This window comes from Methanothermobacter sp. (assembly GCF_030055435.1).
Classification (GTDB): Archaea; Methanobacteriota; Methanobacteria; order Methanobacteriales; family Methanothermobacteraceae; genus Methanothermobacter.
Genome location: NZ_JASFYG010000006.1, coordinates 57173 through 112269 on the forward strand (window position 1 = coordinate 57173; position 55097 = coordinate 112269).

The following is a 55097-nucleotide window of genomic DNA, read 5'->3' on the forward strand; positions in this document are numbered from 1 at the left end:
ATTACCAATTTCCTCAGGGTCAGCGGCCACGATGTCATCAACCGGGCAGATGAGTTCAATGTCAAGTTCTTTAAGGTAGTTAACGTCCACTATGATGCAGTCCCTCTCCTCACCATAACTGTAACCCACCAGGAATCTTGCAACACGCTCAAGTGGATGCACCGTCGCAGATAAACCGATCCTTGTGAAGTTACCGACAAGGTGCTGCAGCCTCTCAAGGCTCAGTGAAAGGTGAACACCCCTCTTATTATCTGCAAGGGAGTGTATTTCATCCACGATAACATAGCGCACAGTTGAAAGCTTTTCACGGAACTTTGGGGCCACAAGGAGTATTGAGAGCGTCTCAGGGGTCGTTATAAGGATGTGCGGTGGATTCTTGAGCATCCTGGAGCGCTCATAGCTGCTGGTGTCACCGGTACGAACAGCCTTCCTTATCTCAAGGTCCCTTCCCTCCTCCTCTGCAATTTCCCTTATACCCTGGAGGGGTTCCTCAAGGTTCCTTTCTATGTCATTATCAAGGGCCTTAAGGGGTGAAATGTATATGCAGTAGACGCTGTCCTCAAGTTCACCCCTATCCGCGAGTGTGGTGAGTTCACTGATTATGGAAAGAAACGCGGTGAGAGTCTTACCTGAACCTGTTGGTGACGATACAAGGACGTTCCTCCCCATATGTATATCCATTATTGCATACTTCTGGGCCTCTGTGAAGTCATCAAAGGTTCTCTTGAACCATTCGCTGACCCAGGGGTGGAGGACAGAATGTATCCTGCTGCTTGAGTATTTCTTCTTCTGCCTGACTATCATGGGCCTCACCACCCACCACCGAATCCTGTGGATGAGGTGAACTCCATGAGGGCACCCACCGTCCCGAAATCGAAAACCTCAAAGTCCTCAACACCATAGACATGGAATTCCTCAAGCTCAGCCTCCCTGAGGAAGGGTGATAGTACAGCCTCATGGAGGATGTCGGAGCCCTCGCTTATGAAATTGAAGGATGGCATGACAACGAGGTTCATATCCCTGAAGGGCCCCAGGAGGAAGCATTTGATCTTTTCAACCCTTTCACCGCTTCTGAGACCCACACAGGGGTGTTCGTGGCCTATGATGATGTTTTCAGCGTCAAGTCTTTCAGGTATCACATGGCCATGTGTCAGGAGGAAATCGGCCACCCGCATGGTTTCATGGATCCCAATACCTGATATCCCGGACATGTGGGGTACGATGGGGTCATGATTCCCCTTGATCAGTGTTATCTCCCTGAAGTTTTCCTGGAGGTAGTCCATCATTCGCATGATTTCCCGGTTCTCCTGACGGCTCACCCTCCCGAATTCATGCTTGAGGTCCCCATTTATGATGATACCTGAGGCACCCGATGCGTCCCTTATGGATTCTATTCGCTCAACTATCCTTCTGAACTGGAATCCCGGCACCATCACCCCCTCACTGGTGAGGTACTGTTCGTACCCCAGGTGGAGGTCGGCTATTATCATCGAATCCTCAATGAGAAGTGACAGGTCACATATTTCCAGTCCATCCATCAGTTTAAACGTGTTCATTGCATCACCAGGACGCTGATGAGGTAGAGAAGGTCAAGGATCCCGAAGGCTATCAGTGAGTTCATCACAACCTCAGATCCCCTCACATTGACTTCATCTGGGTCATGGAGGTAATAATAGATGGAGGGAACTGTGACTGTGAGTGAAAGCAGAGCAATCAAAGGAAAACTGATCCTGGGATCAAAATGGGGGGAGAACTCAAGAAGTCCCAGTGCAACCGTTGCAGCAGCCGCACTTAAGGCCATAACCCTTCTGGATGCTCTGACACCCCTCCTGACAGGAAACGTCATCTTGCCCCCCAGCAGGTCCTCCCGGAGGTCAGGTATCTCAACGTTTATGATGAAAACAAGCTGCAAAAGCATTATGGGAATGGAGAAGAGGATTAAAGGGGTATCAATCACGCCCATGATTACAGAGTAACCCATGGCAGGGAATATGAAGCCTGTAAGGGCTGTTGCAACCTCTCCAAGCCCCCTGTATGATAGTCTGGCCGGAGGGGCACTGTAAAACCATCCAAGCAGATTACCGGCAACTGCAAGGAGAAGAACTGCAGGGTTACGGTAGATGAGAGTGTGGATAACGGCAAGTGTCAGGGATACTGATATGAGAAGGACAGCGAATTTCCAGGCAAAACCTCTGAGTTCAGGGTGTCTCTGGAGAACCCCGCTTCCGCCAGTGTATACTGTTGCAGCCTCAGGGTTGTCCAGCTCAAAGTCATAGTAGTCGTTGCTGTAGGATACAGAAAGATGTGCTGGCATCACGATCGCATATCCCATGATGAACTGGTCAAGGGGGAGGTAACCCCTCCCTATACCTGCAAGAACAGCCCCTGTGGCATAGAGGATCAGGCCAGCACCGAGAAATGGAAGTCTACCCAGTTTGATAACCTCAGACAGGAAATACCACCTGGAGTTTTTTTTCATGAAGTCCAGTTTATTCATCCACATCCTCCTACCGGCTGGTAATTGGTCTATTAACATTTATATCGGCTGAGGAATAAAAGAGTATCATCACGGCTTATTATCACAGAATCAATCAGGTGAATTTATCAGGTGATTCTCATGGCTGATAGTACCTTGAAGGATAGGATTGGCCTCATGGATTCAGAGGAAAAGATGAAGCTCGTGGATGAACTTGAACCATCAGAGGAATCTGTTGAAATACTGGTCGGACTTCTGGAGGATGAAAGTCATCCTGTCAGATTTAAGGCTGCAGAGAAACTTGCAGAATTTGGAAAACTGTCCCTTGAAAGGCTCATTGAAATAATGGACACTTCAGAGGGAGAGGTCAGGAGATACGCCACATTTGCCCTCAAGAAGATAGGGGATCCAGGAGTTGTGGATCACTTCATTGAGGCCCTTGAGGATGAGGACTGGGGTGTGAGGAAATTTGCTGCAAGGTCCCTTGGGGAACTGGGGGATAAAAGGGCGGTGGAACCACTCATAGGTGCCCTTGAGGATGAGGACTGGGGCGTTAAACTTGCTGCTGTAAGATCCCTTGGCGACCTGAGGGATCCAAGGGCCATAGAACCAATCAAAAAGGCCAGAAGAAAGGGGGATAAGGACTTCAAGAAGGCCGCCAACAAATCACTTAAAAAGATCCAGTCATAGTCCTCTGCTTTTTTCGTGAAGTGTTCATCAATCACTTAATTCAGTAATATTGTTTATTGTACTCCTCATGAAACTTTTATATTTTTTGAGTGTCATTATATAACTATATACAACATTTTAGCCGGTGGTTTCATGAGGATAGTAATCGTGGGGGCTGGATTTGGAGGTCTATCTGCAGCAGCGCTTCTTGCAAGGGATGGGATGGATGTAACTGTTATTGAAAAAAACGAGGGGCCGGGTGGACGTGCAAGCGTCTACAGTGAGGGGGGATTCACATTTGATATGGGCCCATCATGGTACCTCATGCCTGACATATTTGAGAACTTCTTTGCAGAGTTCAAAAGGAAACCTGAGGATTTCTACTCCCTGAAACAGCTTGACCCCGCATACAGGGTATTCTTTGATGATGATAAGGTTGTAGATGTCTCATCTGATATAGAAAGGAACTATGAACTCTTTGACAGCTTCGAAGAAAACGGTGGCGAGAAGCTCAGGAAATACCTCAATTCAGCAGGTGAACTGTATGATTCCGTTGTGAAGGAGATGCTCTACAGGGACTACCGTTCCATCCTTGACTTCCTCAATGGTAAACTCCTGCTTCAAGGGATAAGACTCAACATACTCGAATCCCTTGAGCACTTTGTTAACAGACGCTTTGAGAGTGATGAGGCAAGAAAGATACTCCAGTACTCCATAGGATTCCTTGGAAGCGCACCGCAGGATACACCCTCCATGTACCATATCATGTCCCACATTGACATGACACTGGGAGTTTTCTACCCTGAGGGGGGCATAAGGAGGGTTGCAGAGTCCATATACCAACTTGCACTTGAGAACGGGGCTGAATTCCACTTCAACGAGGAGGCCAGGAGGATAGAGGTTACAGATAAGATGGCCACGTCTGTTGTAACCGACAGGAACATCCACGATGCCGATGCAGTGCTTGTGAATGCAGATTACCCCCACAGTGAACTCCAACTCCTTGATGCCAACCACAGGACCTATGATGAGAACTACTGGAATTCAAGGGTACTGGCACCATCAGCCTTTGTAGCCTACGTTGGTGTTGAACGTACAGTAGACGCCCTTGACCATCATAACCTCTTCCTTGAGAGGGACTGGGCAGACAAATTCCAGCAGGTCTTTGACCCTGAGAAGGCCTCATGGCCTGATAGGCCATCATACTATGTTAATGTTCCCTCAAGAACGGATACAACAGCTGCTCCCGAGGGATCAGACACCCTCTTCATACTAGTACCCCTGGCACCGGGTATGGAGGATAACCAGGAGCTGAGGGAGGACCTCTACAGGAGGGTCATGGATGACCTTGAGAGGAAAACCGGTATGAAGATAAGGGACCATGTGGTGGTGAAGCGCATATTCGCCATAAATGACTTCAGGGAACGCTACAATGCATACCGGGGGACAGCGCTTGGCCTGTCCCATACCCTCAGGCAGACCGCCCTCTGGAGACCGGCACATAAAAGCAAGAAGGTTAAAAACCTTTACTACACAGGACAGTACACCCATCCAGGTATAGGGGTGCCAATGACACTCATATCCTCCCAGATTGTCTGCAGGGAGATACTGGAAGAAATGGGTGAATAATCTGGAATTCCATGCAAAAAGTTTTATGGGTGATAGGCTCTTGATTGATGAAAAAATCTATTCAATATTCAAAAGGGGAAGCAAGACATACTTCTACAGCACCCTCTTCTTTCCACCGAAGGTGAGGAGGGACGTTTTCATACTCTACAGTTTCCTGAGAAAGGCAGATGATTATGTTGATAGAATACCCCAGGATACCGAGGGGTTCTACGACTTTGTTGAACGCTACCGGGTGGCATCATCAGGCGAAAAAACAGGTGATGTGGTTGTTGATTCATTCGTGGAACTTTCAGACAGAAAATCTTTCAATAAAGAGTGGATAGAGGCATTTCTAAGATCAATGGAGATGGACATAACTGTATCATCCTACAGGACAATGGCTGACCTTGAGGAGTACCTCCTGGGTTCATCTGAGGTTGTGGGCCTCTTCATGGCATCCATCATGGGCCTTGACACTGATTCATACCCCCACGCCCGCTACCTGGGGAGGGCCATGCAGTACGTCAACTTCATAAGGGACATAGCAGAGGATGTTGAACTTGGAAGGCTCTACTTCCCGCTGACTGAACTTGAAAGATTTGATCTGGAGTCACTTGATTTAAGTGAGATCAGTGGAAGGGAGGATAATTTCAGGTCCTTCCTCAGGGCTCAGATTGATATTTACAGGGACTGGCAGAGAAGGGCAGAGGAGGGTTACAGGTACATCCCCTACCGCTACCTGGTACCCATAAAGACCGCCGCCGACATGTACCTCTGGACGTCCAGGATAATCGAAAGGGACCCCCTCATAGTCTACAGGAGGAAGGTGAAGCCCTCAAGGGGCAGGGTGGTCTCAGGAGCCCTCCTGAACATGCTGAGGCTCATCAGACCCAGGTCACCAACTAAGCAGGGTATTTAGGGGACCTTCAAATGTCTCAGCTGACCTCCAGATCCCTTTTTAATTCCATAAAAGATTACACGGGCTTTCTGTTCTGCATATCCCGATTCAGGTTCTGGATATACACCGGTGGAACATATGTAATTGGGTACACCCTTGCAGCGAAGGGTTTCACTGATTTTCTCTCACCAGCCTATTACATATACCTCCTCTACTTCTTTTTCCCGGCTAACGTGTTCATCTACGGTGTCAACGACTACTGGGATGAGGATACAGACAGACTCAACCCCAAGAAGGGCTCAAGGGAGCACATGCTGATGCAGAGTGAGCGGAGGAAACTCAGAAATTCACTGCTTGCAGTTACAGGTATCAGCGTCGCCCTCATGTTTTCACAGAAACCAGAGGAGGCCCTTCTTTTCCTCGGATTTTTATTCCTATCATATTTCTACAGTGCACCCCCACTCAGATTCAAGGAGAGGCCCTTCCTGGATTTTTCATCCAATTACCTCTACATAATGCCCGGTTTATTTGCCTACAGCCTCGCATCAGGAAGCCTACCTGAACCCATAATACTCCTTGCAGGCTACTGCCACATCGCTGCCATGCACATATTTTCCGCCGTACCTGACACAGAGTATGATAGGAGGGCAGGAATCAACACAACACCAGTATTTATGGGTGAAAGGGTGGCACTTGCACTTTCAGCAGCCTTCTGGCTGATATTATCTTTTATTACAGTCTATCTTACAGATTTACATCCTCTAAGCTTTCTGGTATTCGCGTATCCTGCATTTCCCATTTCTGTACTTCTTTTCGAAAGAATAAGGATAGAGAGGATTTACTGGTACCTCCCCTACGTCAACACAGCCCTTGGAGGTCTGCTCTTCCTTGCGCTCATAAACCACAAGATATTTCACTGGATTTGATCTTGAAGATTTTTTGCTGTGGTTTTTCTTTTAACTACAGATCCTACCACAGGTTTGCCCCTGTTTTAATGAGTATGAGTGCCAGGAGGATTAAACCGGTTATGAAGGGGATCTGAAGTCCAAGGAAGAGGCAGGCTGCTGTCCAGAAGCACATTATCAGGTAGAGGCTGGAGATGATCCCTGATTTCATTTCCTTCATAGAATCACCCAGAACCACAAGAAGAATAAGGGATGCAATGAAACCTGAGAGTACCCACCCAGCGAAGTTCTGCAGGGGCACACCATAGAATATTCCTGGATTGCTCCAGATCCAGAAGTTCAGGGCCACGGCTGCAGGGTCAATCACCACATCCGTGAGAACCACAAGGAGAGTTGAGAGACCCAGAAATTTCAGTTTCCCAGCAACAGATTCCTTTGCAAGATAGGCAGACCCCAGGAAGAGGGGCAGCCAGGCGAATGGGACCGTGAAGGGCGTGTGTCCAAGTATCTTCAGTCCAATGAGTCCGGTGTAGTGGAACTCCGAATAGGGAAAACCCGTTACTATGGCCACAGTCTCGATTAGAATTGCATAGGCCCCCAGAACAAGTATCAGAATAACACCACGACCCCTGAGGTCCCTTATCACTGAAATAAATGATGGGAGGGCCATGGATATGATGAAAACAACTGATACAGCAGAGTAACCCCCTATATCCACGTTGGCTACAAAATATGATGAGAATGCAAGGATGATACCCACGATGAGTATTATGATGGATTTCACTGAGGGTTTATTCATGGTCAGCTCCCTCCATCCAACTGTAAACATCTGGTCTCCGATTCCTTAGAAGTGGAAGCTCCCTTCTCACTTTCTCCACCATTTCCATATCTAGGTCGACTGTTAGAACACATTCTGAGCTGCCCGCATCAACCATAACCGAACCCCATGGGTCGGCGACAAGTGAGTGGCCGTATGCAACATAGGATGCACCGGTATTTCTTGCAGGGGACACTGCAACACAGTAGCACTGGTTGTCAAGGGCCCTCGACCGCACAAGTAGCCTCCAGTGGGCTGGACCGGTTGTCATGTTGAATGCACCGGGAAATACTAGAACCTCCGCACCCCCCAGGACCATCATTCTTGAGAGTTCAGGGAAGCGCATGTCATAGCATATACCAACCCCGATCACAGCAGAACCTGTATCAGTAACGGTTACAGAGCTACCCGCAATGAGGGTGTCGGATTCCCTGAAGGTTATCTCACCCTCCACGTCTATATCGAAGAGGTGAACCTTCCTGTGTCTCGCGGTGATGTCACCACCATCATCAATGATGAAGGAGGTGTTGTATATCCCCTCCGGGGTTCTCTCGGGAATTGAACCTGCAACCAGATGGACCCCAAGTTCTGCTGCAAGGGATCTCATTGCGGTTATGGTCTCCCCATTCTCATCCTCTGCATATTCAGGGAAGAGTTCAGAGTCGTAGGGGCATGTGAACATCTCAGGAAGAACCACAAGTTCAGCACCCCTGCTGCACGCTTCCCTTATCATCTCAGAGGCCTTTTTGATGTTTTCTTCCTTTCTCTCATTTACCTGCATCTGACAGATTCCAACCCTCAGACCGGGCACCCCCATAATATCAGTTAGCATGGTCCTCAGAGGACGTTATTCTCCAGGAGTATCCTTAAACCAATGAGGATGAGGATGACACCACCCAGTGCCTCTATACGGTTCTCAAATATGTGGCCTATCTTCTCTCCAAGGTAGCTTCCCGCAAGGGAGAGGAAGAATGTGATGACTCCTATGATTATTATGGGCAACCATATGGATATGTTAAGGAGTGCAAAGCTGACACCCACAGCAAAGGCATCTATGCTGGTTGCAACGGAGAGCAGAAGGAGTTCACGGTAACTGAATTTGAATTCCTCCTCCTCAAGCATGGTGCTCTCGTATATCATTTTCAGGCCGATGAGAAGGAGGAGTGTAAATGCAACCCAGGGCGCAAAGGTTGACACGATGCTCTGGATTTCAATGCCGGATATCCATCCAAAGATGGGCATGAACGCCTGGAATGCCCCGAATGAGAATGCAGTTATGAGGGCGTAGTTGATTCCTGATTCATGGCTCACAAGGCCCCGGCTCACGGATATGCTGAATGTGTCCATCCCCAGGCTAACTCCAATGAAAACCATCGATAGAAGATCCATGGGTATCACCATTGAGTAACCATATAATTCTCTCACAGGCTACTTATAAAATCATCTGCAGATGCAAAAACTTTATATACTACAATTTTAATAACTTAAGTTAACTAAATTTCTTAGATTCTGAAAAACACCTAAAAAGATTTTAATATGGGTTTAAAAAATTTCAGGAAATCTAAAAATGTTTAAAGCCAAAAATAAAAGCATAAATCATGAATTTGAGGAAAAGGAGTTAGAAGAATCAGAGATAATGGATGCATATTCAAGGGCCGTCATGGATGCTTCCGCGGCGGTGAGCCCCTCGGTTGTCAGGGTAACAACACAGTCAAAATCAGGAAGCAGAGCAGCAGGCGGGGGCTCAGGGGTCATCTATACAGAGAGCGGCCATATAATAACCAACAGCCACGTCATCCACGGGGCAGAGAGGATAGACGTGAACCTCCACACAGGTGAGCACCACACAGCAGAGGTTGTGGGTGATGACCCACACACCGACATTGCAGTCATAAAAATCGATCCTGAAACAGAACTCCAGGTACCTGAATTTGCAGACTCCAGCCGGGTGAGGGTTGGTCAGCTCGCCCTTGCAATAGGCAACCCCTTTGGCTTCCAGTTCACTGTCACAGCAGGGGTGGTGAGTGCCACAGGAAGATCCCTCCGGACAATGACAGGGAGACTTGTTGATGGGGTCATACAGACCGACGCGGCACTCAACCCTGGAAACTCCGGCGGGCCACTGGTGGACTACCGGGGGAGGGTACTCGGAATAAACACAGCACTCATAAGGCCGGCCCAGGGGCTCTGCTTCGCCATACCATCAAACACAGTCAGGGAGGTTGCGGATAAACTCATAAAGGACGGTAAAATAAGGAGGGCCTACCTGGGGGTTTCATGTCAGAACATACTCATCAGGGATGAACTGCGGAAAAAACTCGGCTTAAACTCAGAGAGGGGCGTGATGATAGCATCACTCCAGGATGGCCCGGCAAGGGACGCTGGAATAATGAGGGGGGATGTGATAGTGGCAATCGATGATGAGCCAGTGGAGACAGTTGACGACATCCACAGGATACTCACTGAGGAAAAGATAGACATGGAATGTCACGTGGATATAATAAGGGGATCAGAAGCCTGTAAAGTCCAGGTAAGGCCCTCAGAGCTCCAGTGACTCCCCACCAAAATTTTTATGGGTGCACAGAACCATAGATTATCCGTGGTAAGATGAAGCCATCAGAAAAACTGGATGAGATTGACTCATCACTGAGAGGTGTGGGCTACGTACCAGACAGGGAGATCCTGATAACACTCTTCCTGGCACTGGAACTTGGAAAGCCCATCCTTGTGGAGGGTCCCCCAGGCACAGGAAAGACAATGCTTGCCAGAAAGGCAGCCGAGGCCCTTGGAAGGGATTTCTTCAGGATACAGTGCTATGAGGGCATAACATTCGAACAGATAGTCGGGGAGTGGAACTACCAGAAGCAGCTTCTTAGCCTTGAAAGGTCCCGGATCAGCGGATCCCCAGAGGACGTCTTCAGCGAGGAATACTTCATAAAGAGACCCCTCCTGTCAGCATTCATCAATGGGAAACCATCACTTCTCCTCATAGATGAAATAGATAAGGCTGATGAGGAGGTTGAGAGTTTCCTGCTTCAGGCACTTGGAGAAAAACAGATAACAGTCAATGACCTTGGAACCTTTGACCTCAGAAATGATATACTGGTCTTCCTCACATCCAACTCCCAGCGAAACCTACTGGATGAGACAAGGGACAGGTGCCTCTACATACACATCGACTACCCTGACCCTGAACGTGAAATGGAGATTGTGAGGGCACACGTCCCCTCTGCACCTCAGTCTCTGGTTAAGGAGACAGTCATGTTCATAAACCGGATAAGGGAACTGGGTGTCATAAAGAAGCCCTCAATAAGGGCAACGGTGGACTGGCTCCGGACCCTCATGGCCCTTGGAAAGGAACACATTGACAGAGAAACAGCTGAGAAGACCCTAGGTGTCGTTATAAAAAACAGGGCAGACGAGGGCAAGGTCCGGCGACTTGTGGAATCCCTTGATGAGAGTTAACAGCCAGTGAAACTGGAGCACATGTTTCATGGAGAAAATAATTCTTCTTTCAAACATTTTAAGGGATAAGGGACTTCCCGTTAGCATAAGGAGCACCAAAGACGCATTTTTAGCCTATAAAATATTCAAAAACAGACCCGAGCTCAGGGAAGCCCTCTTTTCAGTTTATGTTAAGGATATGAGGCACTCTAAAGCTTTCATGGACGCATACAATGAAGTTTTTGGAGTTCTGGATGAAGAAAGTGATGAATCATCCGGTTCAGGGAAGGGTGAGAGGATTAAGTCTACGGAGGAACAGATCCCCGGTGAAGTCACTGATGGCATCACTATTGAGGATTTGGCTGAAATTCAACCTGAAATCCCGGATATCTTTGACTCCAGAACTGATGAGAGCCAGATCCTTGATAGGGATATGTCCACCCTCAACACATTCGACCCCGAGATATTTGAGCTCTGCCGCAGACTGGGAATGAAAATTGCCAATAGAAGATCCAGGAGGCTCCGCCGTTCAAAGAAGATGCGACCCGATATAAGGCGGAGCATAAGGAAGAACCTGAAGCACGGGGGCACAATAATTGAACTTATGAGGTCAGAGCCCAGGGAGAGAAAGAGCCAGCACATATTCCTGAGTGATGTGAGCGGCTCCTGTGACTGGATAAGCAACTGGTTCTTCTGCATAGTCTACGCCGCCCAGAAGACATTCTACAGGTCACGTTTCTTTGACTTCGACAGCAGGGTCATTGAAACGACCCACCTCCTTGATGAGGATGACCTCTACGATGCCTTCAGGAACCTCAGGGAGTCCAGGATAAGGAACCTCATGCTCCATGGAACATCAAATATGTACACAGCCTTCAGCGACTTCCTTGAGAATGTTAATTTCACAGGAAAGTCCTGTATAGTGATCCTCTCAGACTGCAGGGACTGGGCAGGGCCAAGGAAGGATGGTGTCCCTGAAAGCGCTGAACTGGTGGCTGAAATGTCTGAGAGGGCAAGGAAGGTCCTCATACTGAATCCCGAACCTCAAAAGAAGTGGGATGTTGTTGACAGCTGTGTCTCAATTTACAGGAATGCCGGTGCAGCCGTGAAGGAGGTCAGAACCTTAAGGCAGCTGGCAGAGGTTATAGAGGGCCTCTGATGGGCATAACTGTTTTTAAGAGGATATAAAAATGCTCTTAAACCTTTATTCTTTCACCTGTTACCTCAAGAGAAAGGTGACCCGCTGTTTACGTATCAGCTGTCCAGTTTTTAAAATCCGCCAGTTGCTCTGTTAACTGCATTCACAAGTTCCTGGAGATTTTCACCGCCACTTTCAAAAGTGAAAAAGCCAGCAGGAGCCAAAAAATTCATGGTGTAATTTAAAGTCCGGGATTTCCCTTCATCTTTTATTTCGAGTTTTTTGATCCATATGGGATATTTTTCGTGTTTGAATTTCATGCCAGACCTGAAAAAGAGTTCAAGGAATTTACCATCGAAGGTTATCAGTACTGGACCCTCTTCGCTCATCATCCCTTTCACTTCGATCATTTCAACCCCCAGAGTCATATTATTAATATGGAATTCAGACTATTTAATATTGCTGAACCTTTAAAATGAGGTATTCAAATCCGGTTTCATTTTAAAAACAGACTTCTATGGTCTTTATTGCATCCAAATCACTGTTTTTAAGCAATGAATATTTTAAAGATTTGATAATGAAAACGGAACTTTAAGCAGCTGATAGGTAAGTTTTGAATATTTTAAAGATTTGATAATAAACCTGAACTTTAAGCAACTGATAGGTTAGTTTAATGGATGCAGAAATTTTCAGAGGAAGTTATCCAGTGTAACCCCTCTGTTTGATTTGAGTTCCCTGGGGGGCTCGATCTCCCTGAACTCCAGTCCCTCATCCTCCAGCATCTCCAGGGCATCATGGGTTATTGAGGGGGCCACCAGAATGCCCCTCACACCAACCTGGTCATCCCTGAATTCATCCACGTATCTCCTGAGCTGCTTAACAGCGCTCACACCAGCCTTTCTACTTTTAAGTTCAATTATCATGAGCGAACCATTCTCATCCTTACCCAGAATATCAATGAAACCGGAACTGGTGGCATATTCCCGGGCAACGGGTCTGAAGCCAGGCTCGATGAGGTGGGGGTGCATTATTATCATGTCCCCCATGTCGCTTTCATGACCTGATACTGTGAGCTCATGCATATCCCTTGGAAGGTAGAAGGAGATGAGGTGTACCTCATGGAGCTCAACCTCAAGGCGTTCCTCAGGGGACCTTCTGATACTTTCGAGAAAGAGGCTTCCATGCTTCATGTAGACCCTGCACCTTGATCTGGGGGGCTGCCAGTTAACAGGGTCCACCTTCCGATCCTGGTGGACCATGAATGTTCCATCTGGTTTTATAACGATGAGCCTCTCACCGGCACCAAGGCTGCTCCTGGCACGGCCCTCATAGGATGCACTGCAGCAGGCAAGTATCACTATGAGTGCCCTTTTCCGTATACCCTCATCTAGCAGTTGGTACGCTTCACTTCTGGATGGATTTTCAGATACCCGGCACTTCATGTTTATCAGCGGCCCAATTTTTCACAGTTCTGACCTTTCCATAGGTAATTTCTGTTCATCTGGCTGTAAGATTTAATATCAATGCTGAAGTTATATATACTCTGCGAGGCAGTGCCACAAGAGAAATGAAAGTTGGTTGTATATGATAAAGGAATTTGTTATAGGAACCGAGCTTGCACCTGCATATTATGGGGATCTCCTTGAGTTCATCCGGCGCTACTATCTCATGCCCGGCGACTTCAATGAAATAAGAAGAGATGGTCTGAGGCTTGTTTTCAGGGCATGGAGGGATGAGGCGATAATATATGGTGAGATAATCGCCGGTGAAAACCTCAAACTGATCCTCGAATACCCTGCGGAACTCGGGGGATGGGCAGAGGCCATATATGAGGACATATTCACATCCATCCAGGCATTTGAGGATATGATGAGGCAGCACACCGTGTACTTTGCCTGGGTGGAGGGGGAGGATATAATCCCTGAAAGGCCCCCGACAGGGAGGGGAATGGCATCAAAGGGCATATTCGGAAGCAGCATGCTACTCGTCTATGTGCTCTTCTTTGGTGTCAACATAATCCTATTCATCATCCTGGGATTCTATGCAGTTATAGCAATCCTACTAATGCAGCTGGGCATAATACTCCTCTCGGACCGCATATACGCCAGGATGGGTGAGTGGGTTATAACCCCAGAAAACCCCAGTGTCCACATAATCCAGTTCCAGCTTCCTGAAGACGAATTCAAATTCTTCATAGACAGGATGGGTAATGAAGCGATCCTGAAAATCAAACGTGAAATTTACAGGGTTTCCCTTGCAGATAAGAGGTCCCCCACATGTGAGGATGCACGGAGTGTGCTTGAAAGATATGGCTTCAGGTGCAATCCACTCTATGAGAGGTCAAGGACCGTTAACCTTTACTCAATAATCGCGGATGCTGCAGGGGCATTCGGGATACCGGTACCCAGGATTGTTCTCTCAAACACAATGATAGCAAACGCCGCTGCAACGGGTCCAAGCCCCCGAAGGGGACTGGTACTTGTAACAACGGGCCTCCTCGTTCAGTTAACCGACGAGGAGGTGCTTGCGGTTATAGGGCATGAAATGGGGCACCTTGTCGGGCGGGACCCCATAATACTCTTCAGCATAGTCTCTGCCGAGTTCATAATGAGACTCACGGTATTACTGCCTGTTGTCCTGCTCTCTCCCCTTCTCTACATAATCATTGCAATGGGTATAATATTCTTTGTGGCCAAGTTCTTTGAGGCAAGGGCTGACCTCCTCTCTGCAATGGTTATAGGAAAACCTGAGGTCCTTGCGAGGGCCCTCAGGAAAATAGGTTACCAGAAACTGGCACTTGAGAAGTCCGGCTCCCAGAGGATATCCGGGTGGACGGCCTGGGACCCCCACCCCCCCATATACTTCAGGATAAAAAGGCTTGAAACTCTGAGAGATTATGAGAACGTGAAAAGTCCCCTCATCAGATCAGCGGTTGATGTGATACGGGGCTTTAGGGACTCTCTAAGGCAGTTTTTTTAGGTTATGGCTGGTTATCTCAGAAAATTCACAATCTGATTTCATTCAAATCTTGAGAGGGCCTCTGCAACATCATCAAGTTTTATCTCATCGGGGCCCTGGATACCATACCTCATGCATATGGATTCAACGGGTTCACGGTTTACAAGGTAATCAAAGAGGTCCCTGTACTCATCTTCACTGTGATCATGGTCCTCACGTGTGAACTCCGCAAGTTCAACTATGGCCTCCCTTAAGAGGTCATCTATTCCCCTTTTACTGGCCAGGTTGTCAAGGAAATCATTTCTTTTAAGGTCCTCCCCAAAGAATTTTTTAAATGACCTTCTCTGCTGGAGGCCCTTGTAGATGATTATGAGTTTATCCTGCATTTCCCGCGCTTCACTCTTTCTGATAATCTGAAACCCTCCATTCAATCACTAAATATTTTTATCAATTTCACCATACAATAAAACAGTTCTGATTCTCAGGGTGATAACATGTACAGGCTTGAACTCGATAGGACCATGTGTATATCATGCGGAAACTGTATTGAAAACTGCCCGGAACTATTTGAATTCGCGGATGACGGCATTTCATCCATTATGGGTGTTGATTTATCTGATATTCAGGTTAAGGAATTTGATGACCCATCATGCAGCGAAAAGGCGGCAGCCAACTGTCCTGTCATGTGCATAAAGCTTTACAGGGATGGTGAGGAGATTACATAGTATTGTTGCTTAAGGAGCATTAAAATGGAGGAAGGCAAACCATCATACTTCAATCTCCCTGAATTCAGATTTGAATCAGGAGAAAAACTCAGAAATGTAAGGGTTGAATACAAAACCATAGGGAGACCCTCCCTGAATGATGAGGGTGAGATAGATAATGCTGTAGTCTATATCCATGGGTGGAGCGGGGACTTTTCTTCAGTTAAAAGGATAGCTGACCTCACAGAACCTGGAGGAGCCCTTGACGGGTTCTTTATAATATCCATGAGCTCACTGGGGTCTCCGGGTTCGGCTTCACCATCCACTACATCACTTGGAGATGAATTTCCCGCCTACACAGTACTCGACATGGTGAACTTCCAGAGACAGTTTCTCAATGAAAAATTTGGCATAAAAAAGGTCAGTGGAGTCATAGGGACATCAATGGGGGGATTTCAGGCGCTACAGTGGGCTGCAGAGTACCCTGATGAAATGGAGTTCCTCATGCCCCTTGTAACCTCCTGGAGAACAAGGGGAGTTAACTATGCACTCTTCAGTTACATGAACCACCTTATTGAGTCAGACCCTGACTTTGCCGCGGGCAGAAAACCGAGGAGGGCACTGTCACTTTCATCCATGCTCATGTACCTCTATGGACTCTCAAGGGAATACTACAGTGGCCTTGAAAAGCCTGAGCTGGAGTCGGCGATGAGGGATATGGGGTCAGAGGGGGAACTCATGGACCCCTATGATGTGCTGTGGAGGAACCGGGCCGCCATGAACCATGACCTGGAGGGTAAGCTCAGCAGGATAAGGGCAAGGACCCTCATATTTGGGGTGAACCAGGACCAGTACTTCCCACCGGAACTTGACACGATCCCCATGGCCGAACTCATACCTGGCTCCGAGTTGATTCTATTTGATTCTGAGTGCGGACATCTGGGAGTGAATGAGATAGGTAAATATGGTGAAATCATAGCTTCATTCATTAAAGGTGACAGCGAATAAGGAAGGTGTTTACTTGCAGGTGAAGGTTGAGGATTTTGGCTTCAGTGAGGATAAATGCATGAACTATGTACTCTACAGGGTATCAGACATTGATGATGATGTCAGAAGGAAACTCATGGAGAGACTCGAGGAGGACACAGAGGAGGATAACGGAGACCTTCTCATAACAGTTTTCTATGCACCGGAGTACTTCCCCTTTGGCTCAGAGGAGGCAAAGGTGCGCATGGACGACTTCATTGCAAGGGAGGAAATTGAGATGACGGTATTCCTCTCCAGCGTCCTCGAGGACTGAAGCCATCCAGATAACCATGAGTTGCCGGTTCAGGTGGAGATAGGGGTGACATGAATTCGGAACCTTCTGTGGAAGTTAAAAAAATCGAAAAATCCGGTGATAAATGGAAGGTGGTTCTGGAAGTAGGTATTCCAGGACAGGGACTATTAGAGGTTCTGGATGAACTTGAAAGAAGATTCAGGGACTACTCATTTCGTGCAGATGGAAGGAATATAACCGTTGAGGCATCATTCAGGATCCTGGAACCATGGGAGGATGAACCGGCGGAGGATGTGGCCGAGTCCATGGCACTGGAACTTCTCTCCTTCATAACTGCGGGGGGACATCGGGGTGAAATTTGATGACTACAAGTTTGGCAAATACCTCTATGAGAGGAAGAGGTGGGTTGTGTTTCTCGCACCAAACCAGAGCAACCTTGGAACCTGTGTAGTAGCCCTTAAAAGGAGGGAAGAGTTTCTTGGAAACCTAAAGAAGGATGAATGGGATGAAATGTTCCTTATAATATCTGAACTTGAAAATGCAGTGAGAAAGGCATTTGGGGCCGCCATGTTCAACTGGGGCGTCCTTCTTAACTCCTTTTACCGTGAAAACGCCCCTCCACCACAACTGCACTGGCACTTCATCCCCCGCTACAGAGGGGAGGTAATCGTAAATGGGGAGGTCTTTGATGATCCGTTCTTCGGTTACATGAGGCCAAGGCCCCCAAAGAATATCTCAGAGGAGACCTTAAAGGAAATACGGAATAAAATGCTGGCATGGATAGAAAGGTAGAATTGCGTGAATGGATACAGAACGTTCGGGTAGAGAAGCTGGACTTGAAATAATGCTTCGGATGGATGTTTAAGATTAAAAAATTTATTTTTTGATCTGCGGACAGTGAGCGTACCGAATTTTATACAGAAAATTATCGAAGACGCTCCAGCCGTTCCCTGAACTCCTTGCGGTGCCTCTTTTCCTCATCAATTATATGCCTTAAAACCCCGGCAACCTCATCATCATCGATTATCTCTATCTGCCTCTCGTACTCTTCAATACCCTCTGTCTCCTTCTGGATCTGCCTTTCAAGGCCCTCAATCAGATCTTCACCAATGTACTCCACCTTTCCTATCTCCATTGAGGGCCTGCCACCCCTCTTTGTTATGAGGTCAGCAAGCCACCACATGTGCCTCATCTCATCTGCCGCGATGCCTTCAGTTAGCCTGCTGAGGTCACAGTCCTCTATAACAAACGCGTTGTAGGTATACATCATGGTCGCCTCAAGTTCATGGCGAAAGTCGATATTCAGGAGTTCTATTATCCTTTCAGTGTCCATAAAAACCCACCTCAACGTAATATCTGTCCATCTGGATATATAAGTGGTTCTCACCGTGAGAAAAAGTCCATATACCCTCTGAAATAAATAGAATAATGGTGATTGGATGCCAGCGGAGGTTTATTTTTCAGATTTCAGGGCAAGGTCCAGGAACGAGAACAGGGGCATGAAGATACAGAGGATATTTGACGCGGCCTTTGGCGAACCCTTCTCTGGGGATGACATCGTGGCTGTTAAGGTGCACTTTGGTGAGCGGGGCAACGACTCCTATGTTAGTCCTGTTCTGGTGCGCCACGTAATTGAAAGGATAAGGGAGAGCGGGGCATCCCCTTTCCTCACAGATACCAACACCCTCTACTATGGTTCAAGGCACAATTCGGTTGATCACATTGAAACAGCCATACTCAATGGCTTTGACTATTCTGTTGCCGGGGCACCCGTTATAATTGCAGATGGGCTTCATGGAAACAATGAGGTAACTGTGCCTGTGAAGGGAAGGCACTTCAGTGAGGTTAAAATAGCAGGTGACATTGCCGCGGCATCAGCAATGGTTGTCATATCACACTTCAAGGGCCACGGGATGAGCGGCTTTGGAGGGGCCCTCAAGAACCTTGCAATGGGATGCGCCACCATCCAGGGAAAGATTGAACAGCACGAATGCGCAAAACCCGTGGTGATGGGCGAATGCACTGAATGCGGGGAGTGCATCTCTGAATGTCCGGTGGATGCCATGACCCTAAATGACGGCGTCATGATAGAATACGACAGGTGCATTGCCTGCATGAACTGCCTTGACACCTGCCCCAGGGGCGTATTTGACCTTGACTGGGAGAGGGACATACCTGAGTTCATTGAGAGAATGATGGAGTACGCTCTCGGGGTAACATCCACCATTGACAGTATATTCTACCTGAACTTCCTCATGGATATAACCCCTGACTGTGACTGTGTGCCATGGAGTGACAGGAACATAGTTCCCGACATAGGGGTGCTGGCATCTGAGGACCCTGTTGCAGTAGACACAGCAAGTTACCACCTTGTGAATCAGGAGGAGGGAATCAGGGGGTCAATGCTCGAGGAAAACCATGAGACCGGTGGGGATAAGTTCAGGGGGGTGTGGGGTGACGTTGATGGAACCCACCAGCTGGTATATGCAGAGAAACTGGGTATGGGGGTGCGTGATTACAGGCTGATTGAAATACAATAATAAGTGCACAGGGAGTATTGAATCGTAACGGAGTGAGGTTTGGCTGTTACTGACGGGATACCTCTATCATCCTCTCAACAGCCCTCCTGGCCCTTTTAGCCACATCATCAGGAACCGTTACAGTGAATTCCTCATTGACCAGTGAATTTTTAACCTTCTCAAGGGTGTGGAGTTTCATGTTCTCACATATGGCCTCTGCGAGGAGGGGGATTGTTTCCTTGTCTGATTCAAGATCGATACGTGTTTTCATGTCAACCTCTGTACCGATTATGAATTGCTTCCTGTCTGACTCAAGTACCCTCCGCAGCATTCCTCCGGTGCTCAGGATGTGGTCCGCCAGTTCCTGAACTTCAGGGTCACATTCAGGGTGTATGAGGAGTTCAGCGTCGGGGTACTCCTCCCTCTTTGCAGCAACATCGGCGACAGTGAACATCTTATGGACGTAGCAGTAGCCGTTCTCCGGGATGGGGATTATCCTCTTGTCGGTGTGCTGCTGAACATACCATGCAAGGTTTCTGTCGGGACCAAAGAGTATGAGGTCCTCATCCAGACTTTCAACAATCTTAACGGCATTTGCAGATGTGCAGAGAATATCTGCCTCTGCCTTTGCCTCTGCAAGGGTGTTAACGTATAAGACAACTGCAGCATCAGGATATCTTTTTCTTGCCTTCCTTACTTCCTCTGCACTTAGCATGTGTGCCATGGGACACTCCGCACCCCTGTCGGGTATCAGGATCTTCTTATCAGGGTTGAGGATGTAGGCTGTCTCGGCCATGAAGTCCACGCCACAGAAAACAACAATGTCCCTATCATGTATCTCACTTGCCTTTATGCAGAGTTCAAGTGAGTCCCCTTTAAAGTCTGCAATTTCCTGTATCTCCTTTTTCTGGTAGTTATGGGCAAGTATGATAGCATTTTTTTCCTTCTTCAACTTCAGAATATCCCTTTGCAGTTGATTTAACATAAGCGTCCCTACTGAAAAATTATATTGATAGAATCAAGAATTAAGGCAATATATCTATAGGGGTTAATGTTTTATAAATATTTCCATGAAGGAAGCACCCTGCGTGAAATCATCCTTTATTCTGGAACTTTGGGGTCCTTTAATCCCAGATCTGCCTTAACTCCTGCTGGATGGTATCTGTTATACCACGTTTATCCATGCATCCTGGTAGGCCCTGTAGATGGCTGTAAACTCGGGCCTTATCATGCCCCTGAATGCACCATATCCCATAACACGCCCTTAATTCTCTGTTATTGATGTGATTATTATTTCTATCTCCCTCTTTATCTCCTCAAGGCTGTATCCTGCAGCTGATATTTTCCCTCAATTTTTTGAAGTCAACTGATGCATTGCTCAGGACACCAACCCCCTTAAGGGTTATTGGACATTCGTCGTGTGGAAGGGATTTGCGGAGCATACCCCCTGCAGGGCCCACACCCCTGATTTTACTGGCCCCCGATTGACATTGCAAGGAGGAGATGCTCATAGATAAGAAGCGCTGTTTTCCTCCGGGCTTCGGGGTCAGCTGGGACATCAATGGCTTTGAGTTCCGGGAGGGATAGTGGCGTCCTCAACTCGGGAATGGCCGGTGACTCCTGGGATCCTTTAACCTTCCCTTCCATCATGGGTTTTTTCTATTTTTTCTTCAAGAGTCTCTGGTTTTCCAATGTCAGGTTTTTTAGTACTTCTACCTCATTCACCACGTCAGTACTGATACCATGCACGGTTTCCTTTTCCCGCCCAAGGGCTTCAGCTTTCTGTTCTGCAATCGTAACATTGATCTTATCACCCAGGATCCCACTGACATGGGAACCCTCAGATTGAGGGGTGGCATCTGCCTCAAGCTCCATGGTTAATTTAATCCTTGCTGCTGATGACTCCTCCTTGACATATTCCGGTTCATGAAGTATTTCAGGGTATGAAAGTCTCTCCATGACCCCTTCTTGAAAGAGGATCACCTTGCCAAGGTTTGACCTTTTAGCAGCAAGCACAAGGAGATGGAGGTCATCGTTGAGCAGAACCATCTTCCCCAGGGAAACTCAATAACGGTAGACTGATAGTCCCCGCCCTTTTGAGGAGTTACCTGAAGCATCTGCCATTACACTGGCCATGGATCCAAGGTTTCCGCTGGAGATTACCCTGCTGTAGAGGATGCTGCCTGAACTGTCAGTTACGATTACCCCCTCAACACCTTCACCCTCCAGGATTTCACCAACTATTGATTTTCAGGTATTCTAAAACCCCCCCACTCAGATGTTCTCTCTACGCACAAGTTTGCAGTGTGTTATCCAGGCAGCCTTCTTTTCGCCTGGAGGATAACACGTTATGAGCATGAGCCTGGCCTCCCCACCCTGAGCGAAGCGCACTGGATTGACCTTATAGTCCCATCTTATATCATCACCATTGGATGTCACCACATATACGTAGCGCATTGAGGAGAGATGATCCTCTATTATAACCGTGTCCCCCTTCCTGAGGGCACCTATCCTCCTGAATGGTCCTGAATAGGTGGTTCTATGCCCCAGAATCCCACAGTCGCCTTTAGACCCTGGCATGACACTTTCAGGGTAGTGGTAGACTGATTCATAGGCATTCACGGTGTCCTCCCTTATCCAGCACCTGACACCTATTGAAGGTATTATGAGCTTACCAATTATCGGTCCGTTTGAACCTGCAGCTGTGGTGGGGCCTGAAGGGAGGGGGTCAAAAAGTTCTCTGGGTGCATTCCTGTAGTTTTCAAGGTGAATCCTTGACCTTTCCAGCACCTGGTAATCCTCAAAGGCCTTTATAATGATGCCTGAACTAACAGATACGAAGAAAAGGCATATGATGACTGCGTAGATGCTGTTTCTTCTCATTCAAAACCCTGCATTTGATCATGTTTAGAATAACCTTCAAGGACCTTTTTCACATGAGACGCAATCACGTAACGGTATTTTGTTACCTTTCGCGGATCTGGGATCCAGGCTGTCACCTTTGCCTTTATCCCTGTATCTGTAAATTCAAGGACAATGAGGCCGGGCGCGGGGTCCTTCAGTATACCTGGAACCCCCATGAGAATATCCTTAACTTCAGATTCAAATTTTTCAATATCAACATCGTAGTCAAGGCTGACCTTGAGTTCAACCCTCCTCCTTTCCTCTGCACTGTAGTTGACGTAGGCTGTTTTGGAGAAGGTTGAGTTTGGCACCGTTACTATTTTGGCGTCAGGGGTTTTTATTGTTGTTGTCCTGAAACCCACCCTTTTAACCTTACCCTTCTGACCGGCAACCTCAATGGTGTCACCCACCCTGAAACTCTTATCAGCCAGTATGAAAATCCCGGAAATGAAGTTGGATATGATGTCCCTTGATGCAAAACCCACCGAGACACCTGCTATACCCAGACTCACGGTTATAGCGGTCACGTCTATTCCAAGTTCCCTCAGGACTATGCTAAGGGCTATGATGTATATGCTGTATTTTATTATGTCGTTGAGGACCTGTATGAGTGTAAGGTCAAGGTCCCATTTTCTGGTGGACCTTCTGAGGAAATATGAGGCCCACTTAACAAGAAGAACAGCTGTCATCACCGTGACGATTATGATAAGTATGGTTTCAGGCGCTGGACTTGGAATCATCAGCCTTCACCTCCACGGTCATGAGGTCATCTGCCACATAGGTTTCAGGGAAAACCTCCCTTGCGGCGTTCAGAATAACCTCGATCCTCTTGTATCTGGTGCTGAGATGTGTGAGTATCAGCCTCCTGACACAGGCAGATGCAGCGACCTCTGCAGCTTCCCTTGCAGTGGAATGCCCACTTTCAGACGCCTTATCTTCACTTCCAGCCTCAAAGGTTGACTCATGTATCAGAAGGTCCGCTTCACGGGCAAGATTTATAACAGACTCACAGGGACGGGTGTCCCCTGAGTAGCATATCTTCACACCCCGCCGTGGGCTTCCAAGGACCTCCTCTGGTTTTATGATCCTGTCACCAACCCTTACGGGTATGCCCCTGTGCAGCTTCCCGAAGGCGGGTCCCGGTTTGAGTCCAAGTTCAATGGCCTTCTCCCTGAGGAACCTGGGCCTCTTCTTCTCCTCAAAACAGTAGGCGAGGTTGAATACCGAATGGGAGGCGGGTGCTGAGGTAATACGGTAATCTTCCTCCTCAATGACGGCGCCGCCCCTCACCTCATTCACATGGATATCAAAGTCGAGCGTGAAGTAGCCCAGCTTCATGATGGATTCGTGGAGTTCATGGATCCCAGGGGGCCCATATATTTCAAGGGGTTCCTGACGCCCCCTGAAGCCCATTGACTGTATCATTCCGGGTATTCCAAGGATATGGTCCCCGTGTAGATGTGTTATGAACATCCTTGTAACCTTCATGGGACTGATGCCTGCAAGGGCCATCTGTCTCTGAGTTCCCTCACCACAGTCAAACAGAAATACCTCACCGGGGATTCGAAGTGCTATTGATGTGTGGTTCCTGTTCTTTGAGGGGACAGCTGATGATGTACCCAGAAATGTGACTTCCATCATATCACTCTTTCAACGGTTTTTGGAGGATATCTGCTGGCGATCTGCTCCATGGACATAAAATTTATAATTCTTCCCTTTATATTAATTTAGGGGATCTTCATGATTGACGTTCTCAGGGAAATGATCAGGGCAGACGTGGGATTTGAGGATATAACAACCGAGGCACTTGTTGAAAGGGGCACAGTGGCAGTGGCGGATGTTATAGCCGGAGAGGATGGCATAATTGCAGGTGTGGACGTTGCAGGGATCATAGCTGCTGAATTCGGAATCGAAATAGACAGGCTGAAAATGGATGGTGATTCTGTTAAAGCCGGTGAAAGGGTTATAATTCTTGAGGGGGAAGCTTCGGATATCCTAAAGATTGAAAGGACAATGCTGAACCTCATGATGAGAATGAGCGGTATAGCCACCCTCACACGAAGTATGCTGGAGCGGGTGAGGGCACTGAACCCCGATATAAGGATAGCAGCCACCAGAAAGACAACTCCTGGACTGCAGTGGTTTGAAAAGCAGGCAGTTAAAATTGGTGGTGGGGACACCCATCGATTCAGGCTTGATGACTGTGCAATGATCAAGGACAACCACATAGCAATAGCTGGAAGTGTGGGGGACGCTGTGAGGCGGGTTAAGGAACATGTGAGCTTCACAAAGAAGGTTGAGGTTGAGGTTGAAAGGCCAGAGGACGCTGTAATGGCGGCAGATGCAGGGGCCGACATCATCCTGCTTGATAATATGAAGCCAGGGGACGTCAGGAAAGCACTTGAAGAACTCGAAAGTGCCGGGATCCGGGACAGGGTGATTGTTGAGGCATCAGGAGGTATAAAACCTGAAAATATAGATAAATATGCTTCCACCGGAGTTGATGTGATATCAATGGGCTTTATAACCACATCAGCCAATCCACTTGACCTCAGCCTTGAGATAAGGGAACTAAAATGACCTTTGTTTCTGGTGATCAGAACCCTTAATTATATTGAAGATACTACTGATTTCTGTTGTTATATTCGGTGTTTCTTTGATTATATGGAATACATTTATATACCTTTAGTCTGATATAGTCACATGGAGGTAGAAACCTATGGAGAATAATGAAGAGATTCAGAATAACAATGCTGATATGGAAGCTGAAGAGGAAACCGAGGAATTACCCTTTGCCAAGGCAGAGGTTGTCAGGCTCATGAAACAGCACCTTGACAGTGACAAGATGATACGTGAAAGGGTCAAGATTGAAATGAACAAGTTCCTCGGAGAAATTCTCGCTAAAGTATGCCAGCAGCTTAACCAGTACCCCTACGCCACAGTGGAATATGAGATGCTCAAGGAGTGCATCTACCCCTACAAGAACATTGAAAGGATAAACCAGGAAAAGGAACGCCTCCTGGCACACCTTGAGGCAATAAAGGCCGACTGTGATTCAATGGCTATGGATATCAAACGTACACTCAAACTAAGGGATGTTGATGAGGACTAATCCTCCTCATCAATCTCATCTGACTCAAAAACCAAAAATCCCGTCTTGAGGGATTTTATTTCTTCATCTGAGAGCTTTTCCCTAACAGCACGGGGGTGGCCAACAAAGCTCTGACCGAGTGGATCCTCAATTATAACTGTGACATTTCTTTTTCCCCCGCGAACTTCACGGAGCATTTCCAGGATCTCTGAGGCCTTTTCCTTTGATTCATCCTCCTCAAAGAGGTTGATGGCTGTTTTGACGGCGGTTTCAAATCGCTCAACAACACCCTCAATGTTGGAAATGTAACCTGTTGACCTGGGCCCCGGTTCAACCTTGAGTCCGAGTTCAGGTATCCTTATGGTTGCTGACTGGGACTTAACGACCCTTGCGTTGAGTGTTTTGTCACCCACCTCGATCGTGTACCTTGATGGTTCCTTCTGATCAAGGCAAATTATATCTGTGCTTCTGTAGCCACACCTGCTGCAGAGTAGTATGGATTCCATTATCTCTCCAAAGTAGGGGATCTTCTCAACCCTGGTGATGGCTGTCATACACTTCTCTCCACTGCAGACTGGGCAGTCGATCTTCATATTTTGCTGGTTCAATCTGTCACCCCTTGCTCTGATTAAAGATCGTGAATTAAGTGATGGATCATCCTGGCGTTTAGTTCTCTTCCTGGTAGATGAGTCCACTTTCCTTAAGTTCATTGACTATTGCCTGAAGACTTTCCGGATCCGGTGCACATATCCTGTGGCTGTGTATGTTATCTGAAAGCGTGTAAAGCCTTTCAAGATCTCTTTTTCGCTTTGGACTCTCATTTAACCGCTTAAGAAACCTTTCAGCCTCAACGGGATCATATACATTGACCTCACGTTTGAGTGGCTGTGAAAATCCAGGTATTGGATAGGATACGTCAACGATTCTTCCACCATGTCTCTTAATGATAATGTCTATAACCTCAGCGAGGCGTTCAACAGGGTGCTGAAGCGTCACCTCAGTGCAGTTTTCCCTTATGAATGACAGCATCCTTTTAATGGTACACTTTATGTCGTCGTTGTTGATCACCGGCACGTCATGCTCCCTCGCCTTCCTCACAAGGTAGTCATGTATGACACGGTTCTCACGGAAGTATTCAAGGTGTTTTCCACCCCTCTTAACCTCCATGGCCCTCTTAACGAAACGCTCCTTATGGACATTCTCCTCGGCAGACAGGACAAAAAAATGAATTGATGCAATTTCCTCAAATTTCTCAATGTTCAGGAGGCCGGGCAGGAGGTGGACGCCCTCTATGGCCACATCGTCAGAGTCAGCAACAGCCCTTTCGATAACCTTTTCAACTGCAGGAATAACAAATGAGGCGTGCTCCTCAAAACCCGCACATATAAGTGACTCAATATTGTTATTACGGAAGCGCTCCTTGTCTCTTAGTGTTGTGTAGGCATCAAATGAGGACTTATGGAGTGCGGGAGCATAATCTGGCCCAATTATGCCCCTTACGATCTCCCTTATGAAATCTGTTTCTATAAGGTGCTTTATGTTTAGCTCCTTGGCAAGTTCTGATGCAACGGTGGACTTTCCAATTCCTGAAGCACTTCCTATAAGTATCACATAGGGTTTTCTCAATTTTCACGCCCCATAATTAAAATATGGTTATGTAAGGAGATCCTTAACGCGTTCGGCACTTCTCCTCATCTCAATACGAATAAGACCAAGATTTATATCAACATCAGTTATCAGTACAAGTATTCCCTCCCCGGCGTCTATCATGAGGGTCTTACCCCTGGTACCCTCAATCATGACCTGTTCAAGGGGCTCATGCTTTATCTCCTCGGCGGACCTTTCTGCAGTACCGAAAACTGCTGAAGCCATTGCAGCGACCAGTTCCCCATCTATATCGGATGGAACCTCACTTTCGATTACAAGACCATCCTTACCAACAACGAGGGAACCATTTACCCCATTGATCCTACCTAAATCTTTAAGTATTCTTGCTATCATACTATGCCTCCATAAACAGAGTATTCTACCCAAAATATATATGCTTTAAGCATTTATTAATTAAATGAGTATGACTAACTAATTAACAGTTTCTATTTGATTCCAGCAAGTATTAAAGGAGTGATTATTTGCACATATTATCTTCTGTCGAGGAACTGAGGGAGCTGAATCCGTTTATAATCATTGGATGTGGTGGCGGAGGAGAGAAATTTGCAAATTTTGAAGGAGTCGAACCTGTCGGATTTGTTGATGATGACCCCAGAAAGCATGGAAAGGACTTCTGCGGATTTAAGGTTTCATCAAGCCTCCTCAAGCTTATACATGAGACTGATGCAAGAAGTGTTGCAATAATGCTCCCCATAGGTGCAGAGGGCACCGCCCTCAAGTATGCTGTGCAGGCGATAAATGAGGGTAAAAATGTTGTGACCTCATTCAGATCACTCCCACTGGCAGATAACACTTCCCTCATAAAATTTGCAGAACAGATGAATGTAACGATCAAGGAGATAAGCCCCCGCCTTGACAACGTAAAGAAAATATTCGGGGTTGCACCCCCTCGCTGCACAGAGGTACTCCCCAAGATAAAATACAGGCACAAATCACCGGTGGTATTTGTCGGGGGCACCTCACAGGAGTGCGGCAAACGTACAACCACAAGGCTTCTTGGGAAGGAGGCAAAGGAACGGGGCCTTGAGGCGGGAGTTATCTCGACCGATGAGATGGGTCTTGAACAGCCGGTTGACATAAATTTCCGGGCAGGAAGCCTCTCCGTTATGGATGTTGCTGCAGCTGTCATGGGGGCAGTTAAGTACCTTGAGGAGGAGAAAGATCCTGATCTGATATTCATCGAGGGTCAGTCAAGCCTCACAGAGAGAAGAAACCCCCATCCAAGGGGTTTATCGGCCTCGATACTTATAGGGGCGATGCCTGACGTTACGGTCCTATGTCACAGGCCAAACCATCCCTACAGAAAACCAAGGGGGATAAGGGATGAGATAAGGGCCATAGAGGCAATCGAGCCAACGAAGGTTATAGGAATTTCCTTAAATTTAAGAAACATGAATGACAGATCAATAATGGAAAGGTATGAAGCACGATTTGGGCTTCCTGTTGTTGATGTTAAGAATGGGGGGGCTTCAAGATTAATGGATGTGATCATGGAGCATATAGGGGAGATTTAGTTGAGGGACATTCTCGAAATGCTGAAGAAAAGTGTGGGACTTGATGAGGAAATTAAGGAACCTGAGGAAACGGAGACGATAATAGTTCCGGAGCATTCCTTCTATGAGATCATTCTCCTGAAGGCAAAGTCCATTGGGGATGTTGATGATGCCCTCTCCCAGGTGACCGATGAGAAGAATCCGGTTATACTTGATCTCACTGAGATCCAGAGAGATAATCCATCGGATTTCAAGACAGTGGGGGAACGTATAAAGGATCTCAGGGAAAATCATGGTGCAGAGGCGATACTGCTCTGCAATAAGGAGAAGAATGTAGTGATAATAACTCCGCGGGAAATTAAACTCATCAGAAAGGGGTAGTGAATATATGGAGCTTCCGATAACTAAGCCATCCAAGATTTCCTACGGCGATGAAATAGATTTCAGTGAACTTCTTGAAAAACTTGCCTCAGATGAATACAATGGATTCATAAGAATTACTCATGCCTCCGATGAGGGCTACATTCTATTTAGGGATGGGGTACATGTTGCAGCATCATACGGCCGATTCATGAAGGAGGAAGCTCTCGAAAAGATAATGGAAGTGGCCGATAAAACAGATACCCTTATAGAACTTTTTGATCTTAAAAGATCACAGCTCGATTATCTCATGGATATAAACAGGATCTACGCAATAGAGCAAAAAGATGAGGTAACGGAGTCTCAAGTGGCGGAAACGGGAGATTACTTCAATCCAAAGGAGGCGAGCTACAGACAGCCCATATTAGATGAATATACGCCTGAAACGCCTGAAATATCCGTTGATGTTTCCCCTGACATTGAAGATACTGAATCCACAGGCACTCTGGAAGTTGAAGATGCAGAATCAACTGAAACCCAATCAAAGCCTCAGTTTGAGATTAAAGGAGAATTTACTCAAGAAACTCAAACTTCAGAGACCGAAGAGTCCTCTGAAATTCCCGCTGCTGGTGAATCAGCTGATTCGGGCACTGAAAAGGAAGAGGAACTTGAGATTGAAGCTTCAGAATCTATGGATGTGACTGACTCAAAACCCCTCAGCAGAGACGAGCTCATGAAAAAATATGGCCTCAGAGATATAGGTGAAGAAGAGGTCGAAAAGGTCCTTGAAACATACAAGGGTGGCGCGATCACTGATATAGATCCTGAAAGGGTTGAACTGACCCTTATGAATAAAATAAAGATGTCAATACTTGGAATACCCCGTATAAAGGGTGCGGAGGTTATCGTATTCCTTGACAACACATATGACCTCAGTGGAAGGATCAAGATAATGGTTGAACATGAGGGTAAGGGTATCTTCTCAAGGATAATGGGGGATTCAAAGGAGGAGGAAGAGAAACTCAAGTTTCATATAATGGATATTGTGGAGATGGAACTCAGGAAAACCTTCAGGGATTTCCCTGAGATAGTGGATAACTTTGAGGTGAGTATTGAGGTGCGGTGATCTGCTTTTACTCTACCTAACATCAATATTTATATTAGGATAACTGTTATTATCTATGTGGAGGTATTGGAATGACAAGAGTGATTACAGTCGCATCAGGTAAGGGAGGTGTGGGGAAAACAACCATCACTGCTAACCTGGGTGTTGCCCTCTCAACCTACGGTGAAAGGGTTGTTGTGCTTGACGCTGATATAGCAATGGCAAACCTTGAACTCATCCTGGGGATGGAGGGAAAATCCGTCACACTTCATGATGTTCTCGCAGGAAACGCTTCAATTGAGGAGGCGGTTTATGAGGGTCCCAATGGCGTGAGGGTGGTACCTGCCGGTATATCCCTTGAGGGGCTCAGAAATGTCAAGCTTGACCGCCTTGAGGATGCACTCGCATACCTCATAGAGGATACCGATATACTCCTTATAGATGCTCCTGCAGGTCTTGAGAAGGACGCAGTTGCCGCACTTGCAGCTGCAGATGAACTTCTGCTTGTCACAACACCAGAGGTGCCATCAATAAGTGACGCCCTCAAAACAAAGATCGTCGCAAGTAAACTTGGCATCAACATAATAGGTGTTGTCATAAACCGTGAGCAGTACGATAAAACCTTCCTGAGTGTTGAGGAAGTTGAGACAATACTTGAGGTCCCTGTTATTGCGGTGATACCTGATGACCCTGAGGTGAGCAGGGCAGCAGCCTTTGGTGAGCCCATAGTCATTAAGAATCCAAAGTCACCCGCAAGCAATGCCCTCATGAAACTTGCAGCTGACCTCATCGGTGAGGAGTACCAGCCAATAGAACCAGACAAGCAAGGTGTTATCGCCAAACTCATAAGCGGTTTGATGGGGCGAAGGTGATCACCCCGGTGATTTATTTTGATGAATGTTGTAAGTGTTGGAACCTGCAACATGGATTTTATTTTTAGGGTGCCCAGATTCGTTGAACCGGACTCCGAGATGAACATAGAAGATTTACATGTCATTCCAGGGGGTTCCGCGTTCAACTTTGCCGTGTGGATCTCCCACCTTGGATTTAAGGCGGGAATTGTGTCATCAGTTGGCAGGGACGTTTACGGTGACATGATCACGTCCCTTCTGGAATCAAGGGGTGTTGATACATCCTGCATATCGAGGGAGGGTGAAAAAACTGGTATGGCCTTCATATCAGTGGATGATACTGGTAGGAGGTCCATTTATTCCTACATGGGTGCAAACGCCACTCTTGAAATTGGTGAGGCAGAATCAGAGTATATAATGGCTGCAGATGCAGTTCATCTCAGCGGCTGCTACATTGAGGTTGCCAGTGCGGTTTCAAGTATCAGGGATATCTCCTTCAGCCCGGGCACGCTCCTGGCATCATATGGTATTGAAAGGCTTTCAGGTATTCTTGAGAAAACCAGTATAATATTCCTGAATGATGATGAGCTTAAGATGCTAACCGGCTCCAGGAGGTCAGGGGTTGAAAGACTTCTTGAGGCCGGGGTCGGGAACGTGGTTGTGACCCATGGACCCCGAGGTGCATCCTTCTTTTCAGGGGACTACTCTGAGGTCATGGAAATTGAGGCTGAAAATGCGCTGGATACTACTGGGGCCGGGGACGCCTTTGCAGCAGGATTCATGTCAATGTGGCTTAGAGGTTCTGAACCAGTAGATTGTCTGAGAAACGGTCATAGGGTGGCACGCAGGGTGATTTCAAGGATCGGCGCATTTTAGATTTGGCTGATTTTAAGGAGATCCCTTATGTTTCCATCAGAGACCTGCCTTATGTCCCTGCGGCTGAAACCCTCCATCTTCATTCTCTGAACAGTTCTTGGAACTGAAAGGGGATCAGATGGCGCTGAACTCATGTCACTGTTAAGAACAAACCTGTCTGTTCCATATTCACGCAGAATTTCAACAGCTCCCTCCGGTGTGAGCTTTTCAGGCTGCACAGTCAGTCCCAGCATGCACTCAGTTTCCACAAGCTCCGGGAGAACATCCCTGTTAACGTGTTCAATCACAACCATGGACTCATCCATTGTACCATCTATCAGATCCATTATCTGGGAGGTAATCTCCGCCTTTCTTCTACGTGGTGTATGGACAATCACAGGGTAACCAAGTTCATCAGCCACTTTTAGCTGGACTTTAAAGACATCCATTTCAATTTCTGAACCAGATTCAAGACCCACCTCACCAACAGCAACCACAGACGGATTTCTGAGGAGATCTGGGAGTTTTTCAATCACCCTTTCAGGGTCATGGGGTATTGCCCTGGGGTGTATTCCAAGGGCGATATGGAGTTTTAACCCGTTGCGGGCGGCTCTCTCAGGGTCCACTGTTAGCAGCCTCCTGAAATGCGCCATGACAACATCGAATGACGTCATCTCCAGGGGGTCATGGGCACAGGTGAGGGCACCCTCTATACCACTCACAGCCATGAGCTCAAAATCTTCGAAGGGTCTTGTATCTGCATGTATATGGCTATCTATCAGTTCAAACCCTCCTTTAAACCACTACAACTGTAAATTGGTCAATAAAATATTTAAAATCTTATGAATATAAGAATGTAGGGAGGCTTTTGGATGTATAAAGAAAGGTTCACTGATGTATATGAATATCTCTATGAGGATCTTCAGTTCATCCTCAAATCCACCATAAGGTTCAGGATAATGGTTTCGCTTTTCAGGTCACCAAAAACCTTTGATGAGATTAAAGGGGAAATTAATGTGAGCCTTCCAGCACTCTACAGTAACCTAAGGTTACTTCTTGATGAGGGATATATCACCAGGAGGGGGGACTCTTACAGCCTTACCTCAGAGGCAACCCTCAAAACTCTTTCAGCCCTGAAATTAATGAACTCTGTGATGGTTATAAATGGATTGGATGAAATGTGGCTGAATCATGATATTAGCGGAATTCCTGAATACCTCATTGAGGATATTGACTGGCTCATACATTCTGAACTTATCAGATCAGCGCCTGAGGATATATACAGGCCCCACAACACCTACAGAAAACTTATAGAGGATTCTGAGGAAGTCTATGGCGTATCCCCCATCTCTCACAGGGACCTCATTGATATCTATGAGGGGCTCCTGGAAAGGGAGGTTCATGTTGAACTTGTCCTCACAGATGGCGTAATACGGGAGATGGTTTTAAATGCAAGTTTCGCGCTTCTCAAAAAGGCAATTATAAACAGGAACCTTAAGGTTCTCCGATTTCCAGGGCCATTGAAGATTGCGCTCACGGTGACTGACAGGTTCCTCTCACTGGGTCTTTTTGATAGCAGAGGATTTTATGACCAGAACAGGGATATCATGAGTACTGACAGGAGAGCCATTGATTGGGGCTTTAGACTCTATGAACATTACCTGGAGCGATCTGAAAAGCTTGGCATAAGAAACCTGACTGGAATAATGTTATCCATGTAGGTGGGTGGGTATGAAGCTTAGCAGTGATTTTAACTTGCTTTCAGGGTTGGCAGATGACATTCATGGTCTACTTTCTGAGATCAGATTTATAGCAGGATCCCGGGTGCGATCGGGAGTAATACTCAACCTTCTGGATGGAGAAAAGAGGGTTTCTGAGATCAAGGACAGCATAATGATTTCAAATTCAGCCACCACACATGCTCTCATGGAGTTAGAGGAAAGAAAGCTGGTTGAAAGATCATCAGAAATATGCAGATTAACTTCAAAGGGGAAGCTTATGGGGATTGTCCTATCAAAATTTATGAACTCAATGGATGCTGTAAGGCTTCACAGAGAATTCTGGAACAAATATTTAATTGAATCAATTCCTGCGCAGTTTCTCATGGACATAAACGTCTTCAGGAACGCTTACATTGTTGAGGCAACATCAACTGACCTACAGAGACCCTACACAACCTATGTTGAGATGCTGGATAAAGCCACTTACCTGAGGGCAATGCTTTCCTCCTGCCTTCCCAGGCACACGGAATCAATAGCAAGGTTCCTTGAGAGTGGTGGAAGAGTGGAGCTAATATTGACACCGGTCACATACCACGTTTTTCTTGGGGATTCTGGTTTAATGAATCTCCAGGAATTCATGGATTCAGATTTACTGAGAATTGGTGTCCTCCCTGAGAACCAGAAGATCTCGTACCTACTATCTGACACATTTTTCTCAATGAGCCTGTTTAAAAGGAATGCTTTTGATTCATCAAAAACGGAAATTCTGATGGGTCATGGTGAGGAGATTCTCCAGTGGGGAAACAGGCTATTTGATTACCACTGGAGCCTCTCATCAGTGCTGGACAGCGAGGCTCTGGGAAGTGTGAGGGAGACTCCGCTTCCTCTGGAGGAATAGTTTCAGGATCCTATGAGATCCTTTAATTTTGAATCAAGTTCCTCAATCTTCAACCTGATCTGGCTGCAGTCATCCCTCATCCTGAGGGTCACTGTTCCATCCTGAAGGGTTTCATGATCCACTGTAACAGCAAATGGAACCCCTATTTCATCTGAACGGGCATATCTTCGACCTATGGTGCCTGAGGAGTCAAATTCAGCTATGAAACCTGATTTTCTGAGCTTTCTTTTTATTTCAAGGGCAACCTCAACCATTTCTTTCTTGTTTACAAGGGGAAATACGCTGACCTCCACAGGTGCAACATGCGGCGGAAGGCGGAAGTAGGTCCTGTCATCCTCATCCACAAGGGAATGTAAGAGAAGGGTGTAGATTATTCTGTCAATACCAAATGATGGCTCTATGACATGTGGATAGACCTTTTCACCTGTCACAACCTTCTCAACGTCCTCAAAGCTGACATCATCTGGCAGTATTTCGAATTCACCTTCAAGGATGAATCTGCCATCATTCTTGAACGCTTTTTCCACTTCATCAGCTTCAATTTCACTGAGGGCCTGGGCTATCCTTTTGGCGTCCTTCCGGAACCTTGGACCAAGTCTACCCATGTCAGGTTTAACAGTGCGCCTTTTAATCTTCTTCGGCTTGTCGTACTCTATGAAAACCCTTAAGTCCTCGCCGCTGTACTGGCTGTGGGATCTGAGGTCATAGTCTGTCCTGTCAGCTATACCTATAATCTCTATCCAGCCATAGGAATCTGTGAACGCCTCAACGTCCCAGCAGTCAATTGCATAGTGGGCCATTTCAGATGGTAGGTGCTGCCTGAACCTCAGGGCATCCTCGGGTATGCCTATATCTGTGAGGAACCTCTTTGCAAGGCAGAGGTGGTATGTCAGTATTTCACTTGATACAACCCCCTTTTCAACTGCTTCAGCTGCAGTCATCTCAGAGGGCTCTGAACCATCAAGCTGGGCATCTGCAGAATATAATCTGAGTTTATCCCCTTTGACAGTATCAAACTCTGGGTGTGACTTGTCTTCAGGGTTGACGAATATCTCTGCCTCTGCCTGTGTGAACTCACGGAGCCTTATAACACCCTGTCTGGGTGATATCTCATTGCGGTATGATTTGCCCAGCTGAACAACACCGAATGGCAAGCGGTTTCTGAAGAACCTCAGAAGCCTCTTGAAGGGTATGAATATCCCCTGGGCAGTTTCAGGTCTGAGGTACCCTGTTTTTTTTCCTTTAGCCCCTATCAGGGTCTGGAACATGAGGTTGTAGCTCCATACATGGGTCAGGTGTCCACCACACCTAGGGCACCTTATAGCCTCATCTGATATGATCTCTGTAAGCTCCTGGTTTTCGAGGCCCTCAACATCCCTTCCCGTCGCCTCCTCTATGATGTGGTCGGCCCTGTAGACATCCATGCACTCCTTGCACTGGGTCATTGGGTCATTGAAGTGGTCAACGTGTCCTGATGCCTTGAGGGCCTCCTCTGGCATTATTGTGGGGGACTCTATTTCATAGAAGCCCTCCCTGACCACATAGAATTCACGCCACCTGTTCATTATCTTATTCTTGAGTGTTGCTCCAAGCGGTCCGTAATCCACAAAACCTGCCACACCTGAGTAGATCTCAAATGAAGACCACAGGAAACCTCTCTTCCTTGCAACAGTCATTGTCTTTTCATGATTCAATATGATCACTCCTTTTTCATCAGATCCTTGAGGTTCTTATTTCATAATCATCCTTTATCCTGCTTGTCTGGGGCCTTGTCTGGCCGATATATTTGCTTTCACGTGATGGGTGACCATATGGTTTTTCCGCAGGACTTGTCATTGTCTCAAAGACTATCTGGCAGACCCTCTGGCCAGGGTAGAGAGCCACTGGCATCTTACCTATGTTGGATATCTCAAGGGTTATCCTCCCATGGAAGCCGGGGTCCACGTATCCTGCAGTTACATGCATGGTTATGCCGAGCCTCCCGATGGATGAACGGCCCTCAACCCTTGCAACAAGGTTGTCTGGCAGCCCTATGTATTCATAGGTTGTTGCAAGGGCAAATTCACCTGGATGTATTATGAATGGACCCTCCTCGACATGAAAGGTCTCCATGTAGGACTCTATATCCGCGGGGTCCTTCGGGTCTATGCAGGGTTTTCTTATGACCCTGAATCCCCTGAATTCATCGCCTATTCTAAGGTCAACTGATGATGGCTGTATCTGCCTTTCAGGGTCGTCAAGGGGGTCTATGGTTATCAGTCCCTCCTCAAGGTACCTCTTTATGTCACGGTCGCTGAGTATTGCCATTAAAACATCTCCTCTCTATTCTCAGGATCATTCTTTTTCCTTCATTTTGCTCTTTCCAAGCATCTCTTCTTTAGGTTTCGCCATTTTCCTTAAACTTGATCTTCCCATAACATGTCCTCTTCATCCCGGGGTATCATCCTTTTCTTTCACCTTGATCTCCTTGGGGTTTTCAACGGCGTCAGGGATGCCGCTGCTGTTACCCACACCTATTATGAGGATTGAATCTGCATCTGATCTTGATATTATATCCTCTATCCTTGAGCGGGCGACGCTGCAGGCGTCAAGTATTTCCCTTGTCATCTGGGACATTGCCTCCTCAGGGGACATCTTTATTATGATGGCGTGGGTTCTGTGTTCAAGTATCATGTTCTCCATGAACCACTTTTCAACGCCGGGGCCACCTATGGCCACCCCGACACCCTCAGCCACGGCACCCGTTTTTTCACCCTCCAGTTTGGCGGCAGCATCCACCATTATCACCTCATGGAACTCATCCTCACTGAGGATCTCCTCAAGGGCCTTCACCACCATTCCAAGCCTTGAACCAGGACCATGCGGCTTCAGAATACCAATATCCTTATCCATGAATCTTTTCCTTACATAGACCATTTCATGGAGGTGTTTTTTACTGTCCTCTTCATCTATGAGCATCCCTGCTGTGAGGGGACCGGCACCGTCACCCAGGGGGAGGGATGATGAGATTGCCCTGCAGCCCTCCAGGTATGCCCTGGCGGTCCTCATGATCAGCTCAAGGTTCATCTGAAGGGCAACCAGAATCTGAAGGTTTCCTGTCTTCCTTGAGAGTTCAAGGTTATGCCTCAGAAATTTGAGGATACCTCTGATACCTGCGGTCACCTTTATGCACATTATTATGCTGGCCTTTTTTTCACTGTCCGCATCTGGGGAAATTTCTTCAACCATCTCCCTGATACGGAGGTCTCCCATCTCAAGGAGCCTCCTGAATTTATCTGCAAGTCCTGATGGATCAATATCTGAGGGGGGTACTATGAAGAACTCCAGGCAGTCATCCAGGAGACCCTCATCTGTGATTCCGCTGAGGTCCATTATGGTCTTCCTAGCTTTCTTCTCCATATCATCCAGTTCCCTTATGGCACCCTCAACCGCGGAGAACATCCTCATCCTGATTATAACAGGCAGAAAAATTATTAGTACAATGAAGATAATGAGACCCGCCATGTCCATTAAACCGAAAAACAGACCAAGACCTCCTGAACCTTATTCTTTCATCCTGTTTTTTATTCTCCGGAGGACACCCTTAAGTGTATGGGCCTCCCTTGCTGTTATGAAGGCCCTCCCGGTCACATTCCTGAACACCCTCGAGGCAACCCTCTCCTTGTGTGGAGGAATGTCAATCAATGAGAGTATTTCGTCCATCTCATCAACGAGAAGTTTTTTTTCAACTCCTGAGGCCTCCTCAAGTCCTTCACAGTCAAAATCTCTTTTTTTGAATATCTCATAAAATATTATTGCTGCGGCGTGGGTTATATTCATTATGGGGTATTCTCTATCTGTGGGTATACTCACCACCATGTCGCATAGGCCAAGTTCCCTGTTTGATAGCCCGTCACCCTCACGGCCGAAGAGGATGAAGGTCCTTGAGGAGGGGTTGATGGCTGAGGCGAGCTGGGATGGCCTCAGGGGTATCCTGTCAACGTTGTAGCTCCCTCCAGGTACACCTGTTGTTCCAACAAGAAAGTCAGGTTCAAGTTTTTCTATCATCTCATCAAGGGTCTGGTAGATGATCGCATCTTCAACAAGGTCCCTGGCATGCATCGCCTGGTAATAGGCTTCATCCTCAAGGATGCAGGGGTTTATGAGGATGAGATTTTGAAGGCCGAAGTTCTTCATGGCCCTCGCAAGGAAACCCACGTTTCCAGGGGTTTCAGGTTCCACAAACACGACGCCAATGTTTCTGGAGAGGAGCTCGTAAACTTCCATATACAGCCCCCTCAGTCGTCAGAATAGGCCATGTCAAGGAGTTCAAGGATGTTCATAACCTTCACGTCCCCAAGACCCTCCTTCTCAAGGGAATCCTTTATATGGAGCTGGCAGAAGGGGCATATTGTTATCACGGCGTCAACATTGAGTTTGCGTATCATCTCAGCCTTCTTCCTTCCCAGGCTTTCGGCTATCTCAGGTTTACCGGATTTCACACCCCCACCTGATCCACAGCACTGCCCCTGTTTTTCCATTTCAACAAATTCAAGGCCCGGAATGCTGTTAAGTATCTTCCTTGGTTCCAGTTTAACGCCCTGGCCCCTTAGAAGGTGGCAGGGGTCATGGTAGGTCACCCTCATGTTGACTGGCTTCATTTTAATGTCGTCGATCCGATCTGCCAGGAATTCGCTGATGTCAAAGACGTTCAGTTCAACGCCATAACGGGGATAGTCCTTCTTGAGGGTGGCTCCGCAGCCAGCACAGACTGTTATTATGGTGTCATACCCCTCGAGGGCCCTCCTGTTTTTCTCAACAAGATCCTCAACAATGTCGAGCTGGCCTGTCCTTATCATGGGTGATCCGCAGCACACCTGACCATCAGGCACATCAACCTCAAAGCCGTGTTCTCTGAGCACCCTTAGAAGTGCCATTCCAACCTCAGGCATCCTGTAGTCGACCAGGCATCCTGTGAAGAACCCTATCCTTGAATCTGGTTTCCTCGCCACTGATTCAATGAAACCATCCTTTATGCGGTCAACAGATCTACCTGTCTCTGAAATGAGTTTTTTGATCTTCCTGTGGGCATCGAGGGGCCCAGCACCCTCTCTGCATGCCATGGCCCTCAGTTTTTCAATTGCATCTCCGGGTACATTGAGTTCCTTGGGGCATACCTCGGCACATTTACCGCAGGTGGTACAGCAGTAAAGTCCCTCCTTGACAGCCCCGGCAGCTCTTTTGGCCTCATCACGGGGATCGAAGGCAAATTTTGATATGTACCTCATGAAGTAGGGCCCTGCATACTCTGTGCTCTCCTTTATAACGGGACATGAACTTATACAGGAGAAACACTCTATGCATCCCCTCAGTTTCTTGGTGTCCTGGTAGTCCTCTGGTTTGATCCGCTGGATGCCCCTGGTTTCTGACTGGAGGTAGAGGCCCATGGCCCTCACCTTATCCTCTATTTCGCTCCTGTCAACCATGAGGTCCTTTATAACCGGGAGGTCTACTGGCTCAATAACGGCCCCATCCTCCACTTCTGCCCTGCATGCCAGGACAACCTCTCCGTTCATCTTAACAGCACATGAACCACACTGCCCTGCCCTGCATGAGCTTCTGAAGGCAATATTGGCATTATACATCTTATTTATAAGTTGAAGGGCATCAAGAACCTTCATTTTTTCCTTTGATGGTATATCATAACTTTCAAGGTGTGGTTTTTCATCTACACCCGGTTCAAACCTTAAAACTTTAACAATCATTTTTATCTCCGCACCGAATCATGTGAAGAAATTATTTAGAATTAACTGAATCCTAATTGTTCATGGTCCATATTAAGGTTTGTGATTCTAATTGATAAATTTTTTATAAAATGTTAATAGATGTATTCTGAGTACGGTTGCTATGGTGATTGCCTTGCAGGCCATCCAGCGCAGATTAATTGGATATTTTGAACTTTGAGGTGATTTCATGAAACTGGATGATATCCTTGACGCCGAAAGGGGCGATAGGTTATTCTTACTTGGTAACGAGGCAGCGGTGAGGGCTGCAATAGAGTCGGGGGTTGGTGTAGCAAGCACCTACCCGGGAACACCATCATCAGAGATAGGAAACGTCCTATCAAAGATTGCACAGAGGGCAGGTATCTATTTTGAGTTTTCAATAAATGAGAAGGTGGCACTTGAAGTCGCCGCGGCAGCCGCTGCCTCAGGAGTCCGCTCATTCGCATTCATGAAGCATGTGGGACTGAATGTTGCATCAGACTCATTCATGAGTATAGCATACACCGGTGTGAGGGCTGGAATGGTTGTACTATCTGCCGATGACCCCTCCATGTTTTCATCACAGAATGAACAGGATAACAGGCACTACGCACGCCTCGCATGGGTTCCACTCCTAGAACCCTCAAATCCACAGGAAATCCTTGAATACATGAATCATGCCTTTGAACTCTCTGAGGAATACAGGATACCGGTACTTTTAAGGACCACAACCAGGGTCTCACACATGAGGGGAGTTGTGGAGGCTGGCGAGAGAAGGGCGGAACCGGTGAAGGGGTTTTTCAGGAAGAATCCAGAGCAGTTTGTACCTGTACCCGCCACTGCAAGGATGATGCGCAGAGAACTTGTTGAGAAGATGAAGAAACTTAAGAGGGTTGCAGACACCTCAGAACTGAACAGGATACTCAATGAGGACTCTGAATCGGATCTGGGAATAATTGCATCTGGGGGGGCTTTCAACTATGTATACGATGCACTCCAGACACTTGGACTTGATGTCCCGGTCCTGAAACTGGGATTCACCTACCCCTTCCCTGCAGGACTTGTAGCAGAGTTTCTCTCTGGACTTGAAGGGGTGCTTGTTGTTGAGGAGGTGGACCCTGTAATGGAGAAGGAGGTCCTTGCAGTCGTGGCATTGGAGGGCCTTGATGTGGGGGTCCATGGAAAACTGGACGGCACACTCCCTGAGATATATGAGTACAGTGAGGACATAGTGAGAAGGGCCATTTCAGGACTCACAGGAATCAAAATCCATGAAAAGAAAATAGAAGCACCTGATTTACCTGAAAGACCTCCTGCACTCTGCCCCGGATGTCCCCATAGGGCCATGTACTATTCTGTGAGGAGGGCCGCCTCTGAGCTTGGTATTGAGGGGAAGGATCTCATATTCCCCACAGATATCGGGTGCTACACCCTTGGGATAGAGCCCCCCTACTCTGCGGCAGATTACCTCCTCAGCATGGGGTCCAGCGTGGGTACCGCCTGCGGGTTTTCGGCTGCAACATCCCAGAGGATAGTTTCCTTCATAGGGGATTCCACCTTTTTCCATGCAGGTATACCGCCACTCATAAATGCTGTCCACAACAGGCAGAGGTTTGTTCTGGTTATACTGGATAACAGGACAACCGCAATGACAGGTGGACAGCCACATCCGGGGCTTCCGGTTGATGGGATGGGGGAGGAGGCCCCAGCCATATCCATAGAGGATATAGCCAGGGCATGCGGTGTTGAATTTGTGGAGACCGTTAACCCCATGAACATAAGGAGATCCTCTGAAACCATCAGGAGGGCCCTTCAGCACGAATCTGTGGCCGTTGTTATATCCAGATATCCATGCATGCTATCTGAGGGCGCTGTCCGCGGAAGGCCGGTGAGGGTTGATGAGGAGAAATGTGACCTCTGTCTTGAATGCCTCAGTGAACTTGCCTGTCCAGCGATGGTTGAGGAGGATGGAAGGGTCTTCATAGATCCTCTCTACTGCAGGGGCTGTACAGTATGCCTCCAGATATGTCCAGCAGGAGCCATAAAACCGGAGGGAAAAAGATGAGCTACAACATTTATGTGTGTGGTGTTGGCGGCCAGGGGATAATAAAGACATCCGTTATAATCGGTGAGGCCGCCATGAATGAGGGAATGAATGTTGTCATGAGTGAAATCCATGGGATGGCCCAGAGAGGTGGTGCTGTCTCAACAGAGATAAGGTTCGGTGATGTGAGGGGTTCCATCATACCTCAGGGGGAGGCTGACCTTGTAATAGCCTTCGAACCCCTTGAGGCCCTGAGGGCACTCCCCAAAATGTCCGAAGACGCCTGTGTAATTGTGAATACATCAAAGATACCACCATTCAACCTGATAAAAAGCCCACACCCCTATCCTCCACTGGGAGAGATAATTAAAACTCTTGAGGAGAATACAGGAAGGGTGAGGAGCTTCAATGGGGAGAAAATCGCTGTTAAGGCCGGTCACATATTATCACTCAACATGGTTATGCTGGGCGCCGCAGCAGCCACCACTGGGTTTCCACTGGGTAAAGAGACACTTATAGAGTCCATGAAGAATAACCTGCCCCCAAAGTTGATGGAAGTGAACCTGAGGGCATTCCATGAGGGGTTTGAAGTCGTTAATTGTGAGTGAGTTTAAGGATTTAGAGTGGGTGAATAACCTCGGATGTGAGGTCATTGATGGTGAGTCATGGTTAAGGGTTTAGAGGATGTAGATATCCTCAGATGAAAGTACTGGGATCCCTGCATCTTCAAGTGCCCTTATGCCCTCATCAACATCCTCTGTCCTTATAACTACAACTGCCTTTTCCCCCTTTTTCTCAACGAAGGCGTAGATGTATTCCACGTTTATATCCCTCTCTGTGAGCACACCCAGTATACCGTCAAGTCCTCCAGGTTCATCGGGCACCTCAACGGCTATAACATCGTTAACCCTTACGACGAAGTTTTTCTTCTCAAGGGCTTTCCTTGCAGCTTCAGGATCTGAAACTATCATTCTCAGTATCCCAAATTCGGATGTGTCCGCAATGGAAAGGGCCCTTATGTTTACACCCTCCTCTGAAAGGGCGTGAATGGCATTTTTCAGCCTGCCCTTCCTGTTTTCAAGAAAGACTGATATCTGCTTCAGTTTCATTTAAGGCACCTCCATTAGTCAAATTTCCTCTTATCTATGACCCTTATTGCTTTACCCTCACTTCTTGGAAGGCTTCCCGGTTCCACAAGTGTGACGTTAACACGCAGACCTATTTCACTGTGTATATGCTTCTCTATCATCCTTCTGGCCTCTTCCACATGTTTGACCTCATCTGAGAAGAGTTCAGGGGACGCTTCAACCTGGACCTCAAGCTCATCCAGGAACTCGGGCCTGGTGACGACTATCTGGTAGTGCGGTTCAAGACCCTTTATCTTGAGTAGGGCCCTTTCGATCTGTGATGGGAAGACAATGACACCCCTGATCTTGAGCATGTCGTCGCTTCTACCGGTTATCCTGTCCATCCTCACAAGGGTACGTCCGCAACCGCATTCACCGTTCCTGAGAGCTGTTATATCCTTTGTCCTGAACCTGAGGATTGGCATGCCCTCCCTTGTGAGTGTGGTGAGTACCAGCTCCCCCTTTCTGCCATAGGGGAGTTTTTCTTCTGTTTTCGGGTCTATTATCTCAGGGTAGAAGTGGTCCTCAAAGATGTGGAGGCCATTCTTCTCGGTACACTCCTGGGCGACGCCTGGGCCTATTATCTCTGTGAGGCCATAGATGTTGAGGGCGGTGAGGCCCAGCCTTTCCTCTATGGTATTTCTCATTTCTTCAGTCCACATCTCGGCACCGAATATGCCTGATTTGAGGTTCAGACTTTCAATGTCGACGCCCTCCTTTTCAAGGACCTCTGCAAGGTAGAGTGCATAGGATGGTGTGCATGTTATTATTGTGGTCCCGAAGTCCTGCATTATCTCGATCTGCCTCTTGGTGTTACCCGCTGAGATTGGGATGACGGTGGCCCCTATCTTCTGGGCACCGTAGTGGACACCAAGGCCCCCTGTGAAAAGGCCGTAGCCATAGCAGTTCTGTATACGGTCCTTCTTTGTTGCCATCCCCATGGTCAGGGATCTTGCCATTACTTCCGACCATATTTCAAGGTCCCTTCTGGTGTAACCGGAAACCACTGGCTTACCGGTGGTCCCTGATGATGTGTGGACCTCCACTATATCCTCATCTGGCACTGCAAACATCCCGAAGGGGTATGCTTCCCTGAGGTCATTCTTTGTGGTGAAGGGCAGCTTCTCTATATCATCCAGTGTTTCTATGTCCTCTGGGAACACCTCTAAATCGTTTAAACGTTTGTTGTAGTATGGCACGTTTTCATAGGACCTTTTAACTGTCTCTTGCAGTCTCCTGAGCTGTAATTCCTGTTTTTCTTCCTGACTCATGCATTCTGCTTCAGGGTTCCATATCATTTTGATCTCCTTTGAATGTGATTCTCTCAGTTTTCTTTCTGTAAAGACTTATATGTTAATTATCATTATCGTTAATTATAAATTGTAACTGATAAACGTAAGGAGGATGTTGAATGGATTTTCTGGTACTGGGTATGGTTGTTCTCGTCTACTTCCTTCTTGTGGGCTATGTTGGTTATGTGGCCTGGAGGAGGACGGAGACCTCAGAGGACTATATGGTGGCCGGTAGGAAGACCCATCCTTACATCATGGCCATGAGTTATGGTGCCACGTTTATAAGTACGGCGGCGATTGTGGGTTTTGGTGGTATGGCCGGTGTGTTTGGGATGGGTATACTCTGGCTGGTGTTTCTCAACATACTTGTGGGTATTTTCATTGCCTTTGTGTTCTTTGGTAAGCGTACAAGGAAGATGGGTCATAACATGTCTGCCCTAACTTTCCCGGAGTTTCTGGGGAGGAGGTTCAATAGCAAGTTCCTCCAGTCCTTTGGTGGGGCCATAATATTCCTGGGAATGCCACTCTACGCATCAGTGGTCCTTATAGGGGCCGCAAGGTTTATTGAAACCACCCTTGGTCTTAACTTCAACATAGCCCTCATCCTGATGGCTTTTATTGTTGCTGTTTATGTCGTCCTGGGTGGTATACGTGGTGTGATGTATACTGATGCCCTTCAGGGGACCATAATGTTTCTGGGTATGATTTTCCTTGTTGTGTCAACCTATTATATCCTTGGTGGTGTGGTGGACGCTCATCAGGCCCTCACCAGCATGTCTTCTCTGGTGCCTGCTAAGGCTAGGGCTCTGGGTGCAACTGGCTGGACCAGCATGCCTGTTTATGGCAGCCCCTACTGGTGGACCCTCCTCTCAACCATAATACTCGGTGTGGGTGTGGGTGTCCTTGCCCAGCCACAGCTTGTGGTGAGGTTCATGACGGTGAGGTCCAACAGGGAGCTCAACAGGGGTGTTCTAATAGGTGCTCTCTTTATATTTGTGATGACATGGAGCGCCTATGTGGTCGGGGCCCTTTCAAACGTTTACTTCTTCAAAAAGGCCGGTGTGATTTCACTTAAGGCTGCTGGTGGAAATGCAGATAAGATAATACCTGTTTTCATTAACTCTGCCATGCCTGAGTGGTTCTCCTATCTCTTCATGCTGACCCTGCTCTCTGCTGCAATGTCCACACTCAGCGCACAGTTCCATGTGCAGGGTACAGCCATAGGAAGGGATGTTTATGAGACAATAAGAAACAGGAAGGGTGAAAGGTCAGTCCTCATAGCGAGGGGTGGTATCATAATCGCGGTTCTGATCGCGGTTGTTCTGGGTTACCTGTTGCCTGGAAGTATAATTGCGCAGGGGACGGCTCTCTTCTTTGGTATTTGTGCTGCTTCCTTCCTTTCGGTTTATGTTGCGGCGATTTTCTGGAGGAGGGCCACCCGTGAGGGTGCGATTGCGGGTATGGTTTCAGGTGCAATTGTGAGCCTCTTATGGCTTCTTTTCGAGTATAAGAAGACTGCAGAGGCTCTTGGGATTGCCAAGGCCATCTTTGGAGGCCCTGTTATTTCTTCGATGCCCTGGCCTGTTGTTGACCCGATACTGATTGGGGTTCCTGTTTCGGCGATCTTCATGGTTGCTGTGAGTCTTCTTACGGAGCCACCATCCCGTGAGCATGTTGAGAGATGTTTTGAGGGAGTCTGATGTGGATGTTGTTTGATGGTTTATGCGAGGAAGCTTCTGTGGAGTCTGATGTGGAGGTTCTGTGATGGTGCTTGGTATACCTGATCCCTGGGTCTGGAGTGCTTACCTCCTCTGCATCCTTGTGACGGTTTTCTGTGTCCTTTATGGTATTGTGAACTGGAACCGTGGCGGTGAGGATGAGGAGGAGCAGATAATGGAGGAGCTCCAGTGGGAAGAGGAAGAAAGGAAGATGGAAGAGGATGAACTGGGCCTCTAGCCCCCATATTTTATTTATTCGGCGATTAATTTTTTGAAATCATTGTCATGGTTTGCGCATTATCCCTTAAAGACAGCTTTTTCTGTTAAAAATTCTGAAATCCTGGGATATGTTCAGTAAATTCTCTTAAAAACTCTTTTTAATTCTTTTAAGAATTTCGAAATCATTTACAGAATATGAACTATAAATTTCTTAGAACAACTTTAATTCTGATAATCAGTGATCAGGCCTATATGGCAAAATAAAAATAAAAAAGTTTAATTAGAAAAGACCGCTTTCTTCAAGTTTGTTCTCCATCCAGTGGGCCCTCTTATCCATTTTCTCCTTTACAAGTACTGTGATAAGGAAGGTCACCACAGGGAAGAGAGCAAGAAGTGCCATGTTCTTCCAGTAGATACTCCAGATAACACCACCGACCACCTCCCTCAGAGCACCTACAGCGTAGGTGAGCGGGAGGTACGGGTGGATTGCCTGGAAAAATGGTGGCAGGAGTTCAACAGGGAATATGCCCCCTGTACCTGTGATCTGAAGCACAAGGATTATTATTGAAAGGGCCTTTCCTGCGTTCCCCAGGGCAGATGTGAGGGAATAGATTATGAGCATGGAACAGATGCTCACATAGATGGCTGTCAGCAGAAACAGCAATGTCCCTGTTATCTGCACCTGGAGGAGCAGGGCGCCGGCTGCAACAACAAGGGCCTGATATATGGCTATTATGAGGAAGAGCCCCATCCTTCCAAAGTACACCTGTATGCTGCTGTATTCACCGTACTTCACCCTCATGCTTATCATTGCAACTGCGATAATACCTCCTATCCAGAGGGATATGGGTATGTAGAATGGTGCAAGCGCTGATCCGTAATTCTTAACAGGGTAGATGTGCTCCTTCTCCATCTTCACCGGGCTTTTGAAGTATTCCCTAACAGCGGAGGGATCGATGTCAGCCAGCCTCACAAGGCTGTCGAGGTCATCTTCACTGATCATGCCAAGCTTCCTGTGGGCGTCCTGAATCGCTGACCGCATAACTGGCCACTTTGAGTTTGCGATGCCCAGTTTTGATGACGCATCCCTCATGGCAGCATCTATCTGTGACCTGTTATCCATGAGCCTGTTCAGTGCACTGTCCATTTTGTTCAGGGATTCTCTGAGCTTCACAAGGCGTTCTGTGGTCCCCTTTGTTTTGAGATCTCTTTCTATACCCTCAAGTATGCCCAGAACTGAGTTGGCCTTCTGGATATTGGCGTCTATCTGGTCCATCGCTGTTTTTAACTTAGGATCCCCGGTGGCGGAATATAAACTGGCAAGAACAGCCTTCAGGTATTTCATTGAGGTAATGGCCTCTGAAAGATGGGACTCCATGGACTGGACTGTTGATAGGGCCTTAGCAGGGTCTTTTCCAATGTAACTCTCCAGTAAACTGTATTTCTCCTTCACAAAGTTTGCATTTTCCTGAATTTCTGGCAAATCACTCTTCAGCCCTGACCAGAGGTTCTGCCCCTTTTTGAGATCTGAATTTGCTGTTCTGAGGGTTTCATCGATTTTACCAAGGTTTGCATTTAGTTCGCTGATGAATTTCTTTGTCCTGAGGATATCATCCCTGTTTGCCCTTGCGAGTTCACCGGCACTGCTTATCTTACCGAATATTATTCCATCAATGGTCTTAACGACTTCACTGTTTATTTTCGCCTGAAGTGCATCTGCCCCTGCGTTTGTTATTCGTGGAGCCACAGGGTTCAGCTTGTCATTCACTATGTACTCGATGCTGGCCTGCCTGGGGGTGCCGTTCTTGATGGAAAGGAGGTCTGAGCTGAAGTTTCCGGGTATGATGAGTACGGCGTAGTAGTCCCCCTCCCTGAGTCCACTCATGGCCTCTGACCGATCAACGAACTGCCAGTCGAAGTTCCTGTTATTTCTGAGTTCATCCACGAATTCAGCACCCACATTGAGCTTTTTACCCTCAAAATTCACTCCCCTGTCCTCATTGACCACCGCAACCTTGATGTTGGATGTCTTTGAGTAAGGGTCAAGGGTTGCCTGTATGTTAAAAACTGCGTACAGTGCTGGGATACAGATAATCACTGCAATGACGAATAGCACCACGGGACTGTTTTTAACGGTCTTGATGTCATTCAGGAATATTTCCAGGGCTTTTTTCATTGGTTTTATGCCTCCAGAGAATAAAGTATATTCATGTAAGAAAAAGAAGATAATGAATTTCATTATATAAAAAGGTTTTGGTTCAGCGCATTTAAAATTTTAAATACCCATGAGAACAATAATAATACAGTGACTGAATGGTGGTACCATGAGGATAGTTGAAGAAATAATCGGTAAAGAGGTTCTTGACAGTTCCGCGACGGTGATAGGTAAGGTAAAGGACGTTGAGGTTGACATAGAATCCCAGACAATAGAGGCACTTGTTCTTGGAAAGGGTGGAATATCAGAGGGTCTTGGGCTATCAAAGGGTGAGACAATAGTTCCCTATGAGATGGTTAAAAGGATAGGTGACAAGATACTCCTAAGGGGCGGCGAGGAATAACAGGGTGAAGGTCCTTGCAGCTTAAGGGGATCTGCAGCCTCTGTGGCAGGGCAGACTTTCTCCATACCTGCAGGCTATGCGGATCAATGGTATGTTCAGATTGCTACAGCGCCGAACTGGGGGTCTGTAAATTATGCAGGTCAAAGATCAGGAGAAACTCAGAGAGACACTCATAAAACTTCTTTCAGAGAGAAATGTCATTCAGAGGGGTAAGTTTATTCTCTCGTCAGGAAGGGAAAGTGATTATTACGTTGATATCAAGCGAGCCATAACCGACCCTGAGGTCCTTGATGTGATAGCAAGGCTCATAAAGGGGGAGGTGGAGGGCACAGACAGGATTGCGGGCCCTGCCCTGGGCGCGGTCCCCATTGCAACCGCAGTGTCCCTTTACTCCAGAAAGCCTCTCCTCATGATAAGAAAGGAAAAGAAGGGCTATGGAACCTCCAGACTAATTGAAGGTGAACTGAACACCGGTGAAAGGGTCGCTGTTGTGGAGGACGTCACAACAACTGGAGGATCACTTCTCAGGGCCGTGAGGGCGATTCAGGAAAATGGAGGGGTGGTTGAGAGGACATTTGTTGTGGTTGACCGTGAGGAGGGGGCGGTCGATGAATTCAAAAAAAGGGGTATTGAACTCATACCGCTGATATCCGTTTCTGATTTTAAGGATGATAATCAGTGATTATTAACTTATTAGCTCATTTCAGAAGATCATATCCTATTTGAGAAAATCTGCTTTCACAGTTAATTCTACAATGATTGTCTCATGATAGCACTCAAATGATTCAGAATCCTGGAAGAATCTTTAAGAACATATTTATTCCCTGAGGTGCTTAACAAGGTGGCCGAGTTCAGGGACAGCAATTTGGATTCCAAGTTCCACCGCGTTCGGTGACCCTGGAAGCGCAAATATCAGTGTTTTTCTGTATACACCCGCCGTTGCCCTGCTGAGCATAGCCCCTGCTCCCAGCTTTTTAAATGAGAGGTGCCTGAATATCTCACCGAAACCATCCAGTTCCTTTTCAAAGATACCCCGGAGGGTCTCCACTGTTATGTCTCTACTTCCGATTCCCGTGCCACCGGTGGTAAATATAACTTCAGCACCCCTGTCTATCATCTCATCAACTGTAGCTAGAAGTTCATGTCTGTCATCGGGTATTATCCTGTATTCCTTAACAGAATAACTTTCAGAAAGTGCCTCCATGAGTTTCCTGCCTGATAGGTCACCTTCAGGTATTTCACCAGTTTTTCTGAATTCCTCATATTTTGAATCACTGAGGGTGATGACACCACAGATTATGTCCTCTGGAGCCAATCTCCTGTGCTCCTCCATAGTGGAACTTTTCATATCAATCAACCGGTATCTTAATAATAAAGTGTGGATGTAACATGTTATTTCTTCTGGGCGTAATTTATAAGTTTTTTGGTTTTTCTGTAAGCGAAAGTGAGTATATTCATGTTTCTGACAAGGAGAGAAAAGTAATAAAAATTTATGGCGGTTTGGTCTGGGTAGGGTTTGATATTGGATTGGAGGCGGTTTCAATTCCAATTTAAAAGACCAGAATAAGTTTAAACGTCCTGGACCCTACCCGTTTATTATATATTGTCGCCACTATTTATAAAGTTTTCGTTAGATTGCTTCATCCGTTCTCAAGGACTTTTAAGCGCATTTAAGGGTTTTTAAACCATCTAAACATGAAAATAGCTGTTTTAATGGACTTTACAGAAATTCATGGTAATACTTTTTTACACCTGCCCGATTATTCACTGGGCAGCTGATGGGGTGTGTCTGAGGTTCCTCCACAGGAAAAGCCCCACCTACTATTCCCCCTGCGAGGGTAAATTTATTACCATGGTTCACCAAACCTGAAAAATGGAAACTTATTATATTATAATCCCTGATTAATACGTGGTCTTCATGAAAATTATTCTCGACGCATCTGCATTCATAAATGGATACATACCTGAGGGCACTGAAAACTACACCGTGAAGTCCGTGACAGATGAAATAAGGGACTTCAAATCGGTTATGGTCCTCGAGAGGGCACTCAGTGATGGCAGACTCAGAATAATGGAACCTGACCCGGAGAGCATGAGGAAAGTGGATGAGGTCACCACCAGCTCAGGGGATGCCATGAGGCTCTCCAGTACAGACAGGGAGGTTATAGGACTTGCCGTTTCACTCAAAAAGAGGGGTAGGGTAACTGTAATCACCGATGACTATACAATACAGAACACCCTCAGAATTCTTGGAATAGAGTTCCGCAGCGTCCTCACATCAGGTATAAAGGAGACCTATCAGTGGAGAAAGATATGCACCGGATGCAGGAGGGTGTACCCTCAGGACTACCAGTTTGGGGAATGTGAGATATGTGGCTCAGAGATAAAGAAGAAGAGATACAGATCCCGCCGTTAGAGGGGATCTTGCAGGAGGCGCAGGTGATCTTATGAGGATAGGCGTGGTTGTCCATGGACCACAGATAGTTGACTCAGGATACGCAGCAAAACTCATAGATTTTCTAAAAAAATATGGAGAGGTCAGGGCAAGACTTGGGGGCACCATGGGGCGGACCGCTGTCTATGACGCCCACCTTGAGGATGTTATAGACATATCAGAGAAAAGGCTTCCAAGTGAATCGGTTGACCTATTTGCAGATGAGGGCGCCGACATTGTTGTCCTCATGAATTACGGTAAGTCCCGTATCACAGGGCACGGATTTGGATACAAGGTTTTCCAGAGATCAGAAAAAAAACCGCCAGTTGTTCAGATAGAAAGACCAGGTGAACCTGATGGAAGTGTTGTAGCATGGAAGAGGGAAGCCGAGCCATTCGCAGAAAAACTGGCATCTGAACTTGAACTTGAAATGGTGGATCCAGAGGAGGTATGCAGGGAGATCTTCCATGGGGAACCATGTGGTGAACAGAAACCTGATAGAGGGGAGTACCGGAGACTCGTGGGTGTCTCAGAGAATGAGAACATATTCGTAAATGGTATAGTTGTTGGGGTCTCAACGTCAGACGACGTAACCCTCGTCGCAGAGGATGGTGTGATCACTGAGATAATAGGGGGGAAGATAAAGAAACACGGTGTTGAAAAACTTGGAAGGGTTAACCTGAAGGATGCGGTTGTAAAGACGGGACTTCTCCGCCGCTCCGAGGTAAAACCCAGGAAAGTGAAGGTAAGGGAAAACAATAAAAAGAAGTACAGGATTTCCTTCTTAAACCATGCAGCAGAGGATATATACACTCTCCATGACTCTGACCTTGTTGTCACGGTTGGAGATGACACAACGCTAGTGGCTGCAGATATCCTCTACAGATTCGATGTTCCCATAATAGGGATAACAGACGGGGATATAGATAGGGTGGTTAAGAAGGGCTTCAAATGCGCAGATTCGATCATAATAGAGTTTGAGGAGGGATGGGACGATATAGTTGGTGAAAGAATCCACAGGGAGCTCTTCCGCGGTAAAAACACAATTGAAACCCATGATTTGGAAACTTTTAAAAGGAATTTACTACAGATTATAGATAATATAGGTGCAAGCTACACCGTGAGATACACCTAAACCGATAAAAAGAGGTGTGGAATTGGATTTAGATGATATCATCCATTCCCTTAAAAATTTTGAGGGTATAACAAGAAAAAGGCCGATAGGAAAGATAGTTTCCATTCTTAATGATGCATACAGTGTCTCAGGAAAAACACATCTCGGTTACGGTGATGACGCCTCGGCCATCAGGATCGGAAACGGAAAACTTCTTTTACTGGCAGCGGATGGAATATGGGGGCGTCTGATGGAGGCTGACCCCCACTGGGCCGGTTACTGTTCTGTGCTTGTTAATGTTAATGATATTGCAGCCATGGGCGGCAAACCCGTGGGCATGGTTAACGTTCTCTCAATTAACTCAAGGGAGACCTGTTACAGTGTAATGGAGGGTATAAGGGAAGGGGCAGAGAAGTTCGGGGTCCCGATGGTGGGGGGCCACGTGCACCCTGACACACCCTACGATGCACTTGATGTTTCAATTGCAGGTATAGCATCGGAGGATGCAATCATAACAAGCTGCGACGCAGAACCCGGCGACAGGGTTATAGTGGGCATAGACCTCGATGGAAAACCACACCCCTCATTCTTCCTGAACTGGGACACAACCACCCATAAAACACCTGAGGAGGTGCAGTTCCAGATTGAGGTGATGTCCATCATCGCAGAAAGAAAGCTGGTAACTGCAGGTAAGGATATAAGCAACCCTGGGACCCTTGGAACACTGGGGATGCTACTTGAGGCATCGGATGTGGGTGCACGGGTGGAACTGGAATCAATACCACGTAACAGATCAGTTAAGTGGGAGGACTGGCTTCGAATGTACCCTGGCTCAGGTTTTGTGCTGACAGCAAGGCCTGAAAATGCTGCTGAATGTATTGAATTACTTGAGTCTGCCGGAATAACCGCATCAGACGCCGGGGAGATAGTATCCGAAAGAAAACTCCGCTTAATCCATGATAATGAGGAAAGGATCCTCTTTGACTTTGAAAGGGACATCATAACAGGTGTGATAGAAGAAAAAATATGAGGGAGATCTGATGTTTGTTAAGGTTAATGGAGTGGAGGTTGAACTCCCGGAGGGGGCCACAGTGAGGGATGCAATCGATGCTACAGGAGCCCCCTACGTGGAAGGCGCCCTTGTGGGCCTCATAAGTGGCACAAGGGAACTTGAAAGAACAATAGACACATACCGGATCAAAACAACAGCAGGAAGCATCCTGATTGAACTGCTCCCTGAGGAAGCACCTGAAATTGTTGAAACATGGCGGAAGGTATACAGTAACCTTGAAAATCTCCGTGTAAGGTGGACAACTCCATCCGAGATTTCAATGGGACCCCTGAAAACGGAACTGGAGCCGTCAAGGAAGGAATTCTTCTACAACGAGAAAGAGGTTATAATGAGCCTTTCAGGGTTCAGCCCGGATTCAACCCACATAATAATCTCCAGGGACCCCCATTCAGCAGTATACGGCGCCCCAGCTGAGAACAGGGGCGTTTTTGCAAGGGTAACCGGTGGAGGAAGAACCATTGAAAGACTGACAGACCGCGACGTGATAAGGTCAGTTGAACCAGTTGTTGAGAGAAAAAGCATAGTTGAGAGCGCCGCAGTGACAGACCTTGAAACACCACTCGAGGACGGAAACCAGATATTCACCTACGTTAAGGTAAAACCATCCCACGAGTCCCCCCAGTCTGTTGAACACTTCTTCACAATGGTGGAGGAGGGGAAACTGAGGGTCGACTATGAGGCCAACTCATTCATAGGTTTCTACTCCCTCCAGGGAATAAAAAAGGATCCCGAAAAAATAGCAAAAAGAAACAGGGGCACAGTGACCCTTCGGAACACAGGAAGGGGCGCTGGAAGGGTTTACATATACAGGGAGGACAGGGTTTCAACACCATCCCACAACCTCATAGGACAAGTTACAGATGGAATGGAACTGGTTGATATAGCAGGGGAAGGGGACCAGATCACAGTGGAGTGCGAACCCGGCAGGATAATGACAGTCTCCATGACCCAGAAGGAAGCAGAGGAATACCTTAAACGGTACGGTGTGGAGCAGATACGGGACGGCATAATGGTTGACGATGCAATCGTTGTGACCCAGGACCCACCCTACACCATGGACATTCTTAAGGAGGGAAGGGTCAGAACAGTGGGCATAGAGGCCGATAAAATCCTGGAGGTTGAACTGGACCCTGATGCACCCAGATCCTCATGGTACTTCCGCAGACTCACGGGCCTCATCGACACACCCATCGGATCCCTTAAGGTACACTTCGCCTTCCCAGGCATGAAGGTGGTGATGTTTGAGGGTGACAGATCCCTGGCAAAGGGACTTGTACCGGAGAAAACACCTGAAAACTGCGTTAAAAAGGGCAGCATTGGCATAACAAACATGTCAAGGAGACACATAGGCATGGTTGGTGTTAGACTAGAGGACAACGATGAATACGGCCCAACAGGGGAACCATTCAACGGC

General features: G+C 47.1%; 63 protein-coding genes (2 of these 63 running past the window's edge). 33 read left to right on the forward strand and 30 right to left on the reverse strand.

From position 1 onward, the window contains the following. The 3 genes in view from QFX30_RS07625 to QFX30_RS07635 are tightly spaced (at most 5 nt apart) and all read right to left on the reverse strand, a layout consistent with a single transcriptional unit that may run on beyond the window. Positions 1 to 804: the start of an ATP-dependent helicase gene (locus QFX30_RS07625; protein WP_300490448.1), read on the reverse strand. It extends 1782 nt beyond the left edge of the window; 804 of the gene's 2586 nt are visible here — the first part of the coding sequence; the start codon lies at positions 802 to 804; its stop codon lies off the left edge, out of view. Positions 805 to 809: 5 nt separating this feature from the next. Beyond that, positions 810 to 1556, reverse strand: coding sequence for a metallophosphoesterase (locus QFX30_RS07630; RefSeq protein WP_300490451.1), 747 nt, complete (start codon positions 1554 to 1556; stop codon positions 810 to 812). After that, positions 1553 to 2497 carry a prenyltransferase gene (locus QFX30_RS07635; protein WP_300490454.1) on the reverse strand — a complete coding sequence of 315 codons (945 nt, stop codon included), beginning with the start codon at positions 2495 to 2497 and terminating at the stop codon, positions 1553 to 1555. Before QFX30_RS07635 ends, QFX30_RS07630 begins: the two co-directional genes overlap by 4 nt. 135 nt (positions 2498 to 2632) lie before the next feature. Here QFX30_RS07635 and QFX30_RS07640 point away from each other — a divergent pair, with 135 nt between their 5' ends. From QFX30_RS07640 to QFX30_RS07655, 4 genes are all read left to right on the forward strand, one after another. Continuing rightward, positions 2633 to 3166, forward strand: coding sequence for a HEAT repeat domain-containing protein (locus tag QFX30_RS07640; protein ID WP_300490457.1), 534 nt, complete (start codon positions 2633 to 2635; stop codon positions 3164 to 3166). A 132-nt stretch (positions 3167 to 3298) separates the two neighbouring features. Beyond that, on the forward strand, positions 3299 to 4774 hold the full coding sequence (locus tag QFX30_RS07645; RefSeq protein ID WP_300490459.1) for an NAD(P)/FAD-dependent oxidoreductase: 1476 nt from the start codon (positions 3299 to 3301) through the stop codon (positions 4772 to 4774). Positions 4775 to 4814: 40 nt separating this feature from the next. After that, positions 4815 to 5672, forward strand: a complete 858-nt coding sequence (locus QFX30_RS07650) for a phytoene/squalene synthase family protein (RefSeq protein ID WP_300490462.1) — start codon at positions 4815 to 4817, stop codon at positions 5670 to 5672. Between the two features lie 11 nt (positions 5673 to 5683). Beyond that, positions 5684 to 6577, forward strand: coding sequence for a prenyltransferase (locus tag QFX30_RS07655; protein ID WP_300490466.1), 894 nt, complete (start codon positions 5684 to 5686; stop codon positions 6575 to 6577). 43 nt (positions 6578 to 6620) lie between these two features. On the opposite strand, the gene cruF is transcribed toward QFX30_RS07655, so the two are convergent. From cruF to QFX30_RS07670, 3 genes are read right to left on the reverse strand one after another with little or no spacing between them, the layout of a single operon-like run. Continuing rightward, positions 6621 to 7355: a bisanhydrobacterioruberin hydratase CruF gene (gene cruF, locus QFX30_RS07660; RefSeq protein WP_300490469.1), complete on the reverse strand. Its 735-nt coding sequence runs from the start codon at positions 7353 to 7355 to the stop codon at positions 6621 to 6623. Next, positions 7348 to 8205, reverse strand: coding sequence for a carbon-nitrogen hydrolase family protein (locus QFX30_RS07665; RefSeq protein ID WP_300490472.1), 858 nt, complete (start codon positions 8203 to 8205; stop codon positions 7348 to 7350). The genes cruF and QFX30_RS07665 overlap by 8 nt, the downstream gene beginning before the upstream one ends. A 5-nt stretch (positions 8206 to 8210) precedes the next feature. After that, on the reverse strand, positions 8211 to 8762 hold the full coding sequence (locus tag QFX30_RS07670; RefSeq protein ID WP_300490475.1) for a manganese efflux pump MntP family protein: 552 nt from the start codon (positions 8760 to 8762) through the stop codon (positions 8211 to 8213). Between the two features lie 178 nt (positions 8763 to 8940). Here QFX30_RS07670 and QFX30_RS07675 point away from each other — a divergent pair, with 178 nt between their 5' ends. The 3 genes from QFX30_RS07675 to QFX30_RS07685 are packed head-to-tail and all read left to right on the forward strand — an operon-like array spanning position 8941 to position 11976. Next, on the forward strand, positions 8941 to 9927 hold the full coding sequence (locus tag QFX30_RS07675) for a trypsin-like peptidase domain-containing protein (protein ID WP_300490478.1): 987 nt from the start codon (positions 8941 to 8943) through the stop codon (positions 9925 to 9927). A gap of 53 nt (positions 9928 to 9980) precedes the next feature. Beyond that, positions 9981 to 10838: a MoxR family ATPase gene (locus QFX30_RS07680; RefSeq protein ID WP_300490481.1), complete on the forward strand. Its 858-nt coding sequence runs from the start codon at positions 9981 to 9983 to the stop codon at positions 10836 to 10838. Between the two features lie 28 nt (positions 10839 to 10866). After that, positions 10867 to 11976, forward strand: a complete 1110-nt coding sequence (locus QFX30_RS07685) for a VWA domain-containing protein (protein WP_300490484.1) — start codon at positions 10867 to 10869, stop codon at positions 11974 to 11976. Between the two features lie 110 nt (positions 11977 to 12086). On the opposite strand, the gene QFX30_RS07690 is transcribed toward QFX30_RS07685, so the two are convergent. After that, positions 12087 to 12365 carry a hypothetical protein gene (locus tag QFX30_RS07690; RefSeq protein WP_300490487.1) on the reverse strand — a complete coding sequence of 93 codons (279 nt, stop codon included), beginning with the start codon at positions 12363 to 12365 and terminating at the stop codon, positions 12087 to 12089. Between the two features lie 279 nt (positions 12366 to 12644). Continuing rightward, on the reverse strand, positions 12645 to 13397 hold the full coding sequence (nucS, locus tag QFX30_RS07695) for an endonuclease NucS (RefSeq protein ID WP_300490490.1): 753 nt from the start codon (positions 13395 to 13397) through the stop codon (positions 12645 to 12647). A gap of 142 nt (positions 13398 to 13539) precedes the next feature. On the opposite strand from nucS, the gene QFX30_RS07700 reads away from it, so the two are divergent. Next, complete coding sequence (locus QFX30_RS07700; protein WP_300490493.1) at positions 13540 to 14934, forward strand: M48 family metallopeptidase; 1395 nt, start codon at positions 13540 to 13542, stop codon at positions 14932 to 14934. Positions 14935 to 14972: 38 nt separating this feature from the next. Here the strand turns inward: QFX30_RS07700 and QFX30_RS07705 are convergent, their stop codons facing one another. After that, complete coding sequence (locus QFX30_RS07705) at positions 14973 to 15299, reverse strand: hypothetical protein (RefSeq protein WP_300490495.1); 327 nt, start codon at positions 15297 to 15299, stop codon at positions 14973 to 14975. A gap of 108 nt (positions 15300 to 15407) precedes the next feature. Between QFX30_RS07705 and QFX30_RS07710 the strand changes: the two genes are divergently transcribed. Genes QFX30_RS07710 through QFX30_RS07730 form a run of 5 tightly spaced genes read left to right on the forward strand, consistent with a single transcriptional unit; the run spans position 15408 to position 17688 of the window. After that, positions 15408 to 15638 (forward strand): ferredoxin, encoded by a 231-nt coding sequence (locus QFX30_RS07710; protein WP_300490497.1) that lies wholly within the window; start codon positions 15408 to 15410, stop codon positions 15636 to 15638. 24 nt (positions 15639 to 15662) lie between these two features. Next, a complete protein-coding gene (locus QFX30_RS07715) occupies positions 15663 to 16625 on the forward strand; it encodes an alpha/beta fold hydrolase (protein ID WP_300490500.1) in 963 nt (320 codons plus the stop codon). Between the two features lie 19 nt (positions 16626 to 16644). Then, complete coding sequence (locus QFX30_RS07720; protein WP_238523411.1) at positions 16645 to 16917, forward strand: DUF5750 family protein; 273 nt, start codon at positions 16645 to 16647, stop codon at positions 16915 to 16917. A 50-nt stretch (positions 16918 to 16967) separates the two neighbouring features. Then, positions 16968 to 17258 (forward strand): hypothetical protein, encoded by a 291-nt coding sequence (locus tag QFX30_RS07725; RefSeq protein WP_300490503.1) that lies wholly within the window; start codon positions 16968 to 16970, stop codon positions 17256 to 17258. Then, the gene (locus QFX30_RS07730) at positions 17248 to 17688 is read left to right on the forward strand and encodes an HIT family protein (protein ID WP_300490506.1); all 441 of its coding nucleotides are present in this window, start codon (positions 17248 to 17250) and stop codon (positions 17686 to 17688) included. Before QFX30_RS07725 ends, QFX30_RS07730 begins: the two co-directional genes overlap by 11 nt. 133 nt (positions 17689 to 17821) lie before the next feature. On the opposite strand, the gene QFX30_RS07735 is transcribed toward QFX30_RS07730, so the two are convergent. After that, entirely contained in the window at positions 17822 to 18229 is a 408-nt protein-coding gene (locus QFX30_RS07735; protein ID WP_300490509.1) for a ferritin-like domain-containing protein, read from the reverse strand. A 106-nt stretch (positions 18230 to 18335) separates the two neighbouring features. Here QFX30_RS07735 and QFX30_RS07740 point away from each other — a divergent pair, with 106 nt between their 5' ends. Beyond that, positions 18336 to 19436: a DUF362 domain-containing protein gene (locus QFX30_RS07740; RefSeq protein ID WP_300490512.1), complete on the forward strand. Its 1101-nt coding sequence runs from the start codon at positions 18336 to 18338 to the stop codon at positions 19434 to 19436. Positions 19437 to 19482: 46 nt separating this feature from the next. Here QFX30_RS07740 and nadA read toward each other — a convergent pair whose 3' ends face one another. The 7 genes from nadA to rnz form a co-directional block, all read right to left on the reverse strand. After that, complete coding sequence (gene nadA, locus QFX30_RS07745) at positions 19483 to 20400, reverse strand: quinolinate synthase (protein WP_300490515.1); 918 nt, start codon at positions 20398 to 20400, stop codon at positions 19483 to 19485. A 331-nt stretch (positions 20401 to 20731) separates the two neighbouring features. Continuing rightward, a complete protein-coding gene (locus tag QFX30_RS07750) occupies positions 20732 to 20911 on the reverse strand; it encodes a hypothetical protein (protein WP_300490518.1) in 180 nt (59 codons plus the stop codon). Then, positions 20886 to 21062 (reverse strand): hypothetical protein, encoded by a 177-nt coding sequence (locus QFX30_RS07755; RefSeq protein ID WP_300490520.1) that lies wholly within the window; start codon positions 21060 to 21062, stop codon positions 20886 to 20888. The genes QFX30_RS07750 and QFX30_RS07755 overlap by 26 nt, the downstream gene beginning before the upstream one ends. 12 nt (positions 21063 to 21074) lie before the next feature. Further along, a complete protein-coding gene (locus QFX30_RS07760) occupies positions 21075 to 21464 on the reverse strand; it encodes a hypothetical protein (RefSeq protein ID WP_300490522.1) in 390 nt (129 codons plus the stop codon). 225 nt (positions 21465 to 21689) lie between these two features. Further along, positions 21690 to 22298 (reverse strand): class E sortase, encoded by a 609-nt coding sequence (locus QFX30_RS07765; protein WP_300490525.1) that lies wholly within the window; start codon positions 22296 to 22298, stop codon positions 21690 to 21692. Continuing rightward, complete coding sequence (locus QFX30_RS07770) at positions 22295 to 23059, reverse strand: mechanosensitive ion channel family protein (RefSeq protein ID WP_300490528.1); 765 nt, start codon at positions 23057 to 23059, stop codon at positions 22295 to 22297. The genes QFX30_RS07765 and QFX30_RS07770 overlap by 4 nt, the downstream gene beginning before the upstream one ends. Further along, on the reverse strand, positions 23037 to 23957 hold the full coding sequence (gene rnz, locus QFX30_RS07775; RefSeq protein WP_300490531.1) for a ribonuclease Z: 921 nt from the start codon (positions 23955 to 23957) through the stop codon (positions 23037 to 23039). The genes QFX30_RS07770 and rnz overlap by 23 nt, the downstream gene beginning before the upstream one ends. A 102-nt stretch (positions 23958 to 24059) precedes the next feature. Between rnz and nadC the strand changes: the two genes are divergently transcribed. Both nadC and QFX30_RS07785 read left to right on the forward strand, forming a co-directional pair. Then, the gene (nadC, locus tag QFX30_RS07780; RefSeq protein WP_300490534.1) at positions 24060 to 24899 is read left to right on the forward strand and encodes a carboxylating nicotinate-nucleotide diphosphorylase; all 840 of its coding nucleotides are present in this window, start codon (positions 24060 to 24062) and stop codon (positions 24897 to 24899) included. A 139-nt stretch (positions 24900 to 25038) separates the two neighbouring features. Next, a complete protein-coding gene (locus QFX30_RS07785) occupies positions 25039 to 25431 on the forward strand; it encodes a hypothetical protein (protein WP_300490537.1) in 393 nt (130 codons plus the stop codon). Here QFX30_RS07785 and QFX30_RS07790 read toward each other — a convergent pair. The 3 genes from QFX30_RS07790 to QFX30_RS07800 form a co-directional block, all read right to left on the reverse strand. Then, on the reverse strand, positions 25428 to 26003 hold the full coding sequence (locus tag QFX30_RS07790; RefSeq protein WP_300490540.1) for a ZPR1 zinc finger domain-containing protein: 576 nt from the start codon (positions 26001 to 26003) through the stop codon (positions 25428 to 25430). The two genes, QFX30_RS07785 and QFX30_RS07790, sit on opposite strands and share 4 nt — an antisense overlap. 73 nt (positions 26004 to 26076) lie before the next feature. Further along, the gene (locus tag QFX30_RS07795; protein ID WP_300490544.1) at positions 26077 to 27036 is read right to left on the reverse strand and encodes a 3H domain-containing protein; all 960 of its coding nucleotides are present in this window, start codon (positions 27034 to 27036) and stop codon (positions 26077 to 26079) included. Positions 27037 to 27063: 27 nt separating this feature from the next. Continuing rightward, positions 27064 to 27411, reverse strand: a complete 348-nt coding sequence (locus QFX30_RS07800) for a roadblock/LC7 domain-containing protein (protein ID WP_010877438.1) — start codon at positions 27409 to 27411, stop codon at positions 27064 to 27066. A 128-nt stretch (positions 27412 to 27539) separates the two neighbouring features. Here QFX30_RS07800 and QFX30_RS07805 point away from each other — a divergent pair, with 128 nt between their 5' ends. The 5 genes from QFX30_RS07805 to QFX30_RS07825 all read left to right on the forward strand — a co-directional run bounded on the left by QFX30_RS07805 (position 27540) and on the right by QFX30_RS07825 (position 31763). Then, positions 27540 to 28592, forward strand: coding sequence for a DUF1611 domain-containing protein (locus QFX30_RS07805; RefSeq protein ID WP_300490548.1), 1053 nt, complete (start codon positions 27540 to 27542; stop codon positions 28590 to 28592). Next, complete coding sequence (locus QFX30_RS07810; protein ID WP_300490550.1) at positions 28593 to 28952, forward strand: cell division protein SepF; 360 nt, start codon at positions 28593 to 28595, stop codon at positions 28950 to 28952. A gap of 7 nt (positions 28953 to 28959) precedes the next feature. Continuing rightward, the gene (locus tag QFX30_RS07815) at positions 28960 to 30057 is read left to right on the forward strand and encodes a DUF2226 domain-containing protein (RefSeq protein WP_300490553.1); all 1098 of its coding nucleotides are present in this window, start codon (positions 28960 to 28962) and stop codon (positions 30055 to 30057) included. Positions 30058 to 30128: 71 nt separating this feature from the next. Continuing rightward, positions 30129 to 30908 (forward strand): septum site-determining protein MinD, encoded by a 780-nt coding sequence (locus QFX30_RS07820; RefSeq protein ID WP_300490556.1) that lies wholly within the window; start codon positions 30129 to 30131, stop codon positions 30906 to 30908. A gap of 21 nt (positions 30909 to 30929) precedes the next feature. Further along, the gene (locus QFX30_RS07825) at positions 30930 to 31763 is read left to right on the forward strand and encodes a carbohydrate kinase family protein (protein ID WP_300490663.1); all 834 of its coding nucleotides are present in this window, start codon (positions 30930 to 30932) and stop codon (positions 31761 to 31763) included. Here the strand turns inward: QFX30_RS07825 and QFX30_RS07830 are convergent. Then, on the reverse strand, positions 31760 to 32524 hold the full coding sequence (locus QFX30_RS07830; protein WP_300490666.1) for a TatD family hydrolase: 765 nt from the start codon (positions 32522 to 32524) through the stop codon (positions 31760 to 31762). The two genes, QFX30_RS07825 and QFX30_RS07830, sit on opposite strands and share 4 nt — an antisense overlap. 90 nt (positions 32525 to 32614) lie before the next feature. Between QFX30_RS07830 and QFX30_RS07835 the strand changes: the two genes are divergently transcribed. Beyond that, a complete protein-coding gene (locus tag QFX30_RS07835; protein ID WP_300490559.1) occupies positions 32615 to 33463 on the forward strand; it encodes a winged helix-turn-helix domain-containing protein in 849 nt (282 codons plus the stop codon). Positions 33464 to 33473: 10 nt separating this feature from the next. After that, positions 33474 to 34361 (forward strand): transcriptional regulator FilR1 domain-containing protein, encoded by an 888-nt coding sequence (locus QFX30_RS07840; RefSeq protein WP_300490562.1) that lies wholly within the window; start codon positions 33474 to 33476, stop codon positions 34359 to 34361. 2 nt (positions 34362 to 34363) lie between these two features. Here the strand turns inward: QFX30_RS07840 and glyS are convergent, their stop codons facing one another. From glyS to tfrB, 5 genes are all read right to left on the reverse strand, one after another. Continuing rightward, positions 34364 to 36055 (reverse strand): glycine--tRNA ligase, encoded by a 1692-nt coding sequence (gene glyS / locus QFX30_RS07845; RefSeq protein ID WP_300490565.1) that lies wholly within the window; start codon positions 36053 to 36055, stop codon positions 34364 to 34366. 19 nt (positions 36056 to 36074) lie between these two features. After that, entirely contained in the window at positions 36075 to 36668 is a 594-nt protein-coding gene (dcd, locus tag QFX30_RS07850; RefSeq protein ID WP_300490568.1) for a dCTP deaminase, read from the reverse strand. A 120-nt stretch (positions 36669 to 36788) separates the two neighbouring features. Further along, positions 36789 to 37871, reverse strand: a complete 1083-nt coding sequence (locus tag QFX30_RS07855) for a DUF1512 family protein (protein WP_300490571.1) — start codon at positions 37869 to 37871, stop codon at positions 36789 to 36791. A 33-nt stretch (positions 37872 to 37904) separates the two neighbouring features. After that, positions 37905 to 38627, reverse strand: a complete 723-nt coding sequence (locus QFX30_RS07860) for a TrmJ/YjtD family RNA methyltransferase (protein WP_300490574.1) — start codon at positions 38625 to 38627, stop codon at positions 37905 to 37907. Positions 38628 to 38638: 11 nt separating this feature from the next. Next, the gene (tfrB, locus tag QFX30_RS07865; protein ID WP_300490577.1) at positions 38639 to 40105 is read right to left on the reverse strand and encodes a fumarate reductase (CoM/CoB) subunit TfrB; all 1467 of its coding nucleotides are present in this window, start codon (positions 40103 to 40105) and stop codon (positions 38639 to 38641) included. 208 nt (positions 40106 to 40313) lie between these two features. On the opposite strand from tfrB, the gene iorA reads away from it, so the two are divergent. Both iorA and QFX30_RS07875 read left to right on the forward strand, forming a co-directional pair. Continuing rightward, positions 40314 to 42170, forward strand: coding sequence for an indolepyruvate ferredoxin oxidoreductase subunit alpha (gene iorA / locus QFX30_RS07870; protein ID WP_300490580.1), 1857 nt, complete (start codon positions 40314 to 40316; stop codon positions 42168 to 42170). After that, positions 42167 to 42757, forward strand: coding sequence for an indolepyruvate oxidoreductase subunit beta (locus tag QFX30_RS07875; protein ID WP_300490583.1), 591 nt, complete (start codon positions 42167 to 42169; stop codon positions 42755 to 42757). The genes iorA and QFX30_RS07875 overlap by 4 nt, the downstream gene beginning before the upstream one ends. Positions 42758 to 42826: 69 nt before the next feature. On the opposite strand, the gene QFX30_RS07880 is transcribed toward QFX30_RS07875, so the two are convergent. Next, positions 42827 to 43258 (reverse strand): ACT domain-containing protein, encoded by a 432-nt coding sequence (locus tag QFX30_RS07880; RefSeq protein ID WP_013295251.1) that lies wholly within the window; start codon positions 43256 to 43258, stop codon positions 42827 to 42829. Positions 43259 to 43272: 14 nt separating this feature from the next. Further along, positions 43273 to 44574, reverse strand: coding sequence for a phenylacetate--CoA ligase (locus tag QFX30_RS07885; RefSeq protein ID WP_300490586.1), 1302 nt, complete (start codon positions 44572 to 44574; stop codon positions 43273 to 43275). 113 nt (positions 44575 to 44687) lie between these two features. Between QFX30_RS07885 and QFX30_RS07890 the strand changes: the two genes are divergently transcribed. Beyond that, positions 44688 to 46268, forward strand: a complete 1581-nt coding sequence (locus QFX30_RS07890; RefSeq protein ID WP_300490589.1) for a sodium:solute symporter — start codon at positions 44688 to 44690, stop codon at positions 46266 to 46268. 64 nt (positions 46269 to 46332) lie between these two features. Further along, positions 46333 to 46524, forward strand: a complete 192-nt coding sequence (locus tag QFX30_RS07895) for a symporter small accessory protein (RefSeq protein ID WP_300490592.1) — start codon at positions 46333 to 46335, stop codon at positions 46522 to 46524. 261 nt (positions 46525 to 46785) lie between these two features. On the opposite strand, the gene QFX30_RS07900 is transcribed toward QFX30_RS07895, so the two are convergent. Then, positions 46786 to 48681, reverse strand: coding sequence for a YhgE/Pip domain-containing protein (locus QFX30_RS07900; protein WP_300490595.1), 1896 nt, complete (start codon positions 48679 to 48681; stop codon positions 46786 to 46788). A gap of 148 nt (positions 48682 to 48829) precedes the next feature. Between QFX30_RS07900 and QFX30_RS07905 the strand changes: the two genes are divergently transcribed. Continuing rightward, positions 48830 to 49063 (forward strand): PRC-barrel domain-containing protein, encoded by a 234-nt coding sequence (locus QFX30_RS07905; RefSeq protein WP_300490597.1) that lies wholly within the window; start codon positions 48830 to 48832, stop codon positions 49061 to 49063. A gap of 133 nt (positions 49064 to 49196) precedes the next feature. Next, positions 49197 to 49745: an orotate phosphoribosyltransferase gene (gene pyrE / locus QFX30_RS07910; RefSeq protein ID WP_300490599.1), complete on the forward strand. Its 549-nt coding sequence runs from the start codon at positions 49197 to 49199 to the stop codon at positions 49743 to 49745. Positions 49746 to 49880: 135 nt separating this feature from the next. Here pyrE and QFX30_RS07915 read toward each other — a convergent pair whose 3' ends face one another. Further along, the gene (locus QFX30_RS07915) at positions 49881 to 50411 is read right to left on the reverse strand and encodes a MogA/MoaB family molybdenum cofactor biosynthesis protein (RefSeq protein WP_300490669.1); all 531 of its coding nucleotides are present in this window, start codon (positions 50409 to 50411) and stop codon (positions 49881 to 49883) included. 570 nt (positions 50412 to 50981) lie between these two features. Here QFX30_RS07915 and QFX30_RS07920 point away from each other — a divergent pair. The 4 genes in view from QFX30_RS07920 to QFX30_RS07935 are tightly spaced (at most 31 nt apart) and all read left to right on the forward strand, a layout consistent with a single transcriptional unit that may run on beyond the window. Then, positions 50982 to 51479, forward strand: a complete 498-nt coding sequence (locus QFX30_RS07920) for a type II toxin-antitoxin system VapC family toxin (RefSeq protein WP_300490602.1) — start codon at positions 50982 to 50984, stop codon at positions 51477 to 51479. A gap of 31 nt (positions 51480 to 51510) precedes the next feature. Beyond that, on the forward strand, positions 51511 to 52632 hold the full coding sequence (locus QFX30_RS07925) for a DUF2117 family protein (RefSeq protein WP_300490604.1): 1122 nt from the start codon (positions 51511 to 51513) through the stop codon (positions 52630 to 52632). A 22-nt stretch (positions 52633 to 52654) separates the two neighbouring features. Next, positions 52655 to 53641, forward strand: a complete 987-nt coding sequence (locus QFX30_RS07930) for a methanogenesis marker 2 protein (RefSeq protein ID WP_300490606.1) — start codon at positions 52655 to 52657, stop codon at positions 53639 to 53641. A gap of 10 nt (positions 53642 to 53651) precedes the next feature. Continuing rightward, positions 53652 to 55097, forward strand: the 5' portion of a protein-coding gene (locus tag QFX30_RS07935) for a methanogenesis marker 3 protein (protein WP_300490608.1). Its footprint extends 96 nt past the window's final position; 1446 of the gene's 1542 nt are visible here — the first part of the coding sequence; the start codon lies at positions 53652 to 53654; its stop codon lies beyond the right edge, outside the window.

What these genes read in the sequence shown, in the direction of transcription:
- QFX30_RS07630 (WP_300490451.1), bottom strand. Translation starts at nt 1,556, where the DNA reads ATGAACACGTTTAAACTGATGGATGGACTGGAAATATGTGACCTGTCA.
- QFX30_RS07635 (WP_300490454.1), bottom strand. Translation starts at nt 2,497, where the DNA reads ATGAATAAACTGGACTTCATGAAAAAAAACTCCAGGTGGTATTTCCTG.
- QFX30_RS07645 (WP_300490459.1), top strand. Translation starts at nt 3,299, where the DNA reads ATGAGGATAGTAATCGTGGGGGCTGGATTTGGAGGTCTATCTGCAGCA.
- QFX30_RS07655 (WP_300490466.1), top strand. Translation starts at nt 5,684, where the DNA reads ATGTCTCAGCTGACCTCCAGATCCCTTTTTAATTCCATAAAAGATTAC.
- cruF (WP_300490469.1), bottom strand. Translation starts at nt 7,355, where the DNA reads ATGAATAAACCCTCAGTGAAATCCATCATAATACTCATCGTGGGTATC.
- QFX30_RS07665 (WP_300490472.1), bottom strand. Translation starts at nt 8,205, where the DNA reads ATGCTAACTGATATTATGGGGGTGCCCGGTCTGAGGGTTGGAATCTGT.
- QFX30_RS07670 (WP_300490475.1), bottom strand. Translation starts at nt 8,762, where the DNA reads ATGGATCTTCTATCGATGGTTTTCATTGGAGTTAGCCTGGGGATGGAC.
- QFX30_RS07675 (WP_300490478.1), top strand. Translation starts at nt 8,941, where the DNA reads ATGTTTAAAGCCAAAAATAAAAGCATAAATCATGAATTTGAGGAAAAG.
- QFX30_RS07680 (WP_300490481.1), top strand. Translation starts at nt 9,981, where the DNA reads ATGAAGCCATCAGAAAAACTGGATGAGATTGACTCATCACTGAGAGGT.
- QFX30_RS07685 (WP_300490484.1), top strand. Translation starts at nt 10,867, where the DNA reads ATGGAGAAAATAATTCTTCTTTCAAACATTTTAAGGGATAAGGGACTT.
- QFX30_RS07690 (WP_300490487.1), bottom strand. Translation starts at nt 12,365, where the DNA reads ATGATCGAAGTGAAAGGGATGATGAGCGAAGAGGGTCCAGTACTGATA.
- nucS (WP_300490490.1), bottom strand. Translation starts at nt 13,397, where the DNA reads ATGAAGTGCCGGGTATCTGAAAATCCATCCAGAAGTGAAGCGTACCAA.
- QFX30_RS07700 (WP_300490493.1), top strand. Translation starts at nt 13,540, where the DNA reads ATGATAAAGGAATTTGTTATAGGAACCGAGCTTGCACCTGCATATTAT.
- QFX30_RS07705 (WP_300490495.1), bottom strand. Translation starts at nt 15,299, where the DNA reads ATGCAGGATAAACTCATAATCATCTACAAGGGCCTCCAGCAGAGAAGG.
- QFX30_RS07710 (WP_300490497.1), top strand. Translation starts at nt 15,408, where the DNA reads ATGTACAGGCTTGAACTCGATAGGACCATGTGTATATCATGCGGAAAC.
- QFX30_RS07715 (WP_300490500.1), top strand. Translation starts at nt 15,663, where the DNA reads ATGGAGGAAGGCAAACCATCATACTTCAATCTCCCTGAATTCAGATTT.
- QFX30_RS07725 (WP_300490503.1), top strand. Translation starts at nt 16,968, where the DNA reads ATGAATTCGGAACCTTCTGTGGAAGTTAAAAAAATCGAAAAATCCGGT.
- QFX30_RS07735 (WP_300490509.1), bottom strand. Translation starts at nt 18,229, where the DNA reads ATGGACACTGAAAGGATAATAGAACTCCTGAATATCGACTTTCGCCAT.
- QFX30_RS07740 (WP_300490512.1), top strand. Translation starts at nt 18,336, where the DNA reads ATGCCAGCGGAGGTTTATTTTTCAGATTTCAGGGCAAGGTCCAGGAAC.
- nadA (WP_300490515.1), bottom strand. Translation starts at nt 20,400, where the DNA reads ATGTTAAATCAACTGCAAAGGGATATTCTGAAGTTGAAGAAGGAAAAA.
- QFX30_RS07755 (WP_300490520.1), bottom strand. Translation starts at nt 21,062, where the DNA reads ATGGAAGGGAAGGTTAAAGGATCCCAGGAGTCACCGGCCATTCCCGAG.
- QFX30_RS07760 (WP_300490522.1), bottom strand. Translation starts at nt 21,464, where the DNA reads ATGGTTCTGCTCAACGATGACCTCCATCTCCTTGTGCTTGCTGCTAAA.
- QFX30_RS07765 (WP_300490525.1), bottom strand. Translation starts at nt 22,298, where the DNA reads ATGAGAAGAAACAGCATCTACGCAGTCATCATATGCCTTTTCTTCGTA.
- QFX30_RS07770 (WP_300490528.1), bottom strand. Translation starts at nt 23,059, where the DNA reads ATGATTCCAAGTCCAGCGCCTGAAACCATACTTATCATAATCGTCACG.
- rnz (WP_300490531.1), bottom strand. Translation starts at nt 23,957, where the DNA reads ATGGAAGTCACATTTCTGGGTACATCATCAGCTGTCCCCTCAAAGAAC.
- nadC (WP_300490534.1), top strand. Translation starts at nt 24,060, where the DNA reads ATGATTGACGTTCTCAGGGAAATGATCAGGGCAGACGTGGGATTTGAG.
- QFX30_RS07785 (WP_300490537.1), top strand. Translation starts at nt 25,039, where the DNA reads ATGGAGAATAATGAAGAGATTCAGAATAACAATGCTGATATGGAAGCT.
- QFX30_RS07790 (WP_300490540.1), bottom strand. Translation starts at nt 26,003, where the DNA reads ATGAAGATCGACTGCCCAGTCTGCAGTGGAGAGAAGTGTATGACAGCC.
- QFX30_RS07800 (WP_010877438.1), bottom strand. Translation starts at nt 27,411, where the DNA reads ATGATAGCAAGAATACTTAAAGATTTAGGTAGGATCAATGGGGTAAAT.
- QFX30_RS07815 (WP_300490553.1), top strand. Translation starts at nt 28,960, where the DNA reads ATGGAGCTTCCGATAACTAAGCCATCCAAGATTTCCTACGGCGATGAA.
- QFX30_RS07820 (WP_300490556.1), top strand. Translation starts at nt 30,129, where the DNA reads ATGACAAGAGTGATTACAGTCGCATCAGGTAAGGGAGGTGTGGGGAAA.
- QFX30_RS07825 (WP_300490663.1), top strand. Translation starts at nt 30,930, where the DNA reads ATGAATGTTGTAAGTGTTGGAACCTGCAACATGGATTTTATTTTTAGG.
- QFX30_RS07835 (WP_300490559.1), top strand. Translation starts at nt 32,615, where the DNA reads ATGTATAAAGAAAGGTTCACTGATGTATATGAATATCTCTATGAGGAT.
- QFX30_RS07840 (WP_300490562.1), top strand. Translation starts at nt 33,474, where the DNA reads ATGAAGCTTAGCAGTGATTTTAACTTGCTTTCAGGGTTGGCAGATGAC.
- dcd (WP_300490568.1), bottom strand. Translation starts at nt 36,668, where the DNA reads ATGGCAATACTCAGCGACCGTGACATAAAGAGGTACCTTGAGGAGGGA.
- QFX30_RS07855 (WP_300490571.1), bottom strand. Translation starts at nt 37,871, where the DNA reads ATGGACATGGCGGGTCTCATTATCTTCATTGTACTAATAATTTTTCTG.
- QFX30_RS07860 (WP_300490574.1), bottom strand. Translation starts at nt 38,627, where the DNA reads ATGGAAGTTTACGAGCTCCTCTCCAGAAACATTGGCGTCGTGTTTGTG.
- tfrB (WP_300490577.1), bottom strand. Translation starts at nt 40,105, where the DNA reads ATGATTGTTAAAGTTTTAAGGTTTGAACCGGGTGTAGATGAAAAACCA.
- iorA (WP_300490580.1), top strand. Translation starts at nt 40,314, where the DNA reads ATGAAACTGGATGATATCCTTGACGCCGAAAGGGGCGATAGGTTATTC.
- QFX30_RS07875 (WP_300490583.1), top strand. Translation starts at nt 42,167, where the DNA reads ATGAGCTACAACATTTATGTGTGTGGTGTTGGCGGCCAGGGGATAATA.
- QFX30_RS07880 (WP_013295251.1), bottom strand. Translation starts at nt 43,258, where the DNA reads ATGAAACTGAAGCAGATATCAGTCTTTCTTGAAAACAGGAAGGGCAGG.
- QFX30_RS07885 (WP_300490586.1), bottom strand. Translation starts at nt 44,574, where the DNA reads ATGATATGGAACCCTGAAGCAGAATGCATGAGTCAGGAAGAAAAACAG.
- QFX30_RS07890 (WP_300490589.1), top strand. Translation starts at nt 44,688, where the DNA reads ATGGATTTTCTGGTACTGGGTATGGTTGTTCTCGTCTACTTCCTTCTT.
- QFX30_RS07895 (WP_300490592.1), top strand. Translation starts at nt 46,333, where the DNA reads ATGGTGCTTGGTATACCTGATCCCTGGGTCTGGAGTGCTTACCTCCTC.
- QFX30_RS07900 (WP_300490595.1), bottom strand. Translation starts at nt 48,681, where the DNA reads ATGAAAAAAGCCCTGGAAATATTCCTGAATGACATCAAGACCGTTAAA.
- QFX30_RS07905 (WP_300490597.1), top strand. Translation starts at nt 48,830, where the DNA reads ATGAGGATAGTTGAAGAAATAATCGGTAAAGAGGTTCTTGACAGTTCC.
- pyrE (WP_300490599.1), top strand. Translation starts at nt 49,197, where the DNA reads ATGCAGGTCAAAGATCAGGAGAAACTCAGAGAGACACTCATAAAACTT.
- QFX30_RS07915 (WP_300490669.1), bottom strand. Translation starts at nt 50,411, where the DNA reads ATGAAAAGTTCCACTATGGAGGAGCACAGGAGATTGGCTCCAGAGGAC.
- QFX30_RS07920 (WP_300490602.1), top strand. Translation starts at nt 50,982, where the DNA reads ATGAAAATTATTCTCGACGCATCTGCATTCATAAATGGATACATACCT.
- QFX30_RS07925 (WP_300490604.1), top strand. Translation starts at nt 51,511, where the DNA reads ATGAGGATAGGCGTGGTTGTCCATGGACCACAGATAGTTGACTCAGGA.